Genomic DNA, 55,886 nt, shown 5'->3' with positions numbered 1-55,886 from the left:
GTTTTCCTCGCAGGCTACGGGGCATCCCGCTTCGTGGTCGAATTCGTCCGTCAACCTGACGCTCAGTTCATCTCGCCCGGCAATCCGCTTGGGCTGGCGTGGCATATCGGCGGCTACGGCCTGACTATGGGGCAAATCCTGTCTCTGCCGATGATTGCCCTTGGCCTGTGGTTCGCCCTGCGCGCCCGGCGTACGGCATGAACCTGCACGATCTTCTGATCGCCCGAATCCGGCAAGACGGCCCGATGACGCTGGCCGATTATATGACCGAGTGCCTGCTGCACCCAACTCTGGGCTATTACTCCACGCGCGACCCGTTCGGTGCGCAGGGCGATTTCGTCACCGCGCCAGAAATCAGTCAGATGTTCGGGGAATTGATCGGGCTGTCACTGGCGCAAAGCTGGATAGATCAGGGACAGCCTTCTGCCTTTGCTCTGGCCGAACTTGGACCGGGCCGCGGCACACTGATGGTTGATATCCTGCGCGCGACCCGCTCGGTTCCCGGTTTTCATGCGGCGGCCAAGATTGTTCTGCTGGAAGCCTCCGAGACGCTCCGCGACGTGCAAAAGGCAACCCTGAAAGATCACAACCTGCAATGGATCACCGAAGTGGTGGATCTGCCGGACCTGCCGCTGTTTCTGGTGGCGAATGAGTTCTTTGACGCCCTTCCCATCCGCCAGTTCCTGCGCGATGGCACCGCTTGGCGCGAACGGATGGTGGGCGAGGCCGATGGCGCGCTGAGTTTTGGCCTTGGCCCCGCCACACCACAAGGGGCACTGCAGGACAGGCTGTCCGATACGCGAGACGGGGATCTCGTCGAACTTTGCGATGTCGCTATGCCGATACTAGCCACTATCGCCAGCCGAATCGCGCAGAACGGAGGGGCCGCTCTGATCGTGGACTATGGTGACTGGCGCTCGCTCGGCGATACGCTTCAGGCCCTGAAGGCGCATGAGCGTGCGGACCCTCTGCAAACCCCCGGTCGGGCAGACCTGACCGCGCATGTGGATTTTGAGCCCTTGGCGCTGGCAGCAAAGGCCGCAGGCTGTGCTTATACCCGCCTGACACCACAGGGCATTTTTCTGGAACGCCTGGGAATCACCGCCCGCGCGCAGGCCTTGGCCAAGGGTATCGGCGGCTTCAAGCTTGATGAACTGGTGGCCGCACATCGCCGGTTGACGCACCCCGATGAAATGGGAAATCTGTTCAAAGTGCTGGGCCTCTACCCGCCCCAAACTGCGCCTCCACCGGGACTGGAACCATGACTTTGGAAATTCTCACGTCGGATATGCTGGCCCCCGTAAAACACGGCTTTTTCAGCCGTAGAGGCGGCGCATCCTCGGGCGTCTTTGCGGGATTGAACTGCGGCTTTGGCTCGTCCGATCAGACAGAGATCGTAGCCCTGAATCGCCGACGGGTTGCTGACGCGATGGATGTCACGCCCGAGGCACTGGTTGGTGTGCATCAGATTCATTCGCCCGATGTGCTGACGGTGGATGCGCCCCTTACGGGTGACAAACCCAAGGCGGATGCGCTTGTGACCGCCACGCCCGGGCTGGCACTGACCATTCTGACCGCAGACTGCCAGCCTGTGCTTTTCTGCGACCCTGACGCAAATGTGATCGGCGCCGCCCATGCTGGCTGGCGCGGCGCTTTGGACGGAGTACTAGAGGCCACATTGGACGCGATGGAGGCTCTGGGGGCGACGCGCGAAAACACGCGTGCCGTGATTGGGCCATCCATTTCGCAGGCGGCCTATGAGGTCGGCCCCGAGTTTTTGGATGCGTTCATGACAGAGTCCCCGGAAAACAGCCGATTCTTCGCAAACGGCACCGATGACCGGCTGCAATTCGATCTGCCTGCCTTTGGCCTGCACAAATTGCGTCAGGCGGGCGTTGGGCAGACAGAATGGACCCGGCATTGCACGTATTCCGATCCGGATCGCTTTTATTCATACCGCCGGACAACTCATGCAAAAGAAGCGGATTACGGGCGGCTGATTTCGGCGATCAAACTGTAGAATGAGCCTCGAATAAGGCAAGGTCGCCACCTTTCCGCCACATTTATTGTGTTTATCTGACACAGAATCGTAGTGAATTTTGTGCCAGTACTCAGAAGGTTATCTGTCTTTGCCGACAAATAAATGCTGGTACCTCAAACAGGGGGAACGCCTAGCTATATTTTTGTCCGCATTTGATCCCGGTTAAGCCTTATCCATGCCGCAAATCGGCGTCACCTTAGGTTTACACACGGAACGAGGCACAGACCTCCGATCGAGCAGGACCAGAAAATGAAACAGAAATCTCGCTTTCTCAGCGCGGTCATTCAGGCCGCGCAGGACCAGAAACTGGAAATGCCGTGGAAGCGAGTTTCAAGCCATTCTGTCAGAGTTGCCCGCCGTTTGGCGACGCGACGCTGAAACAGAAAGCCAACGGAACCAAGCTGCCGGTTCCATTTGGTCAACGTGCACCGGGTAAGGCTCCGATCCGGTGTGCGTGGGATGCAACAACATCTGCATCCTGAGTTCGGAGCGTGTTTGTGGGTTTTTTCGCCCACGCTGTACGAGTTTGTCTGGGGGGTCAATGGATTGACCAATGGAATGCGAAATTACTTCGCTGTGCGCCGCGGCCATCGCCTGCGCCCAGAGGTTGCCCATTTATTTCAAGACAAAGAACCGAGCCGACAGATGGGCCTGCATGGGGGTATGCCCTGTCTGATCCGGTTCTAAAAAGGAACGGAATATTAATGACTATTCCAAAATCACTGGCCATTGCCGCCAGAAATGCTGTCGAAACGTCGGCGTTGCTACGCGACACTCCGCGACCGACAACAAAACAGAAAGCCCAGCTGCGCCGTTACGAAGTGAGCGCTCTGCTCAAAAACGGAGACATCGCGCAAACCCGGCATATCGCACCTGCCTTGCCAATGTTCGAGGACGCCTTTTGCGCCTTCTCACGGGGGTCACTTGTGGAAACCGAACAGGGACCCATGGCGATCGAGGATCTGCTGCCCGGTGATACTGTACTGACGCAAGACGGGAGTTCTGAGACCGTTTTGTGGAAGGGTTCGGTGACATTGGTCCCCGGCCGCGAGGACTCTCGCGGGCGCACCCGTCCTTTGACCCGGATCATGGCCGATACGTTTGGCATGCAGAAACCGATGTCCGGTGTCATTGCCGGACCTGCCGCGCGCCTGCTTGGAACTCCGGTCCATATGCGGCGCCTGCACGGTGGGTCGCCGATTCTGACGCCGGTGGCCGAGTTCCAGGATGGAATGGGCATAGTGGAAACAATGCCGCCGACTCCAGTGGAATTGTTTCACATTTGCCTGAAAAAACACGCGATCATCCGTGTAGACGGCCTGCCCTTTGAAACCTATCATCCAGGTGCTAATGCGGTTCGCATGATCAGCCATTCGTTACGGTCGATCTATCTGAACCTGTTCGCGCATATCGAATCGTTGAACGATTTTGGCCCGTTGCTTATGCCACGCGCCGGAGACGGAGAAATCGACGCGATATCAGCGTGAAGTGTTAAAGAGTACTGCAGAGTGGGGGCTTTATGCAGATTTTGATAGGATGGGCTTTGACCCTGGCGGTGGTGGCTATGCTGCCACCCTGCCCAACAGAAACACAGCGGATGTGGTTTAAGCCGAGCGGTTCATTCGGTCTTCCAACACATCGAACGGGACGCCTGGGTCGTCTTTTGCGCCGCGGATAACAAGCGATGTCTTTACGCTGGCCACGTTTGGCGTGGTCAGTAGTTCTCCGGTCAGGAACTGCTGAAAACTGCTAAGGTCGGGCGCGACGCATTTCAGGATGAAGTCGACCTCGCCATTCAGCATGTGACACTCACGAACCAGCGGCCATTGTCCGCATTGCGCCTCGAACGCGCTGAGTTCAGATTCCGCCTGGCTGTCCAATCCCACCATCGCAAAGACCTGAACCTCAAACCCAAGCTCGCGGGCGTTCACTTCGGCATGGTAGCCGGTGATAAACCCTGCTTCCTCCAACGTACGGACGCGGCGCAGACACGGAGGGGCCGAGATACCGACCCTTTTGGCCAGTTCAACATTGGTCATGCGACCGTCCGCCTGCAATTCCGCCAGAATCTTGCGATCAATTTCATCCAGCCGGGTCGTGACCATAAAACGCTCCTGATTTTTCGGTTCTTATATCAGCAGCCAGCGCACGCGCAATAATGTTTCGCACTCGCGCAATTTTCTTTATTTTCAGATCGCTCTTCTGCGCGGGATCATATCGCCAGGGCATATCGGGTTCTCTTCATGAAGGGGCTTTAAGCCTTGCCCGCCCGTCGCTATATCCTTGCGACGGGCAAAAGGCCCAATTCAGGCAGTTCGAGCGGGGGTACCATGGCCGACACACGACACACCAAGGTTCTGATCATCGGGTCAGGGCCCGCAGGCTATACAGCCGGGGTTTATGCTAGCCGCGCGATGCTGGAGCCCATTCTGGTGCAAGGGATCGAGCCCGGAGGCCAGCTGACAACCACCACCGAGGTCGAAAACTGGCCCGGCGATACCGAGGTACAAGGCCCCGACCTGATGGTCCGCATGCAGGACCATGCCAAAGCGATGGGCTGTGAGATCATTGGCGATATCATCAGCGATCTGGATGTCTCGAAACGCCCGTTCACCGCAAAAGGGGATAGCGGCACGGTCTACACCGCTGACGCGGTCATTCTGGCGACCGGCGCGCGGGCCAAATGGCTTGGCCTGCCGTCGGAAGAGAAATTCAAAGGCTTCGGCGTCTCGGCCTGCGCAACCTGCGACGGGTTCTTTTATCGCGGGCAAGAGATCGTTGTGATCGGTGGCGGCAACACCGCCGTAGAAGAGGCGCTGTTCCTCACCAACTTCGCCAGCAAGGTGACCCTGATCCACCGCCGCGACGAATTGCGGTCAGAAAAGATCCTGCAGGATCGCCTGATGAAGAACGAAAAAATCGAACCGCTCTGGTTCCACGAGCTGGACGAAGTCATCGGGACCGACGCACCCTTGGGCGTCGAAGGCGTGCGCGTCAAGAACGTGAAAACGGGCGAAATCTCTGAAATCCCGTGTAAGGGTGTTTTTGTCGCCATCGGCCATGCCCCGGCCAACGAGCTGGTCAAGGACACGCTGGAAACCCATATGGGTGGCTATGTCGTAACCAAGCCGGGATCGACCGAGACCTCGGTTCCGGGCGTTTTCGCAGCCGGTGACCTGACGGATCACATCTACCGCCAGGCCGTCACCAGCGCAGGCATGGGCTGCATGGCCGCCCTGGATGCCGAACGCTTTCTGGCCGAACAGGACTAAGGGCCACAGGGTCAGGCCAGACCGGCTTGACCCTATCCCCGCGCGGCCTCACACTGGTGCAAAACATGAGGGTCGCGCGTGGTCACAACGGACAACGCTCTTTGGCGTGGCGGGTGGTCAACCCGGCTTAGGATCGGCAGCGGGCTGGTCCTTTTTGTCTTTGCCTTCTTCCACTTTCTGAACATCGGCCTGGGCCTGTTTCACACCGACTATCTGCATGGCATGCAAGATGGTCGAAAGGCCGTGACCCGCCACGACGCCATGAGCGTGCTTCTCTACCTTGCGCTGATCGTGCATTCGGGCCTTGCGCTAACGTCGATCATAGAACGACGGACCTTGCGCATGCCGTTCAGCTCAGCCCTGCAAATCGTGCTGGGGCTGCTGATCCCGATCCAGCTGATCGTCCATATCATTCACACGCGCTACGCGCATGAGATCTACGATGTGAATGACGAAATGGGCTATATCATCATACTGATGTGGCCAAGCACTGCGATTTGGATGCAAAGCCTGCTATTGCTGATCGTGTGGATACATGGCTGCATCGGGTTGCACATGTGGCTGCGGCTGACCTGGTGGTGGGGCAAGACCCTACCCTATCTGATCGGTCTTGCGGTCTTTGTCCCCTCATTCGCGCTGGCCGGTGTGCTGACTGAGGGGCGCCGGATCTGGGCCGATTTTGCCGATGATTTCCTGCGCGAACAGTATATCGAACACTATAACTGGCCCTCGGCCGAAGCCTTCACAACCATGGCCCGCGTCGAAGACAACGCCATGACGGGTTTTTGGGTCGCGCTTGCGGCCACGGCGGCCTTTTATCTGGGCCGCAAGCTGTGGAGACGCCGGCATTCCGTAAAGATAACCTATGCCCGAGGCCCCGAGGTTTTTGCCGAAAAAGGCATGACCCTGCTTGAGATGTCACAGGCCAACGGAATCCCGCATGCCGCCCTATGTGGTGGCAAGGGCCGCTGCACCACCTGCCGCGTGATCGTTGAGGATGGCGGAGATCACCTGTCCCCGCCCAGCGAGATCGAAGCCCGCAGTCTGGCCGCCGTTGGGGCCTCAGCCCAGACACGACTGGCCTGTCAGATGCGCCCGACCGAGGCGGTAAAAGTCTATCGTGTTTTCCGCCCCGATGGTAAGCGCGACCGGGGTCATGCCAGTCAGGGTCAGGAACGTCAGTTGGCCGTGCTGTTTCTGGACATGCGCGGTTTCACCGCCCGAACGACGGGGCAACTGCCCTATGATATTGTCTTCCTTCTGAACCGGTTCTTTGACGCGATCGTGCCCTCGATCACGTCTCAGGGCGGGGTCGTCGACAAATATATGGGGGATGGGTTGCTGGCGGTTTTTGACAAACCCGACCCCCAGCAATCCGCCCGCGCCGGTCTGAAAGCGGCAATTGAGATCAGCCATGCGCTGGAACAGTTCAACCAACAGCTTTCATCCGAAGACAGCCCGCATATCCGTATCGGCATGGGGCTGCATCTGGGCGATCTGGTGCTTGGCGAAATCGGCGCGGCCGGTCACGCCGCGCAAACCATCATCGGGGACGCGGTAAATGTCGCCAGCCGCCTTGAAGCCGAAACAAAACCGCTGGGGGTTGAGCTTCTGGTGTCTGCCGAGCTGCTACAGGCCGCCGAGATGGATATCTCGGACGACCGCATCCAACCCTTCAAGCTGCGCGGCGTGTCCGAGCCGGTTCCAGCGCTGCCGGTCGCCCGCGCCTCGGAACTTGAAAAAGCCTGAGGCAACAGGAACGCGCATACTTACTGTGACACATTTGCGCTAGCTTACCGGAACTTTGATCGTCGGTTTTTCGCCGAATTGGAAAATTCTTCCAATCACGAGAAAAACCGCTCATATCCTCCTTAGTTTTACCTGACCCTGTGGACTCTGACCCGGTGGCGGGGCACATGCCGTTTCAAATGCCAAGATCACACTGGCGCATCATCACATCGACAAGAGTATTCCGATGACCATGCTAAGCAATCTCGCCCCTATATCCGAGCTTTATGTTTCCTATGACTCGGCCCAGAAACTGAAGGTTGAAGCTGCAGATCTGACCAGCCATGATCTGTCTCCACGCCAAATCTGTGATCTGGAACTGCTGATGAATGGCGGCTTCAATCCGCTGAAAGGGTTCCTGTCCGAGGCCGATTACGACAACGTGGTCGAGAACATGCGTCTGGTCGACGGCACGCTGTGGCCGATGCCGATCACGCTGGATGTCAGCGAAGAGTTTGCCGAAAGCATCGAACTGGGTCAGGACATCGCCCTGCGCGACCAAGAAGGCGTGATCCTCGGCACCATGACCGTGACCGACCGCTGGACCCCCGACAAATCGCGCGAGGCCGAAAAGGTCTTTGGTGCGGATGACGATGCACACCCGGCCGTCAACTACCTGCATAACGTCGCGGGCAAGGTCTATCTGGGCGGGCCGGTTGTCGGCATTCAACAGCCCGTTCACTATGATTTCCGTGGCCGCCGGGACACTCCGAACGAGCTGCGCGCCTATTTCCGCAAGCTGGGCTGGCGCCGCATTGTTGCGTTCCAAACCCGCAACCCGCTGCACCGCGCCCATCAGGAACTGACATTCCGCGCCGCGAAAGAGGCGCAGGCCAACCTGCTGATCCACCCGGTTGTCGGCATGACCAAACCGGGCGACGTGGACCACTTCACCCGCGTGCGTTGCTATGAGGCGGTGCTGGACAAATACCCGGCCTCGACCACCTCGATGTCGTTGCTGAACCTGGCGATGCGCATGGCTGGCCCGCGTGAGGCCGTCTGGCATGGTCTGATCCGCGCCAACCACGGCTGCACCCATTTCATCGTTGGCCGCGACCACGCTGGCCCCGGCAAAAACTCGGCTGGCGAAGATTTCTACGGCCCCTATGACGCGCAGGACCTGTTCCGCAAATATCAGGACGAAATCGGCGTTGAGATGGTCGACTTCAAGCACATGGTCTATGTGCAGGAACGCGCCCAGTACGAGCCGAATGACGAGATCCTCGACAAGGACGATGTCACGATCCTGAATATCTCGGGCACCGAACTGCGCCGCCGTTTGGCCGAAGGTCTGGAAATCCCCGAATGGTTCAGCTTCCCCGAAGTGGTCTCCGAGTTGCGCAAGACCAAACCACCGCGCAGTCAACAGGGCTTTACCGTGTTCTTCACCGGCTTTTCGGGCTCGGGCAAATCCACCATCGCCAACGCGCTTATGGTCAAGCTGATGGAGATGGGTGGCCGTCCCGTGACGCTGCTGGATGGCGACATTGTGCGTAAGAACCTGTCGTCCGAGTTGGGCTTCTCAAAAGAACACCGCGATCTGAACATCCGCCGCATTGGTTATGTGGCCAGCGAGATCACCAAGAACGGCGGTATCGCCATCTGTGCGCCAATTGCGCCCTATGCAACCACCCGCCGGGCTGTCCGGGAAGAGGTCGAACAGTTCGGTGCCTTCTGCGAGGTTCACGTGGCCACCAGCATCGAAGAATGCGAACGCCGCGACCGCAAGGGCCTTTATAAGCTGGCGCGCGAAGGTAAGATCAAGGAATTTACGGGCATTTCAGACCCTTACGATGTGCCCCAGAACCCTGAACTGAGCGTCGAGACCGAGAATGTCGAGGTCGATAACTGCGCCCATCAGGTTCTGCTGAAGCTTGAAAGCATGGGCCTGATCGCTGCAAACTAGGCCGCTGCGCTAAGCCAGATTGGAAACGGCCTCCGGTCACCGGGGGCCGTTTTTCGTGCAAACCAACGACCGAGATTGACAAAGATGCGTGGCCTTGATGCAGTCGGCCCAGTCAAATTCGGTACGGCCAATTCACGATGCACCCCTTTCCTCAAATCGCCAGCTTCTGGTTTGGCTCCGATCTCAGCTGGCTTGAGGCGCTGTGCATTCAATCTTATCTGGACCACGGCCATTCCTTCACCCTCTATGCTGCACATGACATCGCGAATATCCCGCATGGCGTCGACCTGCGGCACGCGTCCGAGATATTGTGGCCCGCCCCTTACGATCTGCGCCCCGAAGATCGGCTAGGCGTTGCGGTGTTTTCGGACATCTTCAGGCTGAAGTTGCAGGAACGCACGCAATCCATCTGGGTGGATCTGGATGCGCTGTGTCTGAAGTCTTTTGATTTTGCGTCCCCTTATGTCTTTGCCCCGTCTCAATCCGGTAAATTTCCCAATGGGGTGCTGCGCCTGCCGCAAGAGTCCCAGACCCTTGCGCAAATGCTGGCATTTGTCACCTCGGCCAACCCGACCCAACCCTGGCGCGGGGCCAAGCTGCGCAGGCGCAACGCGCAGCGTATCGCAGAGGGTGAAACCTGGGGGATCGAGGCGCTGCCATGGGGATGTTCCGGCCCAAAGGCGCTGGGGCATTTTCTGCGTGAGTCCGGCGAAGACATCCACGCCATGCCTGCCGATACGTTCTACCCCCTGACCAACGAGGCGCTTTGGAAGCTGCACGACCCAAGGCTTCCGCCAGATGCAGTCGAACGAGACGGGGTGCATTCCGTGCATGTCTTTGGGCATCAGAAAAAATTCATGGCGCAACAGACTGCGGGCCTGCCGGTGCGGGGTTCGTTTCTCAGCACACTGTGCGCGCGCCACGGTATCGATCCACAGAATAACCCGATCGCACCAATGGCTTGGATGGGTCTTTAACCAGACGCGCCCGATAGCTCATGCCGCAGCGCGCGCACGGCGCGCTCTTCGAACTGACCAAAGTCTGCGGCAGTGCCCTGAATCTCTTTCAGATGGGGCAGACGCTGGGCATAGTCTTCCTCGGATGCGGATTGGATCGCCTGCTGTATCTCCGCCTGAGTCTCGCAGAGGATCATCCCCGAGGTGTCCATGAAATCCCCGATATTCGGGCAGCCCCAGTAGATCGGAACGGTCGCACACAGGATCGAGTCGATGAGTTTCTCTGAGAAATAGTTTCGCTCCCGCACGTTCTCGATCACGACCGAATAGCGGTAGGGGGTCAGACCGTCCGATTTCTGCTCGAACGACGTGTATCCGCGCCCCATGATATCCACATCAGCCCCGGTTTCGCGGACCCAGTCGATCACGTCATGGCGCAGCTGGTGGCCCACAAGATCCCGCTTGGCCGAGGCGATCAGCGAGCAGGATTTGACCTTCTCAACCTGCAACGCCTGCCAGTCCGGCACCATCGTCACGCCGTAGGGCAGAAATACAGCGTTGGGCAGGTTTTCCAGCAAAACGTCGTGAAAGGTGAACACCCGAAAGAACCGTCGCCAAGTCAGGCGCAACTGTCTGTCATGTTTGGCATGGATGGCCGAAGGCTCGCCCATCATCAGCGAAATCCGCGCCTTCGTGCCCCGCCGCAATCGCCAGTGAACCGTTGAATTGGGATACATAATCAGATGATCTGTCGGCGCGAGGTCACCAACTGTTTTGCCCAACAAACGATCCGGGCAGCCCTCATGCCAGATCAGCTCGGACAGAGGCACCTCGGCCAGTTTCGGGCCCAGACGGTGCCCGTAGGGCAAAACAGCAATCGCTTCGGTCATTGATCCGCCTCGGGCAAGTCGACCTGTCCGCGCATCAGAACATAGCCCTGCCCTGCCACCTTGATCCCGGTCATGGCATCAGAGGGACCAACGCGCGTCACCGTCGCCTGCCCCGGACGCCCCATGTCGTGGCCCTGTTCAGCGATGAATGAGTCTTTCTCCATCAAACCGTATTTCCAAAGATAGGCTGCCATTGCGCCGGTGGCAGAGCCGGTAAAAGGGTCCTCGGGCGGGCTGGGCGGGGCCAGCAGCAGGCGTGAGAAGGTATCCCCCTGCGCCGTTGCCCCCTGCAACGTCACCAAAAACGGCTCGGCCATGTCAGAGCCGGAATAACCCGCCGCAGCCGCCACCTGTCGCAGAGGCCCTTCAACCAGCCGCGCGGCGCGCAAAGCGTCGTGATCCCTCAGAACCGTGATACAGAACGGCAACCCGGTTGAAACCAGTTGGGGCGGAGAAATGATGGCCTCTTCGGGCAGGGAAATCGCTCTTGCAACCAGATCGGCGGGAACATGTGCCCCAAATTCCGGCGCAACTTGCGTCATCTCGATCTCATCACCGTTCAGACGAATGGCGACAAGGCCCGCCCCGGTTTCCAAAGTCAGAGAGTCGCCGTCAACCAGCCCACGCGACCGAAGTGCCGCGACCGTTGCGATGGTCGGATGACCGGCAAAGGGGATTTCACGGCTGGCCAGAAAATACCGAACCCGGATATCGGCAACATCCGACGGGCCGGTAAAGGTACACTCGACCAGAGAGGTTTCGCGCACATAAGCCATGCAGACCTCATCCGACAGATGGGCCGCGCCATGGATCACTGCGCAGCCATTGCCGCCAAAGGCTGTGTCGGTAAAGGCATCTACCCAGTCAAAATCGAACCAGCTCATCCAACGATTCCTTACATGCACATGTCATCCCGGATGCAATCCGGAGCCAGTGCATGTTTCGCTGGTGTCGGGCGGAATGTCACGCGCAAACGCGTGTGGCTGGGGCCGTTCAGTGAACGGCCACCGGTGAAAGGTCATGCTCGCGGGCCAGCACAAAGGCCAGCTTGCGGTCGGCGACAAGCGCCAGTTGCTGCCCATCGGAATCGTGCACGGCGTACAGTTGATCCAGATCTCCGGCCTGATCGCGCAGATCGCTGGGCAGATCGGCAACCTCGACCGTTTTGACATATACGATACGGTCGCCTTCGGTGTTGATTTCAATCGGTGTATTCATTGCTCTTACCCCTTTCGTATATTGATTGTCTGCACCACGGTTTCCGGCACGGCGCGGGTCAGATCCACATGCAGCAGACCGTTTTCCATGATCGCCTCGCCCACCTCGACACCGTCGGCCAGCACGAACATGCGCTGGAATTGACGCGCCGCGATACCGCGATGCAGGAAGATGCGCCCCTCGCTATCGTCGCGCTGACGACCTCGGATCACCAGTTGGCGGTCCTCGATGGTGATCGACAGATCCTCTTCTGCGAACCCGGCCACCGCCAGAGTTATGCGGTAGGAAAAATCCGAGGTCTGTTCGATGTTGTAGGGCGGATACCCTTCGTTGCCAGCCTTTGCAGACCGTTCCAGAAGGCGTTCCAATTGCTCGAACCCCAATAGATGTGGGTATGAGCCCAAGGTAAGTTTCGACACGTGTTCTCGTCCTTTTATGTCAAAGCGACGTATTGGGCGGCCCCGTTCTGGCAACCGCACAAGATAGAATATGGGAAGAAACCGGGATGTCCACAAGGTCTGGCGCGATAACGTCTTGCACACTATCTTGTTGGGGACACACCACAACAAGCCCGAGTCGCCAATGAACGCGCCCACTGACCTATCCATGAAAACCGACGAAGTTCTGCGGGTTGAGCTGGAGGTTTTTCGCCGTCAGCACCGTGATCTTGATGAGGCGATCGAGGCGTTGCAGGCCACCGGCACATCCGATCAATTGACGATCAAACGCTTGAAAAAGCAGAAACTGCGGCTGAAAGACATCATCCGCCTGATCGAGGATCGCCTGACCCCCGACATCATCGCCTGACGCATTGCCACGCATACGGATTTGGCTATAGTGCGCGCTCTTTCGAACGGCAGGGACGCAAGCGGATGAGCGATGTGAAAGTGGGTATCATCATGGGCAGCCAATCGGATTGGCCCACGATGAAAGAAGCCGCCAATATCTTGGATGAATTGGGCATCGCGTATGAAAAACGCATCGTTTCGGCCCACCGTACCCCTGACCGCCTGTGGGACTATGGTAAGACCGCCGCGTCGCGCGGTCTGCATGTGATCATCGCAGGCGCTGGCGGGGCCGCGCATTTGCCTGGCATGATGGCGTCGAAAACTCGCGTGCCTGTGATCGGTGTTCCGGTGCAGACGCGGGCTTTGTCGGGCGTCGACTCGCTATATTCGATCGTCCAGATGCCCAAAGGGTTTCCTGTGGCGACCATGGCAATTGGTTCGGCCGGTGGGGCCAATGCGGGCTTGATGGCGGCTGGTATTCTGGCCTTGCAGGACAGCACTCTGGCCGAACGGCTGGACGCGTGGCGTGAGGCTCTGTCCGCCTCGATCCCGGAGGAGCCTGTTGATGAGTGACGCTCTGCAAACCGGTGCCCGGATTGGAATCCTGGGCGGAGGCCAATTGGGCCGGATGCTGTCGGTCGCGGCCTCCCGCTTGGGGTTTGTGACCCATATCTTTGAGCCGGGCGCGAACCCGCCCGCAGCGCAAGTCGCCGACCGCGTGACAACCGCGCCCTATGACGACGCCGACGCGCTGCGCGCCTTCGCCGACTCGGTCGATGTCATCACCTACGAGTTCGAGAACATCCCGACAGAGGCGCTGGACCTGCTGGAAGCCCACCGCCCGATCCGTCCGGGACGCGAGGCTCTGCGGGTCAGTCAGGATCGGTTGACCGAGAAGAATTTCCTGCAAGGTCTTGGCCTCAACACCGCGCCCTTTGCGGACGTCACCGATCTGGCAAGCCTGAATACGGCCATTGAGGAAATCGGCACACCTGCGATCCTGAAAACCCGCCGCTTCGGTTATGACGGCAAAGGGCAGGCCCGCCTGCGCGCGCCTGAGGATGCCGAGGCTGCTCTGGCCGATATGGCGGGCGCGCCTGCGATCCTAGAGGGATTTGTGGAATTCACCCACGAGGTCTCGATCATCGCGGCCCGCGGACTTGATGGTCAGGTCGCTTGCTTTGACCCCGGTGAGAACGTTCACCGCGATGGCATCCTGCACACCACAACGATCCCTGCCCGCCTGCGCCCGGCGCAGCGGACGGATGCAGTTCTGTTGGCAGCCAATGTCCTGAATGCTCTGGACTATGTGGGCGTGATGGGTGTGGAGTTGTTCGTCACACCCTCGGGCCTGATCGTGAACGAAATCGCGCCTCGGGTGCATAACTCGGGCCACTGGACGCAGAATGGCTGCGCCGTCGACCAGTTCGAGCAGCATATTCGTGCCGTGGTCGGATGGCCTTTGGGCGACGGGCAGCGGCACTCGGATGTGGTGATGGAGAACCTGATCGGCGACGATATGGACCGTGTACCGGAACTGGCGCAGGAGCGGGACGTTGCCCTGCACCTGTACGGCAAGACCGAGGTCAAGCCAGGCCGGAAGATGGGACACTTCAACCGGATCGTCCGCTGAAAGAAATCGCGCATTCTGCGCGATGCCTCCGGCGGAGGTATTTTTGAACAGAAGAAGATGAGGCGGTTAGGTGAAAAATCTGGCCGCCACATCGCCGGACATATGGCTGACACGTCCGCCAGCAAAGGTGGCGGCGACGCGGTGGGTTTTGGCGTCCAGAATGACGATATCAGCGCGTTGACCCGGTACCAGCGTGCCGCGATCTGTCAGGTCGAGAACCCGTGCAGGGCCGGATGAAACCAGCGCCCACGCGCTTGCAAAATCCAGCAACCCGCTCTTTGCCAACATCAACGCGGCGCGGCGCGGGCTGGGGTAGTGGTAATCCGAGGCCAGAGCGTCACACAGCCCCATCGCGATCAGGTCCAGCGCGCTGGCGTTGCCCTTGTGGGAGCCACCACGCACCACGTTCGGCGAGCCCAGGATGATGTGATCTCCGGCCGCGCGTGCGGCTTCGGCTGCGGCGAGAGTTTCGGGGAATTCGGCGATCGAAACGCCGCGGGCGCGCCATCCTGCACGGGTCTCAGACGTGGCATCATCATGGCTGCCCAAGCGCACGCCGTTTTGGGTCAATGCAGCGCAAAGCGTGTCAAGTGCGGCAGGGACTTCGTCGCTGCGGGCATGCATGGATAACAGCATCTCAAAATGCGCATCGGGGTTGCGCCCCGCTTTCAAGGCCTGCCCGGTCAGACGCGGTGGTTTGCGCCCTTCGGCCAGACGGTCATGCGGCAGGTGGTCGTTGAACACAACATAAGGCACCCGCCAATCCGCGATCTTTTCGGCCAGCCATTCATAGTCGTCCAGCATATGCGTCTCGAACCGCAATTGCGGGATCAGATCCGTGACGGTGTCGTCCTTGACCTCGGCAATCGCCTTGAACACTTGAGAGGCGAAGTCTGGCCCGCGCACCCCGCCCTCCCAGCTATAGAACTGGGCCAGAACGCCGGTGGTGATTCCGTTGGCGGCAAGCTCGGCCTCGACCGACAGAATGCCTTCGTTCATCTGCTTCATGGCACCACGGCGCGGGGCAATGTGACGTTCAAACCCGTCCCCATGCAGGTCGATGATGCCAGGCAAAACCAGATAGCCAGACAGATCAATTTGTCGCCCAGTCCGGTCGCCCTGCACCTTCCCTTCGGCAATTGGCAAATCGACACGCGACAACCCGGCCTCCGGCAGCAGAACCTCTGCTCCGGTCAAGGTCAGTTCCAATGTGGTCATTCCGTGCGCTCCGAGTCCGGCTCCGAGCAATCCTGCCCGATACAGATCTCGTCAATTATGTCCATCACTCCATCAAGCCATGTGATTTGCGGGTCGAATTGCCCGAACTCAATGAAGTGCAACGCCTGCGCCATGACGCGAGGATTGTTCATCATGAAAGTATGCGTCACGGGCAGAACGATGTGATCCGCCATACCTTCGACCTGGGTCGTCCGGATCGACACTTTGCCATCGTCAGGCCCGTCTATCATCGACGAAAAGACCGGGTTCAGAGAATTTTCTCCCGCGATCACCCCAAGCTCGAACTCAACTGCTGGCAATTGACGTGGGATACCTTCGGGACCTGTACCCAATTGCAATCCCGCCGGACCATTGAGATACCCAAATACTTCCCATGCGCTCAATTCATCTACCAGCTGGCTGCCCTGATTTGGCGGCCCAAGCATGACAACGCGGCCCAAGTCCTCCGGATCATGATCTTGCAGCCAATAGCGCAACAGGATACCCCCCATGGAATGCGCCACGACATTCGCGGTGTCGTCCCCGCATTCAGCGAACGCATCGGGCAGAGTTTGCTCGGCCAGTTCCGGAATACCCATATCGGTCGAAGGGTAGCCGGGGCGCACGACCGAGTAGCCATGCGCCTTGAACAGCTGCTCCATCACCGAAAAGGACGCTTCGGTTCGCGCCAACCCATGCAGCAAAATCACGCATTTTGCGTGGGCGGCGACCGGGAGACACAGAAGAACTATGGCAAAAAGAACTCTCATACCCGCCAGATAAGGCCTATTTCAACTCGGGGAAAGATGTGACCTCAGGTTCTGCGCTGTACTGCCAGCGCGATCCCGCCCAAAACCAGCGTCGCGCCGATGATCAATCGTAGGCTTGCCACCTCACTCAACAGCAAAATTCCCGCAGAGATGGCAATGACGGGAACGCTCAATTGCACGACTGCCGCGACCGAAGGGGCAAGCTGCGGCAACACACGATACCAGAGCGCATAGCCAAGGCCCGAGGTCACACCCCCGGACAGAGCCGCCAGAAAATAGCCAAACCCGGTCATCTGCCAAGTGCCACCTGTCACCAGCAAGGCCATAGCCGTGACGGGCAAGGCGACAACGAAATTGGCCGCCGTGCCTTCCAACGCGTTCGGTTCGGACCGTCCGGCCAAGGAATAAGCAGCCCAACCAATTCCTGCCGCAACCATCAGTGCAGCCCCTAAGGCGTCCACCTGAACGGTCCCCGATGGCCAAAGCACGAAGGCTAACCCACCCAGCGCGACCGCTGCGCCTGCCAATTGGCGCGCCGTAGGGGTCGCTCCGGTCACAGCGCCGACGGCGAACATGGTGATCTGAACAACACCGAACAGGATCAACGCCCCCAACCCTGCGTCGAGGGTTAGATAAGCCACTGAAAAACCGATCATATAGAGCGACAGCGACCCCGCCCCGATGATCCGGCGTGGCGACCGAAGCGGCAGAACCCCACCCTTCAAAAAAACCAACACGGCCAGAACCACCGCCCCCGCGAGAACACGGACGACGGCGAACCCCGCAGAATCACTCGCCCCGCTCTCAATCGCCAGCCGGTTCAGAATCGAATTGGCCGCAAACGCACACATCGTCAGGCAGGTCAGCAAAAACAATCTCATAAAGCCCGCATAACGCGTTGGTCGCACTTTGCACACTCACTTTCCAGCCAAACGCAACGCCTATCCTTCTTCTGTTCAAAAATACCTCCGCCGGAGGCATGGCCGCACAGCGGCCATTCAAAACGAAACGGGGCCGCCCAAAGGCGACCCCGCTCGTAAGCAGTTGGGCTGTCCCTCTCGGCAGCTTGGCCTTGCGGCCAAACGCCTGTCGGGATCGGCAGGATTTCCTTACGGAAATTCGCCTTGCTTACATCATGCCGCCCATGCCACCCATGTCGGGCATGCCGCCGCCAGGTGCCGCGCCTTCTTTGGCGGGCTTGTCGGCAACCATTGCTTCGGTGGTGACCAGCAGGCCAGCAACCGAGGCCGCATCTTCCAGAGCGGTACGAACAACTTTGGCCGGGTCGATCACGCCGAACGAGAACATGTCGCCATATTCTTCGGTCTGCGCGTTGAAGCCGAACGATACATCGCCGGATTCACGGACTTTGCCCGCAACAACTGCACCGTCAACACCTGCGTTCTCGGCGATCTGGCGCAGCGGCGCTTCGATTGCCTTGCGAACGATGTTGATACCAGCGCTCTGGTCAGCGTTTGCGCCTTCCAGCGATTCCAGTGCTTTACCGGCCTGAACCAGCGCAACACCACCGCCCACGACAACGCCTTCCTGAACGGCAGCGCGTGTCGCGTTCAGAGCATCGTCCACACGGTCCTTACGCTCTTTCACTTCGACTTCGGTCATGCCGCCGACGCGGATAACAGCAACACCGCCTGCCAGTTTGGCAACGCGCTCTTGCAGCTTCTCACGGTCGTAATCCGACGAGGTTTCTTCGATCTGGGTGCGGATCTGAGCAACACGTGCTTCGATCTCGGCTTTCTCGCCAGCACCGTCAACGATGGTGGTTTCGTCTTTGGTGATTTCGATTTTCTTGGCGGTGCCCAGCATGTCCATGGTCACGGACTCGAGCTTCATACCCAGATCTTCGCTGATGACCTGACCACCGGTCAGGATCGCGATGTCCTGCAGCATGGCTTTGCGGCGATCGCCGAAGCCCGGTGCTTTGACAGCAGCAATTTTCAGGCCGCCGCGCAGTTTGTTGACCACGAGGGTTGCCAGCGCTTCGCCTTCAACGTCTTCCGCGATGATCAGCAGCGGCTTTTGCGACTGGATCACCTGCTCCAGCAGCGGAACCATCGGCTGCAGCGAGGACAGTTTCTTTTCGTGCAGCAGGATCATGCAGTCGTCCAGATCTGCAATCATCTTGTCCGCATTGGTGACGAAGTAAGGCGACAAGTAGCCACGGTCGAACTGCATACCTTCGACAACATCGGTCTCGGTTTCCAGACCTTTGTTTTCTTCGACGGTGATGACGCCTTCGTTGCCAACCTTCTGCATCGCGTCTGCGATCTGCTGGCCGATTTCGGCTTCGCCGTTCGCCGAGATGGTACCGACCTGAGCAACTTCTGCGCTGTCTTTGACTTCGCGCGACGCGTCTTTGATGCCTTCAACAACCTTGGCAGTCGCCAGGTCGATGCCGCGCTTCAGGTCCATCGGGTTCAGGCCCGCTGCAACCTGCTTCAGACCTTCGCGAACGATGGCTTGTGCCAGAACGGTTGCGGTGGTGGTGCCGTCGCCGGCTTCGTCATTGGTGCGGCTGGCGACTTCTTTCACCATCTGCGCGCCCATGTTTTCGAACTTGTCTTCCAGTTCGATTTCCTTGGCAACCGAAACACCGTCTTTGGTGATGCGCGGCGCGCCGAAGGATTTGTCCAGAACCACGTTGCGGCCTTTGGGGCCCAGGGTCACTTTAACAGCATCGGCCAGGATGTTCACACCTGCCAGCATGCGGTTACGGGCATCGGTGTCGAATTTGACGTCCTTTGCAGCCATGTCGTTTCTCCTTGAGAAATAAGTTTGTAATGAAGATCAGAGTGAAGCGCGGCGGCTTACTCGATGATCCCCATGATGTCGCTTTCTTTCATCATCAGCAGCTCTTCGCCGTTGACGTTGACCTCGGTGCCCGACCATTTGCCGAACAAGATCTTGTCGCCAGCTTTGACCGCCATTGCGATCAGCTCGCCGCTGTCCTTGCGCGCGCCTTCGCCGGTTGCGACGACTTCGCCTTCGCTGGGCTTTTCTTTTGCGCTGTCAGGAATGATCAGGCCGCCTGCGGTTTTCTCTTCGCTTTCTGTACGGCGAACCAGCACACGGTCATGAAGCGGTTTCAATGCCATCTTTGCAGCTCCTTGGGCTCAAAGTTTATCTATCCTCCCCTCGTCGAATGACGAGGCGTTAGCACTCAAGGGTTAAGAGTGATAACGACGCATAGCTAGGGGGTGTACATCACCGAGTCAACAAGCTGTGAGGGATTTTTTCGACCCAGACCTTCAATCCGGCTGATCCCAACTATAGGCCCAGTGCTTCAGGCCCTCCTGCCCCGCATCCGTCAGGGCATAAACGCCTGTTTCAACCTTGCCAAACCAGCCGTAGTGATTGGTGCGCATCAGCCGAGTGGCCTCGGCCACGCCTGTCGCCTTCGCGACCTCAACCCCTTTGCAGGCTCCATGTTCAGCGAGATGAGCCGCGCATTTCAAAGCATCCTGGCGATAGGCTGTGACAATGCCGTGCCGCGTCGCACCACCGGAATTCGGGTCGCCTTGCAACCGATCAAACTCTCGCAGCATCCGGCCTGCTTTTACCTTGTTCTTGCGCGGAGCGTAGGGGCCGGGATCGCACTGCACCTCGACCGCTCCGTCCGCGCGAACGGTGATCAGGCCCAGACCCAACCTGCGGCACAGCGCCAGATTGTCCCGCAACACGCGACGCGCGGTGCGTCCGGTTGGTTTGCTGACCCCCAGATAGACCTGATCCGTGATCCTGAGCCGCGCGATGGCCTGATGGAACAAAGCCAGTGAAAAACGCAGTTTCAACTCGACAATCACCGGCTCGGACCCGTCGCGCACGGCCATGATGTCAGCTGCGCCAACCTCACCTTTTACGGTATAGCCCTGCCTCTCGAACAATGCCTTGATGGGGGGATATAGATCCTGCTCGCGCTCCATGGCCCAATGCTATGCGTTTCGTGTCGAAATACCAGATGGGTCGCCTTGAATATGCTGCATTTGGATGCCTAAGTCTTATATCGCTTGCTTGACCAACCGAGGAAGGACCGCCTATGCGCCTGATGGCCCTTTTTGGACTGTTGCTTTTGCCGATGACGGTACATGCCGCCTGTGAAGGTCACGACCTGCGACCCTTGATGTCAGCAGAAGATCAGGCCGCCCTGCAACAATCCCTTGCCTCGGTCCCCTACCCAGAGGGTAATCACTGGATCGCCACCAAGGGCGACACGACCCTGCACCTGATCGGAACGCTACACACCAACGATCCACGGATGGGGCCGGTCGTCGAACGGCTGACGCCCATCGTTGCCCAGGCAGACGCGATTTATTTCGAGGTCACCGAGGCCAAAATGGAAGCGTTCGAGAAAGGCTTGGCCAATGACCTGAGCCCCGTAATGATCACCGAAGGCCCCACCCTGATCGACCTGATGAGCACCGAGGACTGGTCGGTCCTTTCGACTTCTTTGGCCGAGCGCGGCATTCCCAGCTGGATGGCGGCCAAAATGCGGCCCTGGTTTCTGAGCATGATGCTGGGCATCCCGCCCTGCCTGATGCAGAACCCCGATGCGAACCATGGTATGGATGCCCGCCTGACAGATGTGGCCGAAGCGCACGGGATTCCCCAACACTCGCTGGAGCGGATCGAAGATTTGATGGCCATGTTCGATACGCTTTCGCTGGAACAACAGGTCGACTCACTGGTCCGCCTGTCCGGAGCGATGCAGGCCGATGCAAACCACCTTGCCACCATGGCCAACGCGTATCTCGAGGAAAAGCATGCGCAGATCCTGCAACTGGCCCGGATGCAGGGGTTCGAGGCCTCGGGCCTGTCGCAAGAGGATTACGACGCCGAATGGGCGCAGTTCGAACAGCAATTGCTGGTAGATCGCAATAACAGTTGGATGGACCATATCCTGCGGATCCAGGATCAGACGGCAGTCATCGCGGTAGGTGCCGGGCATCTCAGCCAGACATACGGCTTGCTCTCGCTTCTGGAAAAGGAAGGCTACACGCTGACGCGCGCGCCGTTCTGATTTCTCGGCATGTCAGACCAACAGTCGCAGCGGCCCGCAAGCGGGTGACAAGCCATGTCTCGCGCCCTATAAGGCGCGCAAATTTCCAATCCGCAGGACGCTGACATGACAACCCTAGTATTTGGTCATAAATCTCCCGATACCGATTCCACCGGCTCTCCGATCTTGTGGTCGTGGTACCTGAACGAAGTCAAAGGCGAACAGGCCGAGCCCGTTTTGCTTGGCGAGCCCAACACCGAAGCCGCTTTCATGCTGCAGCGCTGGGACCTACCCAAACCGCGCATCATCGAAGATGTGGAAGCGGACGCTCCGGTTGTTATCGTCGACACCAACAACCCGGCCGAGCTGCCCGCCAGCGTCAACAGCGCCGACATCCGCGCCATCATCGACCACCACAAACTGGTGGGCGGCCTGGAAACCAAAGGCCCGATCGATATCACCGTGCGCCCCCTGGCCTGCACTGCGACCATCATGGTCGACCTGCTGGGGGACGACGCCGCCAAGATGCCCGAAGCTATCAAGGGCGCAGCGCTGACCTGCATTCTGTCCGACACGTTGGAATTCCGCTCGCCCACCACAACCGTGCATGACCGCGAAGTGGCCGAGAAGCTCGCGGCAGAACTGGGTCTGGATGTCTCGGCCTATGCGGCGGACATGTTCGCGGCAAAATCGGATGTGTCCTCGTTCTCGGATGCCGAGTTGATCCGCATGGACAGCAAGGAATACGAAGTCGAGGGCACCAAGTTCCGTGTATCGGTTCTGGAAACCACGGCTCCGGGCGTTGTTCTGGACCGCAAGGACAGCTTGGCCGCGTCGATGGCTGACGTAGCAAAAGAAGATGGCGTCGATCAGGTGCTGCTGTTCGTGGTCGACATCCTGAACGAAGAAGCCACCCTGTTGGTCCCAAATGATCTGGTCAAAACCGTTGCAGAGAAAAGCTTCGGCGCATCGGTCGACGGCGACGCCGTGGTTCTGCCAGGCATCATGAGCCGAAAAAAGCAGATCATCCCGAACCTCAAGGTTTGATACCTGACCCAAGGGCGCCCCAAGCGGGCGCCCTTTTTTATGCGAGGCTCTGCCTCGCGCTCCGAGATATTTTTAGCCAGATGAAGTGCGGATCCCCTGCTTCTTCTGTTTCAAAATACCTCGGGGGAGTCGCGGCTTGCCGCGGCGGGGGCAGCGCCCCCTCTGGCAAAACCTGCCAAGCTCTGCCATAGGCTTGGCTGTCCGCAGACCATGCCAAAGGGAATCCCATGACCCAGATCATCTCCGCCCTCCACGAGATCTCCGACCGTTACAAAGTGCTTTTTGTCGACCTTTGGGGCTGTGTTCACAATGGGATCACTGCGTATTCAGAAGCAGTTGCTGCGCTACAGACCTTCCGCTCGAAGGGCGGTTTCGTTGTTCTGGTGACAAACTCGCCGAAACCACGTGCGGGCGTCGCCGCGCAGCTATCGCAGTTCAACGTCGCTGCCAACGCCTACGATACCATCGCCACAAGCGGAGATTCAGCCCGTTCAGCCATGTTCCGCGGAACGGTCGGCGAGAAGGTTTACTTCATGGGCGAATGGGAACGCGATGCGGGGTTCTTCGAGCCTCTGAAGCTGTTGGACCATCCTGTTCATATTGAACGCGTCCCTCTAGATCAGGCCGAAGGGATCGTCTGTTGCGGTCCGTTTGACACGATGGCGGATCCCGATGTCAATCGCCCGGATTTCCTCTATGCCAAGCAAAAAGGCATGAAGCTGCTATGTGCGAACCCCGATATTGTGGTCGATCGAGGCGAAGTACGGGAATGGTGCGCGGGCGCTTTGGCGAAGCTTTACACCGAGATGGGTGGCGAGAGCCTGTATTTCGGCAAACCCCATCCGCCGATCTACGATCTGGCGCGTCGTCGCGTGCAGGAAATGGATGTTGACGTCTCGGACAGCGACATTCTGGCTATCGGTGATGGCCCGCATACCGACATCCTTGGCGGCATGGGAGAGGGAATCGATACACTCTTTATCTCAGGCGGGTTGGCCGCGGCTGAAACGAAAACGTCGCACCACCCCCACGCAAAATCCCTAAGCGACTACATTGAAAGGGAAAAGATCAATCCCACCTATACAATCGGGCGTTTGCGCTAGTCATTTTTCACTTGATTTTCTGCGGTTGCGAAGTAATAAAGTTGCCACCGTATGGCCGATGGTAGATTTTTATTACTCGGCAGATTTCAGATGAGGGCACCATGTTGGACAATCTTCCACGCGGAACGATCTGTATTGAAGACATCGAGATGGGCATGTCCCGCCACCTGCGCAAAGTGGTGACGGATGAAGATATCGAGATGTTCGCGCAGGTCTCGACCGACCGGAACCCTGTGCATCTGGACGATGATTACGCCCGCGATACGATCTTTGAAGGCCGCATCGCGCATGGGATGCTGACGGCCGGGTTGATCTCAGCCGTGATCGGCGAACAGCTGCCCGGTCACGGGACGGTCTATATGGGCCAGTCGCTCAAGTTTCTGGCCCCCGTGCGCCCGGGCGATATGGTCTATGCCGAGGTCAAGGTGGTCGACATTGATTTTGCCAAGCGCCGCGTCAAGCTGGATTGTCACTGCGCGGTCGATGGCAAGAAAGTTCTGGTTGGTGAGGCAATGGTCCTTGCCCCATCGCGCAAGTTCGACTGAATCAGAAGACAAACACCGTCAGCCAGGGGCAAATGGGATCAATTCCAGATACCCTGACCGGGGCGCTGCGCCAGTTGGCGCAGAACCGGCTGTTTTTCTACCCCTCCCGATCATTCGAACGGGCTGATTTGTCCGAATTTTTCGAAGGTCACGCTTGAACAAACTGTTGATGAACAGTACCCAAAGCGCATGCAGATCATCCGGGACTTCCAGTATATCGAGCCAGAAGATCGCGGCGCCAGCGTGGCGATCGGGAATTTTGATGGCGTCCATGTAGGGCATCAGTCGGTTATTGAGATGGCCCGCGATGCGGCTCCGGATGCGCCTTTGGGCGTGCTGACGTTTGAACCGCACCCGCGTGAGTATTTTGCACCCGATGCGCTTCCGTTCCGGTTGATGCGGGGGAACGCGCGGGCGCACCGGCTTGAGAAGCTGGGCGTGCAAAAGCTATACGAGCTGCCCTTCAATGCCGCTTTGGCCGGGCTGACCCCCGAGGAATTCGCGAGCAATGTGATCTGCGACGGGTTGGGCTTGTCTCATATCGTTGTGGGTGCCGATTTCTGCTTTGGTAAGGGGCGGATCGGAACGGCGCAGGATATGGTGCGCTTTGGCGAGCAAATGGGGTTCGGCGTGACCATCGCCCCCTTGATGGAACGATCCGAAAACGTAATCTCTTCGACTGCGATCCGCACTGCACTCAGCGAAGGACGCCCCGGCGATGCGGCGGCAATGCTGGGCCATTGGCATCGGATCGAAGGTGAGGTCATCGGCGGTGAGCAGCGCGGGCGCGAGCTGGGTTTTCCCACCGCAAACATGTCGATTGAGGGCCTGCACCCGCCAAAGTTCGGCGTATATGCCGTTCTGGTGGACGTTCTGGACGGCCCCAACAAGGGCTCATACCAAGGCGCGGCGTCGATTGGCGTGCGACCGATGTTCAATGGTGAGGTCCCCAATATCGAGACCTTCCTGTTTGATTTCTCCGGCGATCTTTACGGTGCAACCCTCTCGGTCGGTTTGGTCGAGTTCCTGCGGCCCGAAATGAAGTTCGATGGTCTGGACGGGCTGATCGCCCAGATGGATGCCGATTGCGCGAAGTCACGCGACATTCTGGCCGCGCGATGAGCGTGGATCCGATCAACCGCGCGGATCTGCCTCCGCGCTTTTGGGAACGCAAACCCCTGCGCAAGATGAACCAGCGCGAGTGGGAGGCGCTCTGCGATGGGTGCGGCAAGTGTTGTCTGAACAAGCTGGAAGACGAAGACACGGGCGAGGTCGCGCTGACCTGTGTTGCCTGTCGCCTTTTGGACGATGAAAGTTGCCGTTGCACCCAGTATGACATCCGGCACCAGTTCGTGCCCGAATGCATCGTCATGACGCCGGACAACATCGACTCGCACGCCTACTGGCTGCCCCAAACCTGCGCCTATCGCCTGCTGTGGGAGGGCAAGCCTCTCTATGATTGGCACCCCTTGCTGTCTGGCACAGCCGACTCTGTCCATGCCGCCGGTGTGTCGGTTCAAGGGCGTACCGTGTCCGAGTTCGAGACCCCCATGGAAGAGTGGGAAGACTATATCATTGAGGAGCCGACCTGATGTATTTTGCCTCTGACAATTCCGGGCCTGTCCATCCGCAGGTATTGGCAAAACTGACCGAAGCCAATCAGGGCTATCAGATGGCTTACGGGGCTGACACGTTGATGAACGAAGTCCGTGATCGCCTTCGCAGCATTTTCGAAGCCCCCGGCGCGGCGGTTTATCTGGTGGCCACCGGAACGGCGGCGAATTCACTGGCACTGGCCACCCTCTCCAAGCCGTGGGAGACGATCTTCTGCTCTCCGGTCGCGCATATCCACGAGGATGAATGCAATGCGCCCGAATTCTACAGCGGCGCCAAACTGACCCTAGTACCCGGCACTGACAAGATGACCCCCGAGGCCCTGCGCCGGACGATTTCCGTAGAAGAAACGCGTGGCGTGCATGGACCGCAACGCGGGCCGGTGTCTATCACACAAGTGACTGAGAGAGGGTCGGTTTATTCGCTGGAAGAATTGCAAGCGCTATGCGCCGTTGCGAAGGAGCATGACCTGCCGGTGCATCTGGATGGGGCGCGGTTCACGAATGCTCTGGTCGCATTGGGATGTTCACCGGCAGAGATGACATGGAAGGCCGGTGTGGACGCGGTCAGTTTTGGCGGCACCAAGAACGGGTTGATGGGCGTCGAGGCCGTGATCTTCTTCGACGAATCCAAAGCATGGGAGTTCGAGCTGCGCCGCAAACGCGGGGCGCATCTGTTCTCGAAACACCGATATCTGTCTGCTCAGATGGCAGCCTATCTGGAAGGCGATCTTTGGCTGACATCGGCCCGTCAGGCGAATGCAAACTGCGCCCGCTTGGCCGAGGGTCTGCGCGCGAAAGGGGCCGATTTCCTGCACGAGCCACAGGCCAACATGATTTTCGCCTCCTTCCCGCGCGCCAAACATCGCCAGCTTCATGCTGCGGGCGCAGTTTATCACCTTTGGGGAGCGCAGTTGGAAGGTGCGGATGAGGCAGAGCCTCTGCCCTGCCGTCTGGTCTGCGACTGGTCGATCAGCCATGAACAGATCGACCAGTTTCTATCCCATCTGTAGGGCAGTTTACGTTTGTACTGAATCGAAATTCGCTGCCTCTCCCTTCGGTCGAACGCGTATTTCGATCACCTTGCCAATGCAAAACGCAAAGCGCCGGGCTCAGCCTTTCAACTCGGCCAAATGTTGGTCGAGGTCGTCCAGACTGTCCTGCCCCCAGAACCGCTGACCATCCGGCGTGATGTAGAAGGGTGCGCCGAAGGCACCGCTCTCGACGGCTTCTTCCAGATTGGCGGCATAGGTCTCGGCCCCCACCAACAACCCGCTATCGGCCAGACCGGCATCGAACCCGGCTTGCGTCAGGCAGTCGCGGATCACGTCATCCTGCGCGATGTCTTTTTCCTCGGCCCAGCAAGCCCGCAACAGGGAATGGCACAGCTTGCCCACATCCCCCGATCCGTCCTTGGCCGCCGCAATCACAGCATATGAGGACGGAGCCATATTGGTCGGCCAATGCGCAGGCTTCAGGTTGAACGGCACACCAAGCTTTTTCGCGGCCCGCACCAGATCCTGTGCGCGGTATTCAATGCGGGAAATGTGCCGGTCTTTTGGCGGTGTCCCGCCCGTGCGCCCGAACAGCGCCATGATGTCCAGCGGCTTGTAGTTGATCGTCGCGCCATGTTTGGCCGCCACCTCTTCCAACCGTGTGCCGGCCAGATAGGTATAGGGCGAAATTGTCGCAAAATAGTAGTCAATCTGGGTCATCTGCACTTTCTCCGCTGCGTTGTCTTTGCGGAACCGTAAGGCCATGCTAAGCGGTGTCAACATCACGAATCTGTCACATTGCCAACGCTGCCCGGGGACTTCAGCCGATGCCGACACTCCACGAACCCAAGCTGATTGCTGGGAACGCTAACCTTCCGCTTGCCGAAACCATTGCACGCCGCATGAGCCTGTATCGCGGCGTCGATCAGGGGCTGGTCGATGCCCGTGTCGAGCGCTTCAACGACGGTGAGATTTTCGTCGAAGTGTTCGAGAACGTACGCGGTGAGGATATGTTCATCATCCAGCCCACCTCGAACCCGGCGAATGACAACCTGATGGAGTTGTTGATCATCGCTGATGCGCTGCGCCGCTCGTCCGCGCAGCGGATTACCGCCGTGATCCCCTACTTTGGCTACGCCCGTCAGGACCGTCGTACCAAGGCGCGTACACCGATCTCGGCCAAGCTGGTCGCCAACATGCTGACCGGCGCTGGGATCGAGCGTATCCTGACCATGGATCTGCACGCAGCCCAGATTCAGGGCTTTTTCGATATGCCCGTCGACAACCTTTATGCGTCTCCGATCTTTGCGCTGGATGTGAAAAACCAGTTCAAGGACAACCTGGATGAGATCATGGTCGTTTCGCCCGACGTGGGCGGCGTGGCCCGAGCGCGCGAACTGGCCAAGCGGATCGAAGCCCCGCTGTCGATCGTCGACAAACGCCGCGAGAAAGCAGGCGAAGTCGCCGAGATGACCGTCATCGGCGACGTCAAAGACAAGATCTGCCTGATTGTGGACGATATGTGCGACACAGCCGGTACCCTGTGTAAAGCAGCGCAGGTGCTGCTGGATAACGGCGCGAAAGAGGTCCACTCCTACATCACGCATGGCGTCATGAGCGGCCCCGCGGTCGAGCGTGTCACAAATTCGGTGATGAAATCTCTGGTACTGACCGACACGATTCAGCCAACCGATGCGATCCTGAAGGCCAAGAACATCCGCATCGTGCCGACCGCACCGATCTTTACCCAAGCCATCCTGAACATCTGGAACGGCACCAGCGTCTCGTCCCTGTTCGAGGACAAGACCCTGACCCCGATCTACGAATCCATGTACCAGATGGACTGATCTGACAGGGCGGCTTGCGATAGCCGCCCTTTTCTTTTCAGCAGCGGCGGACTAGGACGCCCCTGCCCCATCTCCACCAACACATAGCGGGACAGCGTTCTCATGACTGACACCAAACGCGTCGTTCTTTCCAGCGACCACGCCGCCATCGACCTGCGCCAGACCCTTGCCGCGCATATCGCCCAAGCCGGTTGGGAGGTCGTCGATATCGGCCCCACCACGCCTGAAAGCACGCACTACCCGCTGCACGGCAAGGCTGCAGCTGAACGTGTGGCCTCGGGCGATTGTACGCTGGGTATTCTGCTATGTGGCACAGGTCAGGGGATCATGATGGCTGCAAACAAGGTTCCGGGTATCCGCTGTGGCGTCTGCTCGGATACGTTCTCGGCCCGGATGATCCGCCAGCACAACAACGCCAACATGCTGTCCATCGGCGCGCGCGTCATCGGTGAAGGTCAGGCCCTCGACATCGTAGACGCATTCCTGACGGCCGAGTTCGAAGGTGGCCGCCACGCAACACGCGTGGACATGATCGAAGACTGATCAAAGCGCTGGCCTGCATGACCTGCAGGCCGCCAAATCGGCCTTATGAGATGTCCCAATCGTCTTCATGGGCAACCTCACCAATCGCCATCCATGAGGCGCGGATACGCGCGATCCGCGTGTCGGACCATGTTCGAAACACCGCCGTGAACCCTTCGGCGGTGATCTCTTCGGCCTGAACCTCGGCGCGCAGGGCCGAGGATGTATCCACATCCCACAAAGACACCCCGATCTGGATCACCGGCAGTGACCGGAACGGCTGGCTGAACTTCACCGGGGAGCGACGTTCACGCGGGCCTTCGCCTGTCCACATGTCGCCGCCATTGGAAAAGTCCGAGAATAATACTGTCTCGCCTTGATCAATGCCTATGGGATGGGTGCGAAAAGTCTTCATATTTTGTGTCTTTTACTCGTAATTACCGAAACTTATCCCACAGATACCTCAAAATCACGACAAAAAAACGGCCCCGCAAAAGCGAGGCCGTTCAATTCTTCTGCAGCGGAACCTGTTACAGGCTCATATGCGTTCCAAGGGCTTCCATATCGGCCAGCAGCTTGGCGGCTTCGTCGACGATGGACTGATCATCACCTTCCTTGGCCGCTTCGTGCGAAGCGCGCGCGTCAGCGATCAGGTCGTCCAGATGCGACCGGTTCACTTCGGTGACCGGAATGGCTTTTTCGGCCAGAACCGAAAGGCCATCACCGTTGATCTGAGCGAACCCACCAGTCACCAGATACTCGCTGGTGCCTTCGGGAGCGTCGACCTTCAGTAGCCCCGGGCGCAGCGTGGTAATCGTGGGGGCATGGTCGGGCATCGCCGTCATGTCCCCGTCCGCGCCGGGAAGCTGGACCGCGGTGGCCTCAAGCGAAGCAAGGCTCCGCTCGGGGCTGACGAGGTCGAATTGCATTGTGTTTGCCATCAGGGATACTCCTTAGGCGGCTTCTGCGGCCATCTTCTCCGCTTTGGCGATCACGTCGTCGATGCCGCCAACCATCAGGAAGGCCGCCTCGGGCAGGTGATCGTATTCGCCGGCCACAACAGCCTTGAACGACGCGATGGTGACATCCAGAGGAACCTGAACACCCGGCGAGCCGGTGAAGACCTGCGCCACGTCGAACGGCTGCGACATGAAGCGTTCGATCTTACGGGCACGGGCCACGGTCAGTTTGTCCTCTTCCGACAGTTCGTCCATCCCCAGGATGGCGATGATGTCCTGCAGCGACTTGTAGCGCTGGAGGATCTGCTGAACGTCGGTGGCAACCTTGTAGTGCTCTTCACCAACGATGGCCGGATCGAGCAGACGCGACGACGAGTCGAGCGGGTCAACAGCCGGGTAGATACCCTTTTCCGAAATCGCACGGTTCAGAACGGTGGTCGCATCCAAGTGAGCAAACGAGGTTGCTGGCGCGGGGTCGGTCAAGTCGTCCGCAGGCACGTAGATCGCCTGCACCGAGGTGATCGAACCCGACTTGGTCGAGGTGATACGTTCCTGCAGTGCACCCATGTCGGTGGCCAGTGTTGGCTGGTAGCCCACGGCCGAAGGAATACGACCCAGCAGAGCCGAAACCTCGGAACCCGCCTGCGTGAAGCGGAAGATGTTGTCGACGAAGAACAGAACGTCGGTACCGGACTGGTCGCGGAACTGCTCGGCCAGGGTCAGACCGGTCAGAGCAACACGCGCACGCGCACCCGGAGGTTCGTTCATCTGACCGTAAACCAGCGCAACCTGCGATTCTTCCAGGTTGTCCGGCTTGATCACGTTCGATTCGATCATCTCGTGATACAGGTCGTTGCCTTCACGGGTCCGTTCACCAACACCCGCGAACACGGAAAAGCCCGAGTGCACTTTTGCGATGTTGTTGATCAGTTCCATGATCAGAACGGTTTTACCAACGCCAGCGCCGCCGAACAGGCCGATCTTACCGCCTTTGGCGTAAGGGGCCAGCAGGTCAACAACCTTGATGCCGGTGACCAGAACTTCGGACTCGGTCGACTGTTCCGCAAAGGTCGGAGCAGGCTGGTGAATCGCGCGGGATTCGGTTGCCTCAACCGGGCCCTTTTCGTCGATGGGGTCGCCAACAACGTTCAGGATGCGGCCCAGCGTGGCGTTCCCTACGGGAACCGAGATCGGTGCGCCCATGTCGGTGACTTCTTCACCACGGACCAGACCTTCGGTCGCGTCCATCGCGATGGTACGGACGGTGTTTTCACCCAGGTGCTGGGCAACTTCCAATACCAGACGCTTGCCGTTGTTGCTGGTTTCCAGCGCGTTCAGAATTTCAGGCAGCGCGTCATCGAACTGCACGTCGACGACGGCCCCGATGATCTGTGTGACTTTGCCTTTTGCATTCGCCATGTTTCGTCTCCGGTTATCTTACAGCGCTTCGGCGCCGGAAATAATTTCAATCAGCTCGTTGGTGATCACGGCCTGACGCGAGCGGTTGAACTGGATCGTCAGCTTGTCGATCATCTCACCCGCATTGCGTGTCGCGTTGTCCATCGCGGACATCCGTGCACCCTGTTCAGATGCTCCGTTTTCGAGCAGAGCCGAGAAGATCGCAGTCGCAACCCCCTTGGGCAGCAGATCGGCCAGAATGGCCTCTTCGCTGGGCTCATAATCGAAGATGGCACCGCTGTCCTCACCCGTCGCCTCATTCTCGAACGAGGCGGGGATGATCTGCTGTGCCGTCGGGATCTGGGTCACAACGTTGACGAACTTCGAGTAGAAGATCGTGGCAACGTCGAACTCACCCCCGTCGAAGCGGGACAGAACGTCCTTAGCGACGTCTTGCGCGTTGGTGTACCCAATGCGCTTGACCTCGCTCAGGTCCACATGCCCGACGAACAGATCGCCAAAATCACGCTTCAGCGCGTCGCGGCCTTTCTTGCCGACGGTCAGAACCTTGACCGTCTTGCCCTTGCCGCGCAGCTCGTCCGCTTTTTGGCGGGCCAGCTTGGCGATGTTCGAGTTGAAGCCGCCGCACAGGCCGCGTTCAGCTGTCATCACAACCAGCAGGTGGACATCATCACTGCCCGTACCACGGAGCAGCTTGGGGGCGCTGTCGCTGCCCCCGACCGATGCCGCCAGCCCTGCCATCACGGCATTGAACCGTTCGGCATAAGGGCGCGAGGCTTCGGCAGATTCCTGGGCGCGGCGCAGTTTTGCAGCCGCGACCATCTGCATGGCCTTGGTGATCTTGCGGGTCGATTTGACCGACTCGATCCTGTTTTTAAGGTCCTTAAGATTTGGCATATGCCCGCCTCTCCCTTAAGCGAAGGTTGCGGCGTATTCGTCAATCGCAGCCTTGATCTTATCGGAAGCGTCGCCCTTGATCTTGGGATCTTCGTTGGTGATCCAGTCAAGCAGGTCGGCGTGCTTGCCGCGCAGATGCGCCAGCAGACCGGCCTCGTAGCGGCCAACATCCGATACGTCGATCTTGTCGAGGTAACCGTTGGTACCGGCGAAGATGACGCAGACAATCTCAGCGTTGGTCAGCGGCGAGTACTGCGGCTGTTTCATCAGCTCGGTCAGACGCGCACCGCGGTTCAGCAGCTGCTGGGTTGCGGCGTCGAGGTCGGAACCGAACTGCGCAAACGCAGCCATTTCGCGGTACTGGGCCAGCTCCAGCTTAACCGGACCGGCAACCGACTTCATCGCGTTGGTCTGAGCCGAGGAGCCCACACGCGAAACCGACAGACCGGTGTTCACGGCAGGACGGATGCCCTGATAGAACAGTTCGGTTTCAAGGAAGATCTGACCGTCGGTGATCGAGATCACGTTGGTCGGAATAAAGGCTGATACGTCACCACCTTGGGTTTCGATAACCGGCAGTGCGGTCAGCGAACCTGCGCCGAAGTCTTCGTTCAGCTTCGCCGAACGCTCCAGCAGGCGGGAGTGGAGGTAGAAAACGTCGCCAGGATAGGCTTCACGGCCGGGCGGACGACGCAGCAGCAGCGACATCTGACGATAGGACACAGCCTGCTTCGACAGGTCATCATAGATGATCAACGCGTGACGGCCGTTGTCACGGAAGTATTCTGCCATTGCGGTTGCCGAGTACGGCGCCAGGAACTGCATAGGCGCCGGGTCGGACGCTGTTGCGGCCACAACGATCGAATATTCAATCGCGCCGGACTCTTCCAGTTTCTTCACCAGCTGCGCAACCGTCGAACGCTTCTGACCAACCGCCACGTAGATGCAGTACAGTTTCTTCGACTCGTCGTCGCCAGCTGCTTCGTTCACGGTTTTCTGGTTCAGGATCGCGTCCAGAGCAACGGCAGTTTTACCGGTCTGACGGTCACCAATGATCAGTTCCCGCTGACCACGGCCAATCGGGATCATCGCGTCAACCGATTTCAGGCCGGTTGCCATCGGCTCGTGCACCGATTTACGCGGGATGATGCCGGGCGCTTTGACGTCTGCAACGCCGCGCTCGGTGGATTCGATGGGGCCTTTGCCGTCCAGCGGGTTACCCAGACCGTCAACAACACGACCCAGCAGACCGTTACCAATCGGAACGTCCACGATCGAGTTGGTGCGCTTGACGGTGTCACCTTCTTTGATGTCACGGTCAGAGCCGAAGATAACGACACCCACGTTGTCGCTTTCCAGGTTCAGCGCCATGCCCATGATGCCGCCGGGGAATTCGACCATTTCACCCGCTTGCACGTTGTCCAGGCCGTATACACGGGCAATCCCGTCACCGACACTCAGCACGCGGCCGATCTCGGCCACTTCGGCTTCCTGACCAAAATTCTTGATCTGGTCCTTCAGGATTGCAGAAATCTCTGCAGCTTGGATTCCCATTTATCCGACCTCTTTCATTGCATTCTGTAGGGAGTTCAGCTTCGAACGGATCGAGCTATCGATCATTTTCGAGCCCACTTTAACGACAAGACCGCCGATGAGGCTTTCATCCACGGTCGCATTGATTGTCACGGTCTTGCCCACACGCTCGGACAGCGTTTTGGACAGTTTATCCAGTTGTGTCTTGGTCAGCGCCTTGGCCGAGGCGACATCGGCGGTCACTTCGCCACGCTCTTCGGCCAGCATGTCACGCAGAACCTGAACCAGCTGCGGCACCACAAACAGGCGGCGCTTCTGCGCCATCAGGGCCAGCGTGTTACGCAGGATCTCATTGAGACCCATTTTATCAGCGATTGCGGCAATCGCGCCTTCCTGTTCGGCGCGGGAAACCAGCGGGGATGCAATCAGGTCGCGCAGCTCGGCGCTGTCGCCCAGTGCTGCCGCAAGATCATTGATGCCGGATTCCAGACCTGCAAGGTCATTGTTGTCTTTTGCGATCTCGAAAATCGCGGTGGCATAGCGCTCGGCGATGCCTGTGGAAATCGAAGCTGGTTCGGACACGTCCACCCTTCCGATACTTTAGGCCCCGAAAACCGCGCAAGCAGCCACCTCGGGGGCGTGAAGAAACCCCGTCCTTGAAGGGCGGGGATCAAAATCACCGGGGATGTATCAGAGGTGCTTCCACCAAGCAATATGCTATAGCGGTAACAGAATTATCCACAAATCGTTATTTTTCATAAGCTTAACCCAAGTGCGACGGTTTGGACCCCCCGGCGCAGTTGAAAAATGTTACTGATTTGCAGGTTTTTGCGATTCCTGTGGCCATTTATCCGCAATTTTTCCCGCTGAATGCACGGAGTCGTCACGCCGGTTTCAACAAACCGTCCAGCGCCTTGATCGGGCGTTTCACCTTGTCCTTGGTGACCGTACCGCTTGGCGGGCGGATCAGTTTGCTGACCTCGACCATCAGCACGCCTCCGGCCATTATGGTGGGAATACGTTGGCCGGTTTTTTCGATCAGGCTGCCCGATTTCAGCCAGAACCTCCGGAACGAAGGCGGCAGGTACAGTGCTGAAAAATGGCTTTCGGGAACAAAGTGATGGCTGCGCAACTGGTTTTCCAACTGCGTGGCCGAATATGGGTGGCCAAACCCAAAAGGCGTCCGGTCGGACCGCGACCACAACCCCGCACGGTTCGGCACCACAAAAAGCGCCCTGCCCCCGGGCCCCAGAACACGCCAGCATTCATCAAGCACCTTGCTGGGCTTTTCCGATGTCTCAAGCCCGTGCATCACCACCAGCTTGTCCACATGTCCCGTCTCGATCGGCCAGAGCGTTTCTTCGGTCAGGACCGAAACATTGGGCATTCCGGCAGGCCACGGCATTACCCCCTGAGGGCCGGGCATCAATCCGATGACCCGCCGCGCATCGGCCAGGTAGGGGCGTAGAAGAGGGACCGCAAAGCCAAATCCGGCCACCGTCTGGCCCTTGGCCTCGGGCCAGAGGTCGATCAACCGGCCACGAATCGCGGCCTGCGCCGCACGGCCCAGCGTGCTGCGATAGTAGAAATTCCTCAGATCCTGCACATCAAGATGCATTGCGGACACCCGGTCAATCGGCTTAGCTGAGGCGCAGTCTAGCAACGAAAGGGCAAAAGGCCATGCCTCTTGAGATCGTAACCATCCCATGTCTCAGCGACAATTATGCGTTTCTTGCGCATGATGCCCAAAGCGGCGCGACCGCGCTGATCGACGCACCAGAAGCCGGGCCCATCCTGGCCGAGTTGGAGGCGCGCGGCTGGACCCTCAGCCATGTCTTGCTGACCCATCACCACTGGGATCATGTCGACGGGCTGCCAGGAATTCTTGAAAAACACCCAGCCACGGTGATCGGAGCCGCCGCCGACGCGCATCGCCTGCCTGCGCTCGACCAACAAGTCAGCGATGGCGATAGTTTTGAGTTTGCGGGTGAGCCAGTGCAGGTGTTGGATGTCTCGGGGCATACTTTGGGTCACATCGCCTTTTACATGCCGCAAAGCGCGGTGATCTTCACCGCAGACAGCCTGATGGCGCTGGGATGCGGGCGCTTGTTCGAAGGCACGCCAGAGCAGATGTGGCGCTCACTCAGTAAGCTTGCGGCGCTGCCGGATGACACGCTGGTCTGTTCGGGCCATGAGTACACCCAGTCTAACGCCAAATTCGCCGCCACCGTTGATCCGAACAATGCGTCACTGCAACAGCGCATCGCCGATATCGACCGCGCGCGCGCCGCAGGGCAACCCACGGTGCCCTCGAAACTGGGTCTGGAAAAGGCAACCAACCCGTTCCTTCGCCCCGATGATCCGGCGATTCTGGCTCTTTTGGGCATGGAAGGCGCAGACCCGATTGCTGCTTTTACCGAAATCAGGGGTAGAAAAGACAATTTTTGATGCCTATTTGCCCCTCCTCACGGCCACTCTCACAACAAATGTGACTGTCAAGTGAAAGAAAACCCTTGAAGCCGGGCGTCGATCAACCAAACTCTAATAGTATGAGGACATGGTTGGGATGGGGATCCGGCCGCAAGCCTGCCCCCTTCTGACCCAAGACAGAGGAGCACCCGCGTGCCTTCATTCTCGAGCACTTTGGAACAAGCCATTCACGCAGCTCTGGCAGCAGCGAATGAACGGCGGCATGAGTTTGCTACGTTAGAGCATTTACTACTCGCGCTTTTGGAAGAGCCTGACGCGATCCGGGTCATGAAAGCCTGTAGTGTCGATCTGGACGAGTTGCGCAGCACATTGGTCGAATTCATTGATGAGGATCTGTCGAACCTCGTCACCGATATCGACGGATCCGAGGCCGTGCCCACGGCAGCATTCCAACGCGTCATCCAGCGCGCAGCGATTCACGTGCAAAGTTCAGGCAGGACTGAGGTCACAGGCGCCAACGTTCTGGTTGCCATCTTCGCCGAACGTGAAAGCAACGCTGCTTATTTCCTGCAGGAACAGGACATGACCCGCTATGACGCGGTCAATTTCATCGCGCATGGCGTCGCGAAAGACCCGGCCTACGGCGAAAGCCGCTCGGTCTCGGGCGCGGATCAGGTCGAGGATGAAGTGCAGGCCACTGCCAGCGACGAAGATCAAAAAGAAAGCGCTTTGGGTAAGTATTGCGTCGATCTGAACGCAAAATCACGCGCGGGCGACGTGGACCCGCTGATCGGCCGCGCCGATGAGGTCGAGCGCTGCATTCAGGTGCTGTGCCGCCGCCGCAAGAACAACCCGTTGTTGGTAGGTGACCCAGGCGTGGGCAAAACGGCAATTGCCGAAGGTCTGGCCCGCAAGATTGTGGCCGGTGAAGCCCCGGATGTTCTGTCGAACACCACCATCTACTCGCTCGACATGGGCGCGCTGCTGGCCGGAACCCGCTATCGCGGTGATTTCGAAGAACGTCTGAAGGCCGTCGTGACCGAGTTGGAAGATCACCCTGATGCGGTGCTGTTCATCGACGAAATCCACACTGTGATCGGTGCCGGGGCAACCTCGGGCGGGGCCATGGACGCCTCCAACCTGCTGAAGCCAGCGCTTCAGGGGGGCAAGCTGCGCACCATGGGGTCGACCACTTACAAGGAATTCCGTCAACACTTCGAAAAAGACCGCGCGCTGAGCCGCCGGTTCCAGAAAATCGACGTGAACGAGCCTTCGGTCGAAGACAGCGTGAAGATCCTACGCGGTCTGAAGCCGTACTTCGAAGAGCACCACGCCATCAAATACACAGCGGATGCGATCAAAACCGCTGTGGAGCTTTCAGCGCGCTATATCAACGACCGCAAATTGCCGGACAAGGCGATCGACGTGATCGACGAGGCCGGTGCCGCGCAGCATCTGCTGGCCGAAAGCAAGCGACGCAAGACAATCGGTGTAAAGGAAATCGAGGCCGTCGTCGCCAAGATCGCCCGTATCCCGCCGAAGAACGTTACCAAAGACGATGCAGTGGTTCTGAAAGACCTCGAATCCTCGTTGAAGCGGGTGGTGTTTGGGCAAGACGATGCGATTGTGGCCTTGGCCAGCGCGATCAAGCTGGCCCGCGCCGGACTGCGGGAGCCTGAAAAGCCCATCGGCAATTACCTGTTCGCCGGTCCAACCGGTGTGGGTAAGACCGAGGTCGCGAAACAGCTGGCCGATAATCTGGGCGTGGAACTGCTCCGCTTCGACATGTCCGAATACATGGAGAAACACGCGGTCAGCCGTCTGATCGGTGCGCCTCCGGGCTATGTTGGCTTTGATCAGGGCGGTCTGCTGACGGATGGCGTCGACCAGCACCCTCACTGCGTCTTGCTCCTGGATGAGATCGAAAAGGCGCACCCGGATGTGTTCAACATCCTGCTGCAGGTCATGGACCATGGCGAGTTGACCGATCACAACGGCCGCACGGTGAATTTCCGCAACGTGGTACTGATCATGACCTCGAACGCGGGTGCGCAGGAACAGGCAAAGGCCGCCATCGGCTTTGGCCGCGACCGTCGCGAGGGCGAAGATACCGCCGCGATCGAGCGGACATTTACGCCGGAATTCCGCAACCGTCTGGACGCGGTGATCTCCTTCGCGCCGCTGCCGAAAGAGGTCATCCTGCAGGTGGTCGAGAAGTTCGTTCTGCAGCTTGAGGCGCAACTTTTGGATCGCGGCGTGACCATCGACCTGACGCCCAAAGCCGCTGCATGGCTGGCCGACAAGGGCTATGACGACAAGATGGGCGCCCGCCCTCTGGGCCGCGTGATCCAAGAGCACATCAAAAAGCCTCTGGCCGAAGAGTTGCTGTTTGGCAAACTCGCCAAGGGCGGTGTTGTTCGTGTGTCTGTCAAGAAAGGCGATCTGCATCTGGATATACTCGGCCCCGATCAGCCGCGTATTCCGGGCAACAAACCTCCGCTTTTGACGGCGGATTGATCGCAGATCATTGAAACAGAAAAACCCGCTGGTGTTTGGCGGGTTTTTTCATGTCGAAAAACCTTGTGGTCAAAGTCCCCTTGTCGCAACCCAGTGCGGATTCGACGCGCTGTAGCGGTATGGGCGACGCTTCATTGACCCAGAACCTGGCTCCGCCTTCGGCCTGGCACAACACCATCCGTCGGTATGATCCCCACACAGCCGTTTCAACCGCCTGGCACAGGTCTGCTACCCTCTGGGTCACGCGCGTCTCCTCTCAACCTATCACAGTAGTCTAGGTTTGAGGCGGGTGTGTTCCATCGGTTGAAGGGGGCAAACCCGGATCGCAAAGGCTGTTTCTCGCCACTTGCGGGCCTTAGCGCTCGGTCAGTTTCAACTCAATCCGTCGGTTCTGTGCCCGCGCCTCGGGCGTGTCTTCCGGGTTGACCGGCTGGAACTCTCCGAACCCGTTGGCGGCCAGGCGATTGGGTGGGATGCCCAGCGCTTCGACCATATAGCGCACGACGGAGAGCGCTCGACCCTGGCTCAGTTCCCAATTGTCCCGATACCGACCCGACCCGGCCAAGGGCACATTGTCGGTGTGGCCATCTACGCGGATCACCCAGTTCAGACCTTCCGGGATTTCGGCGGCAACCGTGCGCAGGATCTCAGCGACTTTGGCGACCTCTTGTCGGCCTTCCAGAGACAACACGGCCGAACCTGTGGCAAACAGCACCTCGGAAGAGAACACGAACCGGTCGCCTTCGATCCGTACACCATCCTGATCGCCCAATACGTCGCGCAGGCGGCCGAAAAATTCCGACCGGTAGCGTTGCAAATCCTCGGCCTGCGCCGTCAGCTCCTCATTCTGGCCAGCCAGCGCTTCGGCCTCGGCTTCCAGCCGTTGACGCTCGGCCTCTTCCAGCAGACGACGGCGGCGTTCTTCGGATGCCGCCCGGGCCAGAGCCGCGTTCAGGTCCTGCCCCAGAGACTGGATTTGAATTTCGGCGGCCGTATTGCGGTCCTCATAGTCGTCCAGCAGTGCCTGCAGCGACCCCAATTGTCCGCGCAACGCTGCGATCTGTTGGTTCAACAAAGCGGCCTCGCGCTGCGCCTTTTCGGAAACCGCCTGTTCCGCTGAGAGCGTCTCGCGCGCTACGGCCAGCAATGCATCGCGCTGTTCGGCCAAGGAACGCTGGGATGCGGCATCTTCCTGCGCCTCGGCCTGCGCTGCCAGAGCGGCCTGCAACTGGGCCTCCAGCTCTTCCGCGTTCAACTCGCCGAACTGTCGTTCCAGTTCTGCGCGGGCGGCATTCGCGGCGGCCAACAAGGTCAGGGTGTCCTCGGCCTCTTTGCGCTGTGCCTCTAGCGCCAGGGTCATGGCGGTCAGTTCCGCATCAGCGTTCTGAAGGCGATCCCTCAGGGCTTCGGCAGCGGCGGCCTCTGCCAGCCTGCCAGCCTCTTCCGCACTCAGCTGATCTTCGAGTTGAGCGATCTGCGCGGCGCGTTCTTCGCCGCTTTGTTCCAGATCGGCGACCAGAGCCTCCAAAGCCTCACGGCGGGCGGCGGCAAGGCGGGCGGCTTCGGCTTGCGCGTCGATTTCTTCGCGGCTTTGCGCCAAAGCCTGATTCAAACTTTCGCGTTCACCCAAAAGATCAGCCCGCTGCGTCTCAAGCGCTGCAATCGCATCTTGTGCCCGCGCCTGATCGGCCAACAGCGCTGCGACCTGAGCCTCGAACCCGGTGATCTGGCTTTGCGCCTCAGCCAGATTGTCTTCCGTTTCGGTCAGGGTGGCGTTCAAAGCCCCCAACCGTGCCTGCAGACGGCTGTTCTCACGCTCTTCCAGCCCCAAAGCACCGGCCAGCGCGGCAACCTCATCCGCAAGGGTCGTCAACTCATCTTCCTGGCCCGAGATCGTCTCACGCAGCACGAACTGGATGACCATGAAGATGGTCAGTACGAAGGTCAGAACCATCAACAGACCCGTCATCGCATCGACGAAACCAGGCCAGACCGAGCTCTGGAACCGTTGACCGGTGCGACGGGAGAGGGCCATGGGTTATTCCCCCTCGTGCGTGGTTCGAACCGCGCCGCGTGGCAGGGTCAGAGCCTTCACGAGCAATTCGATGTCCTTGCGGAATTCGTTCATGCTGTCCTGACGACCGGCCGAGATCTCTTCAAGAATACGCAGCAACTGAACATCCATCGACCGCAGGCGCATCCGGCTTTCTGCGTCGATGCCCTCGCCCGCGCCGTGTTCGCGCATATGATCCAGCAAAGCATCCTGACCCAGCGCAACACGTTCCAGCGCGGCAGCAACGCCTTCGTTATCCGCCTGACGCTGGTTCATTTGACCGATGACAGTGACCAATTGACCAAGCTTATTCGATACGTCAGCCCGTTCTGCCTCTTGCGCCGAGAACAGATCCTGCAATGCGTTCATCTGATCGGACATCGCGTCAAGCACGGGGGTTAGAACGGCAATCTCGGCCCCGCCTTCCTCGCCCGAGGCAAACCCGACCCGAGTGATGCCTGACAGCCATTCCTCAAGCTCGCGGTAGAATCGGTTCTGGCCGTGGCCGGCGAAGACCTCCAACAGACCCACGATCAATGACCCGGCAAGGCCCAGCAAGGACGACCCGAACGCAACGCCCATACCCTGCAGCTGTGCCTCAAGGCCCGTCATCAGACGATTGAAGACGGCCAGCCCTTCTTCACCGTCCTGCGGGTTCAGGCTGCGGATGGTGTCGACAATGGCAGGCACTGTGGTGGCAAGACCAAAGAACGTCCCCAAGAGGCCCAGATAGATCAGAACATTGGTGATATAGCGCGTGATCTCACGCTCTTCTTCCACCCGTTCAGCAACCGAATCCAGAATGGACCGGGTCGAGGTGGAACTGATCTGAGACCGCGCACCGCGTTCGCGCAGCAGCGAGGCCAATGGCGCAAGCAATTGAGGGGTGCGCGCATCCTCATGCACCACGCCACCCACGAAAGCCTCGATCCAGCGGACCGAACCGATCAGCTGCGCGACCTGATAGAAACAGGCGAATACGCCGATGATGAACACCAGCAAGATGAAGCCGTTCAGATAGGGGTTCGCAAAGAAGACCGGCAGCACATAGGGCAGCGCCAGAAACACCCCGAGGCCTGACAAGCCGATTGCGATCAGCATCAGAAGAATCTGCCTGATCGGTTGCGAGAAATGCGGTCTCGCGCCCTGTTGTGCCTGCGCCATGCGCGATATTCCTGGTTCTGCCTGCTCTGGGCCTGAATCTAGCGAAAAGACGCCGAGGACGCCAAGGGTTTATGCGGTGATGCTGCGCACCCGTTGCGACAACCACTCAAGATCGGAATCGTGCAGGCCGATCTCGGCCAGATGTTCGGCGGTGTTATACAGATATTCCGTATTTGGCCCGCGCCCGCCAACGGCATGAGCGATGATCTGAGCCTGCTCTTCCAAAGGCATGCCGCCGCAATATTGCACGTGATCGGCATCAATCACATAGGTTACGGCATTTACCACCTCACCATTGTCCAGATGAACGTCCAGCATCTTTTCAACATAGGCTGACGAGATCAGCTCGCGCTCACGCAGTTCCTGCAGGGTGCGATCCTCATGCCCGGCTTCCACGGCCAGCGCCAATCCCCTGCAATGCGCATCGGGCTGCTCATCCAAGGCCAGCACAAGGCCGGGGTGATCTTCGGTGCCGCGATGGTGGATCGAACTCATGCAAAAAGAGCGCGCATATCCATGCAGCATGGCCAACTCGCTGCGGGCCACGGGAAAGCCCGGGTTCCAAAGTAGCGATCCATATCCGAAAACCCACATCGTCATTGCTCTGGTCCTTGCCCGTTTGGGCCTATAAACATCAAATCCGAGGCAGGAAAAAGGGCCAATGCTCATGCGGCGTCTGATACGAGTGTTCATTTTTATCGCCATCGCATGGAGCGCCTATTGGTTCATCGCGGGCTATGGTCTGCGCAATGCGATCACCAGCTGGTTCGATGCCCAGCAGGCGCGCGGCTGGCAGGCCGAATTCTCGGGCGCTGAAACGGCGGGCTATCCGACGCATCACGTCACCCGCCTGAACAACCCGGCGCTGGCCGATCCGGTTAACGGCACCGCCTGGAGCGCCGACTGGATCGCGTTTCAAAGCCCCGCGATCTGGCCCGGCAGGCAAACCCTGAGCTTTGCAGATACACCTCAGCGCCTGTCTTATTTCGACCAGACCGCGACGATCGAGGCCAAAGGTTTGCAGGCCGAGTTGGAACTGCAACCCGGTGTCGCATTGGTGCTTGAGAAGATGGCCCTGACCGGCGGGCCATGGCTGGTCAGCGAAGACAATGAGGCGCTGGCGGGCGGCGGCACTCTGAGTGTCGTGATGGAGCAGACCTCTATCCCCGAAGCCTATGCGATCACGGCACAAATCGACGGCTTCACCCCCGGCGAAGATCTGCGCGCGCTGATGCAATCGGCGACCTCTCTTCCTCAGCGGTTCGAGACGTTGCAGTTGGATATGCTGACCACGTTCGACAAGCCTTGGGATCGGTCTGCGCTGGAAGAAAGCCGCCCTCAACCCGTCGCCATCGACCTGAATCTGGCCGAGGTCAAATGGGGCGGATTGCGCCTGTTTGCAGCCGGTGAGCTGGATGTAGACCCGCAAGGCATCCCGACCGGAGAGATTGCGATCAAAGCCGAGAACTGGCGTGACATGATCGCGATGGCAAATGCCGCCGGTGCCTTGCCCGATCAGGCTGTCGATCCGGTGACCCGCGCGCTCAACTTTCTGGCCGGGCTTGGCGGCAACCCGAACGCGCTGGACCTGCAATTGAATTTCCGTGACGGGTTCGTGGCATTGGGGCCGCTGCCTCTTGGCCCGGCCCCACGTCTGATCCTGCGCTAACGGCAGTATGACCCGGTGCGATACCGCGCCGTGTCCAGATGAAAATGGTCCCGATGATACCTGTCTGAATTGGGTCCCAACACGGTGCCAAACGGCCCGCACGCCCCGCGCCAGATCTTCTTGAGCTGCTTTTGCGACGGGTTCTTGCGCCAGCCCTTCAGGACAGTCACAACCTCTCCATCCGCCATGACAAAGCCGGATATATCGATAGCACGGCCTTTGCCATGCTCGGACACCCGCGCGCCTTTCTGGTTGTTGCGGGTCCGACAGGCATAGTGCGCGGCAACCTGCAGCTGCACCACCGGACCACGGCGTTTGAACGTGGGTTTGACGGATTTGTCGACCCATTTGTTCAACGCGATGGCCGTGCCGCAATCCATTGTCGACGCCCGACTCAGCGTTACCCCCGAGACCGAGGTGATCTGCACCGCATCCTTGATCCCACAAGCCTTGGTTTTGCTAGAGACCCGCCCGACGGGTTTGCCCTGTATCGCGATATCACCGCAGACCGACCCTTTGCGCAGCTTGCGCTTTTTGAACAGCACCTCCTGCTCCAGCGATTTGGGTCTTAGATAAGGCATCAAAGAGGTATCCGGCCCCAGCAACGGCGAATCCGCCGGACGCGCAGCTGCGGCGATCAGTTGCGGCGACTCGGGGCGTGTTTCGGGGCGCAGGTTCGGGATCGTCAAAGGCGTTGCTGCCCTGCTGGAGATCGCCACGACCTTGGCGGTTTCCAACGCTGGGTCGGGGCGCGCAACCGGATACAGCGATTGCTCGGGCGCCGACGCTTGAGTAGCCGAGGCCCAAAGCGCGGCAACAAACGCGTATCGGATAACCTGCTTCACGACCCTGCCTTTCCCCGGCCAAAGTCCGGCGCATCGGTATCCTGACCCGCATCAATAATCCCACGCCGGATCGCGCGGGTGCGGGTGAAATAGTCGAACAGATGCTCTCCGTCCCCGGTGCGGATCGCGCGTTGCAAGGCGAAGAGCTCTTCGGTGAAACGGCCCAAAATCTCAAGCGTTGCGTCCTTGTTGGTCAGGAACACGTCGCGCCACATGGTTGGGTCCGAGGCCGCAATGCGGGTGAAATCCCGAAAGCCCGCAGCCGAGTATTTGATGACCTCGCTATCGGTCACACGGCGCAGGTCATCTGCAACACCCACCATCGTATAGGCAATCAGGTGCGGCGCATGAGAGGTCACGGCCAGAACCAGATCATGGTGGTCGGCGTCCATTTCATCGACATTCGCCCCCATGCCTTCCCACAAGGCCCGCAACTGGGCGATGGCCTCGGGGTCCGATCCCTCGACCGGCACCAGCAGACACCAGCGATTGTCATAGAGTTCGGCAAACCCAGACTCTGGTCCAGAATGCTCGGTCCCGGCCAATGGGTGCGCCGGGATGAAATGTACGCCTTCAGGGATATGAGGCGACACGGCCTCGATCACGCTGCGTTTGACCGAGCCGACATCCGTCACCGTTGCCCCCGGCTTCAGCACTGGGGCGATGTCCTGTGCGACCGCGCCCATCGCGCCAACCGGAACGCAGAGGACGACCAGATCCGCGCCTTGGGCGGCCTCTTGCGCGGTATCGCAGACCCGGTCGCACAATCCGATCTTGCGGGCGGTTTCGCGGGTGGCCTCGGAGCGTGCGTAGCCGGTGACTTCGCCAGCCAGACCTGCGCGTTTGATGGCCCAGAACATGGATGAGGCGATCAGGCCCAGCCCAATCAGCGCAACACGGTCGTAAATCTGGCTCATGCTGCGCCCTCTTTGAATGCGGTGATGGCCGCGACGACACGGCGGCAGGCTTCCTCATCGCCCACGGTAATCCGCAGGGCGTTTGGCAAGTTGTAGCCCGCAACACGCCGCACAATCAAACCCTGAGACTTGAGGTGGTCATCGCAAGCCTCAGCCTCGGCCTGATCGGCAAAGCGGGCAAGGATGAAGTTGGTGAAAGACGGGTCCGACGGGACACCGATCCTGGTCAGCTCATCCGACAACCAAACCCTCAGGCGCGCGTTTTCTGCCTGACAGAAGGACAGGAATTCGGCATCATTCACGGCCGCTTCGGCCGCAGCCAGCGCCGTCAAAGACAGGTTGAACGGTTGGCGCACCCGGTTCAGCACGTCGATGATCGACTGATGCGCATAACCCCAGCCCACGCGCATACCGCCCAACCCATATACCTTTGAAAAGGTCCGGGTCATGATCACGTTCTCATGGGCATCCACCAGAGACGCCCCGCCATCGAAACCGTCGACAAACTCGGCATAGGCCCCGTCGATGACCATCAGACAGCTATCCGGCAGACCCTGCGCCAAACGTTCCAGTTCCTGTTGCGAGATCATGGTCGAGGTTGGGTTGCCGGGATTGGTAACAAACACGATCCGCGTCTGCACTGTTACAGCCGCCAAAATGGCATCCACGTCGACCTTGCGGTCGCGCTCGGCCACCATGACCGGCGTGGCACCCGCCATCCGGGCGATGATCGGATACATGGAAAACCCATGTTCCGTATAGATCACCTCATCCCCCGGCCCTGCATAGGCCTGAGCGATGAATTGCAGCACTTCGTCACTGCCGACACCACAGATGATCCGCGCCGGGTCCAGACCGTGACGGGCGCCAACCGCATTGCGCAGGCTGGCGTGGTCGGTGCTGGGGTAGCGATGCAAGGTTGCGGCGCTGTCGCGAACCGCCTCAATCGCTTTGGGGCTGGGGCCAAACGGGTTTTCGTTGGAGCTGAGCTTGATCACATGCTCAACACCCGCCACATGCGACTGGCCGCCTTGATACAGCGCGATGTCCATAATGCCGGGTTGAGGGGTAATCTTGGTCATGAGAGGCTCCGTTTATTGGGCCCCTCATACCTGTCTCAACGCTTTCAGAAAAGCCGCAATTCCATCATGCGGCTTTGAAGCGCGCAGTCGCCGGGTCGGCATTGTAGAACGGTGCGAATTCTTCGGTCCGGTGGGACAGGTCATTGACGCTGTCGATGATGAACTGAACCGTTTCCTCGCGCATCAGATACGAGAAGTTCAGGCGCACCCATCCGGGCTTTTTCATCTCTTCACCCGCGGACAGAGCGGCGTGCAACTCCTCTGACGCGGCACGATCTATGCCCAGAAGCCGATGCGCATATGGCCCGGCACAGGCGCACCCTCCGCGCGCCTGAATGCCGTATATGTCGCTGAGCATCCGCGTGAACAGTTGCTGATGCACCGGTTGCCCTGCGTTGTCGCGCACGAGGAATGAAAAGATCGGCAGGCGATGTGCGTTTTCCACGCCAAGCAATGTCAGGTTCGGATTGTCCTTCCATCCCTCCAGCGCCATTTGGTTATATTGCGCCTCGCGCCGGGCGATCTCGTCCGTTCCGACGACATCCTTGACGATGAAGGCGAGTGCCGCGCGGATATCACCAATCACATTGGGCGTTCCTGCCTCCTCTCGCGTTGACAGGTTTTCACTGTAGTCGTGACGCCAGGGTGAGACGAAACTCACCGTCCCCCCGCCCGGCCAGCTGGGACAACGACGCTGTACAACACTCTGGTTTACAACCAATACGCCCGACGCCCCCGGTCCGCCCGGAAACTTGTGCGGCGATACCACGATCGCATCTTTGCGCGCATCCGCTGGCCCCATGTCCATCGGCAGGTAGGGCCCGCCCCCGGCATAGTCCCAAACGGCCAAAGCGCCATAAGACTTGAGCAAACGCGTCACCGGATCGGGATCCGTGATGATCCCCGTCACATTGGACGCAGCCGAAAATGACCCGATCAACAGATCCGCATCAGCGTGCGTGTCCAACGCCTCCTTCAACGCGCGCAGATCAACGCCCCCTTCAGCTGCTTCCGGAATCTCAACCACCAATGCCTTGCTCTCGCGCCATGGCAAAATGTTCGAGTGATGCTCATAGGGACCGATTAGGACAACCGGTTGATCAGCTTCCGCCACCCCAAGCAAGCTGACCAACCGGTTGAGCCCCGCCGTGGCACCGGACCCGGTAAAGATAACCGCGTCTTCTCCCCTCGCGCCAACAAGGCGGGCTATCTCGTCACGCGCTTCGCGACGCAGACGGGTCATATAAGACCCGCAGAAGGAGGCCTCGGTGTGGCTGTTGGCATAAAACGGCAGCACATGATTGGCCACAAAGTCTTCGACCTGTCGCAACGCGCGACCCGAAGCAACGTAATCCGCATAGACAAGCGGCACGTCCCCCTGCAGACCCGGGATCAGAACATTCTCTCCGATCAGCCCGTCGCGCAGATGGGAATTGTGAGTGGTGGAACAGAGATCTGCACGGAATTTGGACAAGGTCATAGCATTGGCTCCTTACTGTCCGTCCAATGTGATCCATCAGAAGTGAGAAAACATTATCATTTTTTGCATTTTAATCACGTTTTATGTGTCATATGATTAGGAATGTCGCAAAAGTTAGATCAAATAGACACCCTCCTGCTGAGAGAGCTTCAAAAAGACGCCACGCTCTCGCAGCGTGAATTGGCCGATCGGGTCGGCCTGTCCCAGAACGCGTGTTGGCGCAGGTTGAAGGCGCTGAATGAAACCGGGGTTCTGATAGGCTCAACCGCCCGCATCGCACGCGAGACTTTGGGGTTGAGCCTTGTGGTTTTCGTCATGCTGCGCACCCGGCATCACTCGGCCGAGTGGCTGCAGGAATTCCGCCGCCATGTTCTGACCATCCCCGAGGTGGTGGATTTCCATCGGATCGGCGGAGACTATGACTATCAACTGAAAGTCGTGACCCAGGATATGGCCTCATATGACAAGGTCTACCAACGCCTGATTGAGAAAGTCGAACTGGACAGCGTCACCTCTTACTTCGCGATGGAAGCCATTGCCGAAAATCGCCCCCTGCCAATCTGATCCGCCACTTCATCTGGCCAAAAATATCTCGGGGGTGTCGCGCAGCGACGGGGGCAGAGCCCCCATCCCAACAAAAAAAGACCGCGCTGAAAGCGCGGCCCTTGTATTCTCGAATGTCGGCGAAGATTAGTTCTTCGCGTAGAATTCAACGACCAGGTTTGGCTCCATGACGACCGGATAAGGCACATCGCCCAGACCCGGCGCGCGCACGAAGGTCGCGGTCATTTTCGAGTGGTCTGCGTCGATGTAGTCAGGAACATCACGCTCGGCCAGTGCGGCAGCTTCCAGAACAACAGCCAGTTGCTTGGACTTGTCACGCACTTCGATCACGTCGCCTTCTTTGACACGGTAGCTGGGGATATTCACCCGCTTGCCGTTCACTTTGACGTGGCCGTGGTTCACGAACTGACGTGCGGCAAATACAGTCGCAACGAATTTGGCGCGGTAAACAACAGCGTCCAGACGACGCTCCAGCAGACCGATCAGGTTTTCACCGGTATCGCCGTTCACACGCACAGCTTCGGCGTAGATGCGGCGGAACTGCTTCTCGGTCAGGTCGCCATAGTAGCCTTTCAGCTTCTGCTTGGCGCGCAACTGCAGACCGAAGTCCGACAGTTTGCCCTTACGGCGCTGGCCGTGCTGGCCGGGACCGTATTCACGGCGGTTGACCGGGGATTTCGGACGACCCCAGATGTTTTCGCCCATCCGGCGGTCGATTTTGTACTTGGCAGACGTGCGTTTGGTCACGGCTGATCTCCTTTAATGTGGCATTTCGGCTTGATCCGAAAGCTGGTTCCCACTTTTCGGGCCGAAACAGCGTCTCCGCTCGGACCGGGTAGTTCCAGTTCAGACCAGGCGTAGTGCCGGGGTATAAAGGGCGTTGTCCTCTTGAGGTTTCCCCCATGACAGGTATCCCCTTGCGGGGGCCACCAACACCAATGAAGCCGCGCTTATATCCGTAGATGTACCAGAGTCAACACGCACCGAAGGCCCTGCTCGGAATTTCTTGAATAGTTTTGAAGCCAGAGGATTCAGCAACAGCCAGTCAGCCGATCCTACGAAAAAGACCCTGGAGCAGACTTACCCGGGAATGCCACCACATTTGCGGTCGGCTGCGGGTCGCTCTTCAGGTCGGTAGCGGCATGCGTCAAGTCGCTGATCCAGAAATCCTGATCCCGAGGCGGACAGCCGGTGTTAAACACCAAAGTCGGCCCTTGTTCATCAGCAGTGACAATCAAATCAGCCGCAAAGCGCTGCGCCCCGTTGGTCAAAGTGACCGAACCGCAATACTCTCCCGTGATATCTTGCACAACCGAGAACGCGCCTCGGGTGCGCATAGCTGTTGCACCGATATTTCCCAATTGCTCAAGGTTTTGCTCTGCCACGTCGCTCAACATCAGCGCCTGACCACGCCAGGACCATGCGGACCCAACAGATAAAAAGGCCAAAGGCGCTGCCTCAAGCCCGTCAAGCTCGGTTTGATTCCATGAAATGGCTACACGACCGTTATATCCGGCTCTCATCTGCCCGCCTGCACTTATAAACACCCCAACCAGTACTCAACTCGCTTTATCAGGGGAGATTTCGGCGGAAAAGAGACAGAATTTGAGCAATCACGTGAATGTTGCTGAATTGAATCAAATATTCGTGTTCAATCCTGCGTCGCTCAAACGTCCTGGCGGACGCATATGACTTGTAAACACTTGATAAAAATCACAATTAAGCGGCTCAATGATATCGCAGGCAGCCATAGCTGCACTACAGTTTCACCCTGAGACTTGACGCCCAGACCTCAACTTCGACCTTGCTGATCGGATTAGGTGAAGCCCGGCATCAACGGTTTGAACAGACACTGACAGACAACCTGAGAGGCTGTAACGCTCCACTTCCTCTACAAAAAATTGCAAATCCAGAGCGGGTGCGCGGTTTACCATCTGCTCCGACCGCCGACGGAAGAAAGGCTCGAACAAGCTTCTGAGGCATTTACTGAAGACAATTTCCAAATCGCGACCTTGTCCCAGGTGCGGCTCGTCATCGACATCATCGAAGAGATACCTGATCGCGATGTGCTATTGGAGACCTCAAACCACCCAAAAGGCCGAGGTGAAAATGAACAACGCAGTCCCGCGCGCCGAGCAGATTGACGCGGAAGCGTGCGACCTGATCCGCAACACAAAACTTTTAACGTTGCCAAATTTACGCTTAGAAAGTTTGCCTGCTCAGATCATTCAGTTCATCGACCATTGCACCCAATGCCTTGTTGAGTTGATATTTCAACGTCACCTGCGCGCTCAGTATTTTCTTGGTTTCTTCCAAGGCTGAAATCAAAGCGTCGGCCCTGAGCTCCTCTTCCTTCAGCATTTTCGCAAATTTCGATTTCAACCCCTCGACGTCTTTCTGTGATTTCTTGAAGGCGGTTTCACACTGTCCAAACAGATTGGCGAGCGAGATTTTTGAGGTCTCTTTCTTGCAACTTGAAAAGGCCCTTTCAAGCTTCGTGGATTCCGCAATGTACAAGTAGTTAATCTTGGCCGTGTCGCTCAGCGTCTTCTTCTTCCTTGCCTTCGCTTCCTTGATTTCGACCTCAACGCTTTCAAGCAATTCCTGAGTGACATTCAGCGACGCATCAGCCGCAAAATTCATATCCAGAAAAAGAGAATGCACAGGTCGAATGTCTTTCTTGGCGACCATAGGTAGATAGATTTCATCCCCTGCTGTCACATCTGTGTACTTCTTCCGGGTCTTTCTAATTTTGGCATTGAAGGGCGCTTTGAAAATCTTCTCGACGTCGGAACCGGAAAATTTATGTTTGGTTACGGCAGAGAGCATCGTCTCGCCCTTGCCCAACTTATATTTTCTCAAAGGTATTTTCATGGCCTAAAATCTCTCATTTTAACAAAATTTTCTATGAATTATGAAAGTGCAGGCAAGCAGGCTATCCTGCGTCTCGCCTTACTCCGAAGGGAGGGGGCGCACCCACCACAGACGCGCCCCGCCTTTGGGGAGGATTGTTAAAATTCAGCGTTCTCAAATACACCAACGCTCACTCGTTAATGGACCCAATATGGCCGATACCTCTGGGGTGGTCAGTGATGCGGGTTACACATTTCGGTTTTTTTTGCGCAAATGTTCCGACAGGGGTCAACCGCCATTCCTGTCGGTTGCCCGCCTTGGGCTTGCTCGCCGTCTTCGCCGTGGGCGTCGTATTCGGCGGGTCTATCGTGAGTTGATCATGTTGCGTGACACTCTGCGGGCGCGGCTTTTGCCTCATGAGGGGCAACGCCGCTTGCACCCCGAGGCACCCGAACGAGAAATTCACCAATCCCGCCCGCCGAAAACGACAAAGCCCCGCCAAGGCGGGGCAGAGCGTGAGGCTTAGGGTATTTGATCTTCGGTGGGGATTTCTTGCCCGGGCAGCTTAGGCCGCCATCGGTGCGTCGAACCGACGGAGAATGCGACCTAGTAGACAGGACAATCGGTTAGGAGCGGGTTAGAACCCATACTGTCGGGTTGCAGTCCCACTGCAGTCCCGGCGGGAAACCCGCAGCGAGGATTTTGGCTACTGAATGCAACCGCCTGATATTCAAGGGGATTTTGGTAGCGGAGGAGGGACTTGAACCCCCGACACGCGGATTATGATTCCGCTGCTCTAACCAACTGAGCTACTCCGCCATGAGTGAGAGGCGATTTAAGGGAGCGGTCAGGGAGGGTCAAGAGGGAAAACACCGCCGCCTTGCGGATTCTTTCAGATCATTGGCTACCCCTCCCGCGGAAGAGCAGACCCCGCCGCAATGTCAGCGGCAACACCGGCAATGAAAGCGGCGCAGCGGTCAGGCTCGGTGATCAGGATCATGTGCCCTGCCCCGTCAATCACCTCGTATCCAAGCCCAAAGCGCTCCATCGGCGGGCCGTGGTGAGAGGCGGACAGGATTGCATCCTCGGTGCCATAGAGAATGGCACCCGGTGTTCTGAGCGCATCATAGCGGGCCACTTGCTCGGAGATGCTGAGATCAACGCCGATCACATCCTCGGACGCCGTGACAAAGGCCGAGGGGCGCAGGCCAAGGGCGCCGCCCGCGCGATCTAGAAAATCCGAAGGCGGCGTTTCCGGATCGAACACCGCCCCCAAGGTATGCGGTGCGGTTTTTGCTGCGATGGGAACGGCCAGCGTGTTGCCAATCAAGCGGCGCAGCCATTGGGTTCGAATCTCCAACGGTTTGAAAACCGCCGGCGTCCCCGGCAGTTTTTGGGTCAACGGGGCAAGCAGCGCCAGTCCGCCTACCCTATCGGGAAAGTCCAGCGCCATCGCCAGCGACACTGCTCCGCCCAGCGAATGCCCGACCAGAACCGCGCCAGAGACATCCTTGGCCTCAAGAAACTCGGCTATCATCCGCGCCTGCTCAGGTAGATGGGCCAGATCAGCACCATCGCGTGTGGAATACCCGCATCCCGGCCGATCAAGCGCGACTACGTGATACTCCTCGGCCAGTTTGTCGACCAGCGCGTAGGTGTAGTGCTGCAACTGCCCTGCCAGCCCGTGGATCATCACAATGGTTTGCGCGTTCGGGTCGCCTTTTTCCAAATAGTGAATGCGCCCGCCGCGCACTGGAAGGATTTGCCCCATCTGTGGAACGGTTTTCAGACCATCCCGCATCAGGCTGCGTGTCCAGAGGTGCATCCCCAGCAGAAACACCGCGAAGATGGCCAGTAGAATAAGAAGCGTCGTCATATCAAACCTCGTTGCCTGCGGCTGGGACCGGGGCGTATTGCTCTAACCCGGACTGTGCCATGCGCTTTTGGAATTCTGCAACCGTTCCGGGCCACAGGGTTGTATTTCGACCATCGCTATCTTGATACCACGACGTACACCCACCGACCTGCCAGACACTATCAGTATGTCGGTCCTGCATTTCCTTGGTGAATGCGGCTTGCCGTGCGGGGTCTGGTACAACAGCCTCCAGCCGCTGACTTTGCATCCCGTCCAGCACGCGACCGATATGGTCGACCTGCGCCTCGATCATCAAAACGACCGAGTTGTGGCCAAGGCCAGTATGCGGCCCAAGCAGAATGAAGAAATTCGGAAATCCTGCGATGGCAGTGCCCAGATTGGCTTGCATCCCGCCCGCCCATGCATTGCGCAAAGTCTGCCCATCTGCACCGGTTATATCCAAACGTTCGACCATATCGGTGACGTGAAAGCCCGTGCCCCATATCAGGATGTCGGCCTGCGTTTCGCTGCCATCTGCGGCGATGATCCTGTCTGTATCAATCGAACGGACACCCTGAGCTATGACGTCGACGTTGTCACGCGCCAGCGCCGGGTACCAATCGTTCGAACTGAGGATACGCTTGCAGCCGATGCGGTAATCTGGCGTCAGCTTCTCGATTTCGGCAGGGTCCGAGATCGCGCCTTCCAACGCCTTTCGCCACAGCTTCATGGCAAATTGAACCATCCGCGGATCACCGCGAAACACCCTATGACGGTACTCAAACACCGCGAAGATCAGTTTGCGCCGCAATCGCGGCAACAGCGGAACGCGCGCATAAAGCTTGCGAACCCATGCGGCGATAGGGCCATCAGGACGCGGCAAAACATAGGGCGCGCTGCGTTGGAAAATCGTGACATGGCCAGCTGTTTTCGCGATCTCGGGCACGAATTGCACCGCCGAGGCGCCCGTCCCTACCACTGCCACGCGCCTACCCGCGACCGAAACGTCGTGATCCCATTGCGCCGAGTGGAAGCTGGGGCCCAAAAAACTGCCAGCACCCGGGATGTTCGGAATACTGGGATGATGCAACGCACCGATGGCCGAGACCAGAAACCGCGCGGACCACGTTTCCCCCGATTGCGTTTTGACCCGCCAGCGCGTGCCATCCCATTTGGCCGACTTCAGCTCTTGGTGAAAATGGCAGAGATCATAGAGGCCTTCCCCGCGCGCTACATCCTGCAAATAAGCTTGGATCTCGGCCCCTCCGGCGTAGGCGCGGCTCCAGTTTGGATTGAGATGCATTGCCATTGAATAGAGGTGCGAGGGAATATCGCAGGCAACACCGGGATAGGTATTCTCGCGCCATGTGCCGCCGATATCACCCGCCTTTTCCAGAATGGCGATACTGCGAATACCACGTTTGCGCGCCTCAAGCGCCATGCTAAGCCCGGAAAACCCGGCTCCGATGATCAACATGTCGACATTGTGATCCACGCGCTCGCCCCTCTCAAAACGATCAACCTGTGTTGGTAAAAACTATAGGCGTTGGCGCAGACCTGAACAGCATCCCTTTGGGTAAGGCAGCCGTAACAATACCCATATTAAGTGAGTTTGGCCCGCTTGGATGTCTTCTTCAGCTCATCCCAACAAATCAGAACCAACCATATGAAGACGCAAGGTTGATCTATCGGTCGCCAAAGCGTCAAGAAGCGTCGGTTATTGAAACTTCATTTACGACAAGAGCGTCTAGCCTGTCAAACCAGCCCACTTGAGCAAAGACGCCCCATTGGTTTCCACTTAACGACGAAACCACAAGGAAGAATCCAAGACGCGCCAGGACCTGAGTGGGACAGGATCTGAGGGAGACGGGACCTGAAAGCGCGTGCCTGACCAACCGGTGCGATCACCGCAAAAACACAAGAGAAGCGCCCGCAAGTAGAATGGCCTTCCACCCTATCAAATCGACAACACGGAGGAATTTGATGTCGATTAAAGAACCGTTTACGGATTTGGACATTAAGACCGCGGATAGCGGTTTTTATGAGAATAACAGCGTTCCGATTGCGCTGATCAGTAAAGGTGTGCTGGTTGCCCTTGTGCTTTGGGCGCTGGTCTTTCCGGCTAATGCGAACAGCACTCTGGGCAGCTGGAACTTCCAGCTTCTGGAGGTTTTCAACAGCTTTTACATCATCATCGTCGGTCTGTTTTTCTTCTTTCTGGCCATTGTTGCGCTGATCCCGTCCACGGGTAAGCGGGTGATGGGCACGCCCGGGGAAAAGCCCGAGTTCTCGAACTTCTCGTGGTTCTCGATGATGTTCGGGGCCGGTCTGGGTGTGGGCCTGATGGTGTTTGCCACCGCCGAGCCTCTGGGCCTGTGGGGCTCGAACCCCGTGGTTGTCGCAGGCGACGTGCCGGGCAATGAGCCTGAGGCGGTTCAGTCGGCCTATCGCTACACCTATCTGCATTATGGCTTCCACGC

57 protein-coding genes and 1 tRNA gene (1 of these 58 running past the window's edge) are annotated in these 55,886 nt (G+C 58.7%); 26 read left to right on the top strand and 32 right to left on the bottom strand.

Annotated elements, in window-relative coordinates:
• From lgt to AC2FD8_RS05710, 5 genes are all read left to right on the top strand, one after another.
• Positions 1-201, top strand: partial view of a prolipoprotein diacylglyceryl transferase gene (gene lgt, locus AC2FD8_RS05730; RefSeq protein WP_496854468.1) — the end only. Its footprint begins 687 nt before the window's first position; 201 of the gene's 888 nt are visible here — the last part of the coding sequence; the start codon falls outside the window, past its left edge; the stop codon is at positions 199-201.
• Positions 198-1,265 (top strand): class I SAM-dependent methyltransferase, encoded by a 1,068-nt coding sequence (locus AC2FD8_RS05725; protein ID WP_496854467.1) that lies wholly within the window; start codon positions 198-200, stop codon positions 1,263-1,265. The genes lgt and AC2FD8_RS05725 overlap by 4 nt, the downstream gene beginning before the upstream one ends.
• Complete coding sequence (pgeF, locus tag AC2FD8_RS05720; RefSeq protein ID WP_496854466.1) at positions 1,262-2,020, top strand: peptidoglycan editing factor PgeF; 759 nt, start codon at positions 1,262-1,264, stop codon at positions 2,018-2,020. The genes AC2FD8_RS05725 and pgeF overlap by 4 nt, the downstream gene beginning before the upstream one ends.
• Positions 2,021-2,290: 270 nt before the next feature.
• Positions 2,291-2,419 carry a hypothetical protein gene (locus tag AC2FD8_RS05715; RefSeq protein ID WP_496854465.1) on the top strand — a complete coding sequence of 43 codons (129 nt, stop codon included), beginning with the start codon at positions 2,291-2,293 and terminating at the stop codon, positions 2,417-2,419.
• A 326-nt stretch (positions 2,420-2,745) separates the two neighbouring features.
• On the top strand, positions 2,746-3,528 hold the full coding sequence (locus AC2FD8_RS05710; RefSeq protein ID WP_496854464.1) for a Hint domain-containing protein: 783 nt from the start codon (positions 2,746-2,748) through the stop codon (positions 3,526-3,528).
• A gap of 117 nt (positions 3,529-3,645) precedes the next feature.
• On the opposite strand, the gene AC2FD8_RS05705 is transcribed toward AC2FD8_RS05710, so the two are convergent.
• Complete coding sequence (locus tag AC2FD8_RS05705) at positions 3,646-4,146, bottom strand: Lrp/AsnC family transcriptional regulator (RefSeq protein WP_496854463.1); 501 nt, start codon at positions 4,144-4,146, stop codon at positions 3,646-3,648.
• Positions 4,147-4,371: 225 nt separating this feature from the next.
• Between AC2FD8_RS05705 and trxB the strand changes: the two genes are divergently transcribed.
• The 4 genes from trxB (at position 4,372) to AC2FD8_RS05685 (ending at position 9,984) form a co-directional block, all read left to right on the top strand.
• A complete protein-coding gene (gene trxB, locus AC2FD8_RS05700; RefSeq protein WP_496854462.1) occupies positions 4,372-5,313 on the top strand; it encodes a thioredoxin-disulfide reductase in 942 nt (313 codons plus the stop codon).
• Positions 5,314-5,391: 78 nt separating this feature from the next.
• Positions 5,392-7,062 (top strand): adenylate/guanylate cyclase domain-containing protein, encoded by a 1,671-nt coding sequence (locus tag AC2FD8_RS05695; RefSeq protein ID WP_496854461.1) that lies wholly within the window; start codon positions 5,392-5,394, stop codon positions 7,060-7,062.
• Positions 7,063-7,288: 226 nt separating this feature from the next.
• The gene (locus AC2FD8_RS05690) at positions 7,289-9,007 is read left to right on the top strand and encodes a bifunctional sulfate adenylyltransferase/adenylylsulfate kinase (protein WP_496854460.1); all 1,719 of its coding nucleotides are present in this window, start codon (positions 7,289-7,291) and stop codon (positions 9,005-9,007) included.
• 137 nt (positions 9,008-9,144) lie between these two features.
• Positions 9,145-9,984: a hypothetical protein gene (locus AC2FD8_RS05685; RefSeq protein ID WP_496854459.1), complete on the top strand. Its 840-nt coding sequence runs from the start codon at positions 9,145-9,147 to the stop codon at positions 9,982-9,984.
• On the opposite strand, the gene AC2FD8_RS05680 is transcribed toward AC2FD8_RS05685, so the two are convergent.
• The 4 genes from AC2FD8_RS05680 to AC2FD8_RS05665 all read right to left on the bottom strand — a co-directional run bounded on the left by AC2FD8_RS05680 (position 9,981) and on the right by AC2FD8_RS05665 (position 12,490).
• Positions 9,981-10,853, bottom strand: a complete 873-nt coding sequence (locus AC2FD8_RS05680; protein WP_496854458.1) for a hypothetical protein — start codon at positions 10,851-10,853, stop codon at positions 9,981-9,983. The two genes, AC2FD8_RS05685 and AC2FD8_RS05680, sit on opposite strands and share 4 nt — an antisense overlap.
• Positions 10,850-11,737, bottom strand: coding sequence for a PhzF family phenazine biosynthesis protein (locus AC2FD8_RS05675; protein WP_496854457.1), 888 nt, complete (start codon positions 11,735-11,737; stop codon positions 10,850-10,852). Before AC2FD8_RS05675 ends, AC2FD8_RS05680 begins: the two co-directional genes overlap by 4 nt.
• 109 nt (positions 11,738-11,846) lie before the next feature.
• Positions 11,847-12,071 (bottom strand): DUF1150 family protein, encoded by a 225-nt coding sequence (locus AC2FD8_RS05670; protein WP_170374662.1) that lies wholly within the window; start codon positions 12,069-12,071, stop codon positions 11,847-11,849.
• 5 nt (positions 12,072-12,076) lie between these two features.
• Positions 12,077-12,490: an Hsp20 family protein gene (locus tag AC2FD8_RS05665; RefSeq protein ID WP_058275530.1), complete on the bottom strand. Its 414-nt coding sequence runs from the start codon at positions 12,488-12,490 to the stop codon at positions 12,077-12,079.
• Between the two features lie 163 nt (positions 12,491-12,653).
• On the opposite strand from AC2FD8_RS05665, the gene AC2FD8_RS05660 reads away from it, so the two are divergent.
• The 3 genes from AC2FD8_RS05660 to AC2FD8_RS05650 all read left to right on the top strand — a co-directional run bounded on the left by AC2FD8_RS05660 (position 12,654) and on the right by AC2FD8_RS05650 (position 14,492).
• On the top strand, positions 12,654-12,878 hold the full coding sequence (locus AC2FD8_RS05660; RefSeq protein ID WP_037308505.1) for a YdcH family protein: 225 nt from the start codon (positions 12,654-12,656) through the stop codon (positions 12,876-12,878).
• A gap of 65 nt (positions 12,879-12,943) precedes the next feature.
• Positions 12,944-13,432, top strand: coding sequence for a 5-(carboxyamino)imidazole ribonucleotide mutase (gene purE, locus AC2FD8_RS05655; RefSeq protein WP_496854456.1), 489 nt, complete (start codon positions 12,944-12,946; stop codon positions 13,430-13,432).
• Complete coding sequence (locus AC2FD8_RS05650; RefSeq protein WP_496854455.1) at positions 13,425-14,492, top strand: 5-(carboxyamino)imidazole ribonucleotide synthase; 1,068 nt, start codon at positions 13,425-13,427, stop codon at positions 14,490-14,492. The genes purE and AC2FD8_RS05650 overlap by 8 nt, the downstream gene beginning before the upstream one ends.
• 66 nt (positions 14,493-14,558) lie before the next feature.
• Here AC2FD8_RS05650 and AC2FD8_RS05645 read toward each other — a convergent pair whose 3' ends face one another.
• From AC2FD8_RS05645 to AC2FD8_RS05620, 6 genes are all read right to left on the bottom strand, one after another.
• The gene (locus AC2FD8_RS05645) at positions 14,559-15,710 is read right to left on the bottom strand and encodes an alpha-D-ribose 1-methylphosphonate 5-triphosphate diphosphatase (RefSeq protein ID WP_496854454.1); all 1,152 of its coding nucleotides are present in this window, start codon (positions 15,708-15,710) and stop codon (positions 14,559-14,561) included.
• Positions 15,707-16,480 carry an alpha/beta fold hydrolase gene (locus AC2FD8_RS05640; RefSeq protein ID WP_496854453.1) on the bottom strand — a complete coding sequence of 258 codons (774 nt, stop codon included), beginning with the start codon at positions 16,478-16,480 and terminating at the stop codon, positions 15,707-15,709. Before AC2FD8_RS05640 ends, AC2FD8_RS05645 begins: the two co-directional genes overlap by 4 nt.
• A gap of 44 nt (positions 16,481-16,524) precedes the next feature.
• Entirely contained in the window at positions 16,525-17,361 is an 837-nt protein-coding gene (locus tag AC2FD8_RS05635; RefSeq protein WP_496854452.1) for a DMT family transporter, read from the bottom strand.
• A gap of 247 nt (positions 17,362-17,608) precedes the next feature.
• Entirely contained in the window at positions 17,609-19,252 is a 1,644-nt protein-coding gene (groL, locus tag AC2FD8_RS05630) for a chaperonin GroEL (protein ID WP_496854451.1), read from the bottom strand.
• Between the two features lie 56 nt (positions 19,253-19,308).
• Entirely contained in the window at positions 19,309-19,596 is a 288-nt protein-coding gene (gene groES, locus AC2FD8_RS05625) for a co-chaperone GroES (protein ID WP_496854450.1), read from the bottom strand.
• A gap of 153 nt (positions 19,597-19,749) precedes the next feature.
• Complete coding sequence (locus tag AC2FD8_RS05620) at positions 19,750-20,424, bottom strand: DUF2161 domain-containing phosphodiesterase (protein ID WP_496854449.1); 675 nt, start codon at positions 20,422-20,424, stop codon at positions 19,750-19,752.
• Between the two features lie 122 nt (positions 20,425-20,546).
• Between AC2FD8_RS05620 and AC2FD8_RS05615 the strand changes: the two genes are divergently transcribed.
• The 7 genes from AC2FD8_RS05615 (at position 20,547) to AC2FD8_RS05585 (ending at position 26,818) form a co-directional block, all read left to right on the top strand.
• Positions 20,547-21,518 carry a TraB/GumN family protein gene (locus AC2FD8_RS05615; RefSeq protein ID WP_496854448.1) on the top strand — a complete coding sequence of 324 codons (972 nt, stop codon included), beginning with the start codon at positions 20,547-20,549 and terminating at the stop codon, positions 21,516-21,518.
• A 105-nt stretch (positions 21,519-21,623) separates the two neighbouring features.
• A complete protein-coding gene (locus AC2FD8_RS05610) occupies positions 21,624-22,544 on the top strand; it encodes a manganese-dependent inorganic pyrophosphatase (RefSeq protein ID WP_496854447.1) in 921 nt (306 codons plus the stop codon).
• 227 nt (positions 22,545-22,771) lie between these two features.
• Positions 22,772-23,647: a TIGR01459 family HAD-type hydrolase gene (locus tag AC2FD8_RS05605; RefSeq protein ID WP_496854446.1), complete on the top strand. Its 876-nt coding sequence runs from the start codon at positions 22,772-22,774 to the stop codon at positions 23,645-23,647.
• 101 nt (positions 23,648-23,748) lie between these two features.
• Positions 23,749-24,192, top strand: coding sequence for a MaoC family dehydratase (locus AC2FD8_RS05600; protein WP_496854445.1), 444 nt, complete (start codon positions 23,749-23,751; stop codon positions 24,190-24,192).
• A gap of 189 nt (positions 24,193-24,381) precedes the next feature.
• A complete protein-coding gene (locus AC2FD8_RS05595; RefSeq protein ID WP_496854444.1) occupies positions 24,382-25,314 on the top strand; it encodes a bifunctional riboflavin kinase/FAD synthetase in 933 nt (310 codons plus the stop codon).
• Positions 25,311-25,784, top strand: a complete 474-nt coding sequence (locus AC2FD8_RS05590) for a YcgN family cysteine cluster protein (RefSeq protein WP_496854443.1) — start codon at positions 25,311-25,313, stop codon at positions 25,782-25,784. The genes AC2FD8_RS05595 and AC2FD8_RS05590 overlap by 4 nt, the downstream gene beginning before the upstream one ends.
• On the top strand, positions 25,784-26,818 hold the full coding sequence (locus AC2FD8_RS05585; RefSeq protein ID WP_496854442.1) for a threonine aldolase family protein: 1,035 nt from the start codon (positions 25,784-25,786) through the stop codon (positions 26,816-26,818). Before AC2FD8_RS05590 ends, AC2FD8_RS05585 begins: the two co-directional genes overlap by 1 nt.
• Positions 26,819-26,917: 99 nt before the next feature.
• Here AC2FD8_RS05585 and AC2FD8_RS05580 read toward each other — a convergent pair whose 3' ends face one another.
• Positions 26,918-27,520, bottom strand: coding sequence for a 2-hydroxychromene-2-carboxylate isomerase (locus tag AC2FD8_RS05580; protein WP_496854441.1), 603 nt, complete (start codon positions 27,518-27,520; stop codon positions 26,918-26,920).
• 107 nt (positions 27,521-27,627) lie between these two features.
• Between AC2FD8_RS05580 and AC2FD8_RS05575 the strand changes: the two genes are divergently transcribed.
• Positions 27,628-28,647: a ribose-phosphate pyrophosphokinase gene (locus AC2FD8_RS05575; RefSeq protein WP_496854440.1), complete on the top strand. Its 1,020-nt coding sequence runs from the start codon at positions 27,628-27,630 to the stop codon at positions 28,645-28,647.
• 102 nt (positions 28,648-28,749) lie between these two features.
• Complete coding sequence (gene rpiB, locus AC2FD8_RS05570) at positions 28,750-29,190, top strand: ribose 5-phosphate isomerase B (protein ID WP_170480487.1); 441 nt, start codon at positions 28,750-28,752, stop codon at positions 29,188-29,190.
• Between the two features lie 43 nt (positions 29,191-29,233).
• On the opposite strand, the gene AC2FD8_RS05565 is transcribed toward rpiB, so the two are convergent.
• The 7 genes from AC2FD8_RS05565 to AC2FD8_RS05535 form a co-directional block, all read right to left on the bottom strand.
• Entirely contained in the window at positions 29,234-29,584 is a 351-nt protein-coding gene (locus AC2FD8_RS05565) for an H-type lectin domain-containing protein (RefSeq protein WP_496854439.1), read from the bottom strand.
• A 115-nt stretch (positions 29,585-29,699) separates the two neighbouring features.
• A complete protein-coding gene (locus AC2FD8_RS05560) occupies positions 29,700-30,110 on the bottom strand; it encodes a F0F1 ATP synthase subunit epsilon (RefSeq protein ID WP_496854438.1) in 411 nt (136 codons plus the stop codon).
• 12 nt (positions 30,111-30,122) lie between these two features.
• Positions 30,123-31,547: a F0F1 ATP synthase subunit beta gene (gene atpD, locus AC2FD8_RS05555; protein ID WP_496854437.1), complete on the bottom strand. Its 1,425-nt coding sequence runs from the start codon at positions 31,545-31,547 to the stop codon at positions 30,123-30,125.
• 18 nt (positions 31,548-31,565) lie between these two features.
• Complete coding sequence (locus AC2FD8_RS05550; protein ID WP_496854436.1) at positions 31,566-32,444, bottom strand: F0F1 ATP synthase subunit gamma; 879 nt, start codon at positions 32,442-32,444, stop codon at positions 31,566-31,568.
• Between the two features lie 15 nt (positions 32,445-32,459).
• Positions 32,460-33,998 carry a F0F1 ATP synthase subunit alpha gene (atpA, locus tag AC2FD8_RS05545; protein ID WP_496854435.1) on the bottom strand — a complete coding sequence of 513 codons (1,539 nt, stop codon included), beginning with the start codon at positions 33,996-33,998 and terminating at the stop codon, positions 32,460-32,462.
• On the bottom strand, positions 33,999-34,559 hold the full coding sequence (locus tag AC2FD8_RS05540; protein WP_496854434.1) for a F0F1 ATP synthase subunit delta: 561 nt from the start codon (positions 34,557-34,559) through the stop codon (positions 33,999-34,001). It abuts the gene before it with no gap.
• Positions 34,560-34,860: 301 nt separating this feature from the next.
• Positions 34,861-35,595: a class I SAM-dependent methyltransferase gene (locus AC2FD8_RS05535; protein ID WP_496854433.1), complete on the bottom strand. Its 735-nt coding sequence runs from the start codon at positions 35,593-35,595 to the stop codon at positions 34,861-34,863.
• Between the two features lie 62 nt (positions 35,596-35,657).
• Here AC2FD8_RS05535 and gloB point away from each other — a divergent pair, with 62 nt between their 5' ends.
• Both gloB and clpA read left to right on the top strand, forming a co-directional pair.
• Positions 35,658-36,425: a hydroxyacylglutathione hydrolase gene (gene gloB / locus AC2FD8_RS05530; RefSeq protein WP_496854432.1), complete on the top strand. Its 768-nt coding sequence runs from the start codon at positions 35,658-35,660 to the stop codon at positions 36,423-36,425.
• 174 nt (positions 36,426-36,599) lie between these two features.
• Positions 36,600-38,924 carry an ATP-dependent Clp protease ATP-binding subunit ClpA gene (gene clpA, locus AC2FD8_RS05525; protein ID WP_496854431.1) on the top strand — a complete coding sequence of 775 codons (2,325 nt, stop codon included), beginning with the start codon at positions 36,600-36,602 and terminating at the stop codon, positions 38,922-38,924.
• Between the two features lie 355 nt (positions 38,925-39,279).
• Here the strand turns inward: clpA and AC2FD8_RS05520 are convergent, their stop codons facing one another.
• From AC2FD8_RS05520 to AC2FD8_RS05510, 3 genes are all read right to left on the bottom strand, one after another.
• A complete protein-coding gene (locus tag AC2FD8_RS05520; protein ID WP_496854430.1) occupies positions 39,280-40,959 on the bottom strand; it encodes a peptidoglycan -binding protein in 1,680 nt (559 codons plus the stop codon).
• A gap of 3 nt (positions 40,960-40,962) precedes the next feature.
• Positions 40,963-42,141 carry a biopolymer transporter ExbB gene (locus AC2FD8_RS05515; RefSeq protein ID WP_496854429.1) on the bottom strand — a complete coding sequence of 393 codons (1,179 nt, stop codon included), beginning with the start codon at positions 42,139-42,141 and terminating at the stop codon, positions 40,963-40,965.
• 69 nt (positions 42,142-42,210) lie between these two features.
• Positions 42,211-42,741 carry a gamma-glutamylcyclotransferase gene (locus AC2FD8_RS05510; RefSeq protein ID WP_496854428.1) on the bottom strand — a complete coding sequence of 177 codons (531 nt, stop codon included), beginning with the start codon at positions 42,739-42,741 and terminating at the stop codon, positions 42,211-42,213.
• Between the two features lie 67 nt (positions 42,742-42,808).
• On the opposite strand from AC2FD8_RS05510, the gene AC2FD8_RS05505 reads away from it, so the two are divergent.
• Positions 42,809-43,810 (top strand): DUF2125 domain-containing protein, encoded by a 1,002-nt coding sequence (locus tag AC2FD8_RS05505; protein ID WP_496854427.1) that lies wholly within the window; start codon positions 42,809-42,811, stop codon positions 43,808-43,810.
• Here AC2FD8_RS05505 and AC2FD8_RS05500 read toward each other — a convergent pair.
• The 4 genes from AC2FD8_RS05500 to AC2FD8_RS05485 all read right to left on the bottom strand — a co-directional run bounded on the left by AC2FD8_RS05500 (position 43,807) and on the right by AC2FD8_RS05485 (position 48,134).
• The gene (locus AC2FD8_RS05500; RefSeq protein WP_496854426.1) at positions 43,807-44,655 is read right to left on the bottom strand and encodes an extensin-like domain-containing protein; all 849 of its coding nucleotides are present in this window, start codon (positions 44,653-44,655) and stop codon (positions 43,807-43,809) included. The two genes, AC2FD8_RS05505 and AC2FD8_RS05500, sit on opposite strands and share 4 nt — an antisense overlap.
• Positions 44,652-45,572, bottom strand: a complete 921-nt coding sequence (locus AC2FD8_RS05495) for a prephenate/arogenate dehydrogenase family protein (protein ID WP_496854425.1) — start codon at positions 45,570-45,572, stop codon at positions 44,652-44,654. Before AC2FD8_RS05495 ends, AC2FD8_RS05500 begins: the two co-directional genes overlap by 4 nt.
• The gene (gene hisC, locus AC2FD8_RS05490) at positions 45,569-46,654 is read right to left on the bottom strand and encodes a histidinol-phosphate transaminase (RefSeq protein ID WP_496854424.1); all 1,086 of its coding nucleotides are present in this window, start codon (positions 46,652-46,654) and stop codon (positions 45,569-45,571) included. The genes AC2FD8_RS05495 and hisC overlap by 4 nt, the downstream gene beginning before the upstream one ends.
• 64 nt (positions 46,655-46,718) lie before the next feature.
• Positions 46,719-48,134, bottom strand: coding sequence for an aminotransferase class V-fold PLP-dependent enzyme (locus tag AC2FD8_RS05485; RefSeq protein ID WP_496854423.1), 1,416 nt, complete (start codon positions 48,132-48,134; stop codon positions 46,719-46,721).
• Positions 48,135-48,236: 102 nt separating this feature from the next.
• On the opposite strand from AC2FD8_RS05485, the gene AC2FD8_RS05480 reads away from it, so the two are divergent.
• Positions 48,237-48,698, top strand: a complete 462-nt coding sequence (locus tag AC2FD8_RS05480) for an Lrp/AsnC family transcriptional regulator (RefSeq protein WP_496854422.1) — start codon at positions 48,237-48,239, stop codon at positions 48,696-48,698.
• 126 nt (positions 48,699-48,824) lie between these two features.
• On the opposite strand, the gene rpsD is transcribed toward AC2FD8_RS05480, so the two are convergent.
• From rpsD to AC2FD8_RS05450, 6 genes are all read right to left on the bottom strand, one after another.
• Positions 48,825-49,445: a 30S ribosomal protein S4 gene (gene rpsD / locus AC2FD8_RS05475; RefSeq protein WP_058275494.1), complete on the bottom strand. Its 621-nt coding sequence runs from the start codon at positions 49,443-49,445 to the stop codon at positions 48,825-48,827.
• A gap of 308 nt (positions 49,446-49,753) precedes the next feature.
• Positions 49,754-50,221 (bottom strand): hypothetical protein, encoded by a 468-nt coding sequence (locus tag AC2FD8_RS05470; protein WP_496854421.1) that lies wholly within the window; start codon positions 50,219-50,221, stop codon positions 49,754-49,756.
• Positions 50,222-50,900: 679 nt separating this feature from the next.
• Positions 50,901-51,560 carry a hypothetical protein gene (locus tag AC2FD8_RS05465; protein ID WP_496854420.1) on the bottom strand — a complete coding sequence of 220 codons (660 nt, stop codon included), beginning with the start codon at positions 51,558-51,560 and terminating at the stop codon, positions 50,901-50,903.
• 733 nt (positions 51,561-52,293) lie between these two features.
• Positions 52,294-52,370, bottom strand: a tRNA-Met gene (locus tag AC2FD8_RS05460).
• An 85-nt stretch (positions 52,371-52,455) separates the two neighbouring features.
• Positions 52,456-53,427 (bottom strand): alpha/beta fold hydrolase, encoded by a 972-nt coding sequence (locus AC2FD8_RS05455; RefSeq protein ID WP_496854419.1) that lies wholly within the window; start codon positions 53,425-53,427, stop codon positions 52,456-52,458.
• Between the two features lies 1 nt (position 53,428).
• A complete protein-coding gene (locus AC2FD8_RS05450; protein WP_496854418.1) occupies positions 53,429-54,883 on the bottom strand; it encodes a flavin-containing monooxygenase in 1,455 nt (484 codons plus the stop codon).
• Positions 54,884-55,389: 506 nt separating this feature from the next.
• Here AC2FD8_RS05450 and AC2FD8_RS05445 point away from each other — a divergent pair.
• Positions 55,390-55,886: BCCT family transporter (locus tag AC2FD8_RS05445; RefSeq protein ID WP_496854888.1), on the top strand; the 497-nt coding region annotated here is incomplete at its 3' end.

It is taken from the genome of Ruegeria sp. YTSC192 (genome assembly GCF_059609705.1).
The sequence above is the reverse complement of the archived record's forward strand: the minus strand, read 5'-3'. Positions and strand labels throughout refer to the sequence as shown.

Bases quoted from the DNA above. Each gene is read 5' to 3' on its own strand.
- AC2FD8_RS05690 (WP_496854460.1), top strand. From the start codon at position 7,289: ATGACCATGCTAAGCAATCTCGCCCCTATATCCGAGCTTTATGTTTCC.
- AC2FD8_RS05705 (WP_496854463.1), bottom strand. From the start codon at position 4,146: ATGGTCACGACCCGGCTGGATGAAATTGATCGCAAGATTCTGGCGGAA.
- AC2FD8_RS05685 (WP_496854459.1), top strand. From the start codon at position 9,145: ATGCACCCCTTTCCTCAAATCGCCAGCTTCTGGTTTGGCTCCGATCTC.
- AC2FD8_RS05550 (WP_496854436.1), bottom strand. From the start codon at position 32,444: ATGCCAAATCTTAAGGACCTTAAAAACAGGATCGAGTCGGTCAAATCG.
- AC2FD8_RS05520 (WP_496854430.1), bottom strand. From the start codon at position 40,959: ATGGCCCTCTCCCGTCGCACCGGTCAACGGTTCCAGAGCTCGGTCTGG.
- AC2FD8_RS05600 (WP_496854445.1), top strand. From the start codon at position 23,749: ATGTTGGACAATCTTCCACGCGGAACGATCTGTATTGAAGACATCGAG.
- AC2FD8_RS05715 (WP_496854465.1), top strand. From the start codon at position 2,291: ATGAAACAGAAATCTCGCTTTCTCAGCGCGGTCATTCAGGCCGCGCAG.
- AC2FD8_RS05495 (WP_496854425.1), bottom strand. From the start codon at position 45,572: ATGAGCCAGATTTACGACCGTGTTGCGCTGATTGGGCTGGGCCTGATC.
- AC2FD8_RS05515 (WP_496854429.1), bottom strand. From the start codon at position 42,141: ATGGCGCAGGCACAACAGGGCGCGAGACCGCATTTCTCGCAACCGATC.
- AC2FD8_RS05635 (WP_496854452.1), bottom strand. From the start codon at position 17,361: ATGAGATTGTTTTTGCTGACCTGCCTGACGATGTGTGCGTTTGCGGCC.
- AC2FD8_RS05480 (WP_496854422.1), top strand. From the start codon at position 48,237: ATGTCGCAAAAGTTAGATCAAATAGACACCCTCCTGCTGAGAGAGCTT.
- pgeF (WP_496854466.1), top strand. From the start codon at position 1,262: ATGACTTTGGAAATTCTCACGTCGGATATGCTGGCCCCCGTAAAACAC.
- groL (WP_496854451.1), bottom strand. From the start codon at position 19,252: ATGGCTGCAAAGGACGTCAAATTCGACACCGATGCCCGTAACCGCATG.
- rpiB (WP_170480487.1), top strand. From the start codon at position 28,750: ATGACTGACACCAAACGCGTCGTTCTTTCCAGCGACCACGCCGCCATC.
- AC2FD8_RS05580 (WP_496854441.1), bottom strand. From the start codon at position 27,520: ATGACCCAGATTGACTACTATTTTGCGACAATTTCGCCCTATACCTAT.
- AC2FD8_RS05505 (WP_496854427.1), top strand. From the start codon at position 42,809: ATGCGGCGTCTGATACGAGTGTTCATTTTTATCGCCATCGCATGGAGC.
- AC2FD8_RS05680 (WP_496854458.1), bottom strand. From the start codon at position 10,853: ATGACCGAAGCGATTGCTGTTTTGCCCTACGGGCACCGTCTGGGCCCG.
- AC2FD8_RS05610 (WP_496854447.1), top strand. From the start codon at position 21,624: ATGACAACCCTAGTATTTGGTCATAAATCTCCCGATACCGATTCCACC.
- atpA (WP_496854435.1), bottom strand. From the start codon at position 33,998: ATGGGAATCCAAGCTGCAGAGATTTCTGCAATCCTGAAGGACCAGATC.
- AC2FD8_RS05725 (WP_496854467.1), top strand. From the start codon at position 198: ATGAACCTGCACGATCTTCTGATCGCCCGAATCCGGCAAGACGGCCCG.
- AC2FD8_RS05510 (WP_496854428.1), bottom strand. From the start codon at position 42,741: ATGACGATGTGGGTTTTCGGATATGGATCGCTACTTTGGAACCCGGGC.
- AC2FD8_RS05470 (WP_496854421.1), bottom strand. From the start codon at position 50,221: ATGAGAGCCGGATATAACGGTCGTGTAGCCATTTCATGGAATCAAACC.
- purE (WP_496854456.1), top strand. From the start codon at position 12,944: ATGAGCGATGTGAAAGTGGGTATCATCATGGGCAGCCAATCGGATTGG.
- AC2FD8_RS05670 (WP_170374662.1), bottom strand. From the start codon at position 12,071: ATGAATACACCGATTGAAATCAACACCGAAGGCGACCGTATCGTATAT.
- AC2FD8_RS05485 (WP_496854423.1), bottom strand. From the start codon at position 48,134: ATGACCTTGTCCAAATTCCGTGCAGATCTCTGTTCCACCACTCACAAT.
- gloB (WP_496854432.1), top strand. From the start codon at position 35,658: ATGCCTCTTGAGATCGTAACCATCCCATGTCTCAGCGACAATTATGCG.
- hisC (WP_496854424.1), bottom strand. From the start codon at position 46,654: ATGACCAAGATTACCCCTCAACCCGGCATTATGGACATCGCGCTGTAT.
- AC2FD8_RS05640 (WP_496854453.1), bottom strand. From the start codon at position 16,480: ATGAGAGTTCTTTTTGCCATAGTTCTTCTGTGTCTCCCGGTCGCCGCC.
- AC2FD8_RS05620 (WP_496854449.1), bottom strand. From the start codon at position 20,424: ATGGAGCGCGAGCAGGATCTATATCCCCCCATCAAGGCATTGTTCGAG.
- AC2FD8_RS05645 (WP_496854454.1), bottom strand. From the start codon at position 15,710: ATGACCACATTGGAACTGACCTTGACCGGAGCAGAGGTTCTGCTGCCG.
- AC2FD8_RS05590 (WP_496854443.1), top strand. From the start codon at position 25,311: ATGAGCGTGGATCCGATCAACCGCGCGGATCTGCCTCCGCGCTTTTGG.
- trxB (WP_496854462.1), top strand. From the start codon at position 4,372: ATGGCCGACACACGACACACCAAGGTTCTGATCATCGGGTCAGGGCCC.
- AC2FD8_RS05535 (WP_496854433.1), bottom strand. From the start codon at position 35,595: ATGCATCTTGATGTGCAGGATCTGAGGAATTTCTACTATCGCAGCACG.
- AC2FD8_RS05585 (WP_496854442.1), top strand. From the start codon at position 25,784: ATGTATTTTGCCTCTGACAATTCCGGGCCTGTCCATCCGCAGGTATTG.
- AC2FD8_RS05615 (WP_496854448.1), top strand. From the start codon at position 20,547: ATGGCCCTTTTTGGACTGTTGCTTTTGCCGATGACGGTACATGCCGCC.
- AC2FD8_RS05575 (WP_496854440.1), top strand. From the start codon at position 27,628: ATGCCGACACTCCACGAACCCAAGCTGATTGCTGGGAACGCTAACCTT.
- groES (WP_496854450.1), bottom strand. From the start codon at position 19,596: ATGGCATTGAAACCGCTTCATGACCGTGTGCTGGTTCGCCGTACAGAA.
- AC2FD8_RS05650 (WP_496854455.1), top strand. From the start codon at position 13,425: ATGAGTGACGCTCTGCAAACCGGTGCCCGGATTGGAATCCTGGGCGGA.
- AC2FD8_RS05565 (WP_496854439.1), bottom strand. From the start codon at position 29,584: ATGAAGACTTTTCGCACCCATCCCATAGGCATTGATCAAGGCGAGACA.
- atpD (WP_496854437.1), bottom strand. From the start codon at position 31,547: ATGGCGAATGCAAAAGGCAAAGTCACACAGATCATCGGGGCCGTCGTC.
- AC2FD8_RS05660 (WP_037308505.1), top strand. From the start codon at position 12,654: ATGAACGCGCCCACTGACCTATCCATGAAAACCGACGAAGTTCTGCGG.
- AC2FD8_RS05710 (WP_496854464.1), top strand. From the start codon at position 2,746: ATGACTATTCCAAAATCACTGGCCATTGCCGCCAGAAATGCTGTCGAA.
- AC2FD8_RS05675 (WP_496854457.1), bottom strand. From the start codon at position 11,737: ATGAGCTGGTTCGATTTTGACTGGGTAGATGCCTTTACCGACACAGCC.
- AC2FD8_RS05560 (WP_496854438.1), bottom strand. From the start codon at position 30,110: ATGGCAAACACAATGCAATTCGACCTCGTCAGCCCCGAGCGGAGCCTT.
- AC2FD8_RS05455 (WP_496854419.1), bottom strand. From the start codon at position 53,427: ATGACGACGCTTCTTATTCTACTGGCCATCTTCGCGGTGTTTCTGCTG.
- AC2FD8_RS05595 (WP_496854444.1), top strand. From the start codon at position 24,382: ATGCAGATCATCCGGGACTTCCAGTATATCGAGCCAGAAGATCGCGGC.
- AC2FD8_RS05450 (WP_496854418.1), bottom strand. From the start codon at position 54,883: ATGTTGATCATCGGAGCCGGGTTTTCCGGGCTTAGCATGGCGCTTGAG.
- AC2FD8_RS05605 (WP_496854446.1), top strand. From the start codon at position 22,772: ATGACCCAGATCATCTCCGCCCTCCACGAGATCTCCGACCGTTACAAA.